Annotated in this window: 17 protein-coding genes (2 of these 17 running past the window's edge); 12 read left to right on the forward strand and 5 right to left on the reverse strand. The window is 74.3% G+C overall.

The features are described 5' to 3' along the window. Both ACTIF1_RS12645 and ACTIF1_RS12650 read left to right on the forward strand, forming a co-directional pair. Positions 1-482, forward strand: the end of a protein-coding gene (locus ACTIF1_RS12645; RefSeq protein ID WP_439596784.1) for a TonB-dependent receptor family protein. It extends 1,609 nt beyond the left edge of the window; the window shows 482 of its 2,091 coding nt (coding positions 1,610-2,091); its start codon lies off the left edge, out of view; its stop codon occupies positions 480-482. A gap of 56 nt (positions 483-538) precedes the next feature. Beyond that, on the forward strand, positions 539-1,342 hold the full coding sequence (locus ACTIF1_RS12650) for a shikimate dehydrogenase family protein (protein WP_439596785.1): 804 nt from the start codon (positions 539-541) through the stop codon (positions 1,340-1,342). On the opposite strand, the gene ACTIF1_RS12655 is transcribed toward ACTIF1_RS12650, so the two are convergent. Next, positions 1,331-1,801: a DoxX family protein gene (locus ACTIF1_RS12655; RefSeq protein WP_439596786.1), complete on the reverse strand. Its 471-nt coding sequence runs from the start codon at positions 1,799-1,801 to the stop codon at positions 1,331-1,333. The genes ACTIF1_RS12650 and ACTIF1_RS12655 overlap by 12 nt on opposite strands. A 153-nt stretch (positions 1,802-1,954) precedes the next feature. Between ACTIF1_RS12655 and ACTIF1_RS12660 the strand changes: the two genes are divergently transcribed. From ACTIF1_RS12660 to ACTIF1_RS12675, 4 genes are read left to right on the forward strand one after another with little or no spacing between them, the layout of a single operon-like run. Continuing rightward, positions 1,955-3,205, forward strand: coding sequence for a sarcosine oxidase subunit beta family protein (locus ACTIF1_RS12660; RefSeq protein WP_439596787.1), 1,251 nt, complete (start codon positions 1,955-1,957; stop codon positions 3,203-3,205). Then, the gene (locus ACTIF1_RS12665; protein WP_439596788.1) at positions 3,205-3,456 is read left to right on the forward strand and encodes a sarcosine oxidase subunit delta; all 252 of its coding nucleotides are present in this window, start codon (positions 3,205-3,207) and stop codon (positions 3,454-3,456) included. Before ACTIF1_RS12660 ends, ACTIF1_RS12665 begins: the two co-directional genes overlap by 1 nt. Next, entirely contained in the window at positions 3,453-6,350 is a 2,898-nt protein-coding gene (locus ACTIF1_RS12670; protein ID WP_439596789.1) for a sarcosine oxidase subunit alpha family protein, read from the forward strand. Before ACTIF1_RS12665 ends, ACTIF1_RS12670 begins: the two co-directional genes overlap by 4 nt. Then, positions 6,343-6,831 (forward strand): hypothetical protein, encoded by a 489-nt coding sequence (locus ACTIF1_RS12675; protein WP_439596790.1) that lies wholly within the window; start codon positions 6,343-6,345, stop codon positions 6,829-6,831. The genes ACTIF1_RS12670 and ACTIF1_RS12675 overlap by 8 nt, the downstream gene beginning before the upstream one ends. Here ACTIF1_RS12675 and fabD read toward each other — a convergent pair. Next, positions 6,788-7,657 (reverse strand): ACP S-malonyltransferase, encoded by an 870-nt coding sequence (fabD, locus tag ACTIF1_RS12680; protein WP_439596791.1) that lies wholly within the window; start codon positions 7,655-7,657, stop codon positions 6,788-6,790. The two genes, ACTIF1_RS12675 and fabD, sit on opposite strands and share 44 nt — an antisense overlap. Then, positions 7,654-8,628 (reverse strand): acyltransferase domain-containing protein, encoded by a 975-nt coding sequence (locus ACTIF1_RS12685; RefSeq protein WP_439596792.1) that lies wholly within the window; start codon positions 8,626-8,628, stop codon positions 7,654-7,656. Before ACTIF1_RS12685 ends, fabD begins: the two co-directional genes overlap by 4 nt. A 9-nt stretch (positions 8,629-8,637) precedes the next feature. Between ACTIF1_RS12685 and ACTIF1_RS12690 the strand changes: the two genes are divergently transcribed. After that, positions 8,638-9,309 (forward strand): 4'-phosphopantetheinyl transferase family protein, encoded by a 672-nt coding sequence (locus ACTIF1_RS12690; protein WP_439596793.1) that lies wholly within the window; start codon positions 8,638-8,640, stop codon positions 9,307-9,309. Between the two features lie 4 nt (positions 9,310-9,313). Here ACTIF1_RS12690 and ACTIF1_RS12695 read toward each other — a convergent pair whose 3' ends face one another. Next, entirely contained in the window at positions 9,314-12,391 is a 3,078-nt protein-coding gene (locus ACTIF1_RS12695; RefSeq protein ID WP_439596794.1) for an efflux RND transporter permease subunit, read from the reverse strand. Next, entirely contained in the window at positions 12,388-13,500 is a 1,113-nt protein-coding gene (locus ACTIF1_RS12700) for an efflux RND transporter periplasmic adaptor subunit (protein ID WP_439596795.1), read from the reverse strand. The genes ACTIF1_RS12695 and ACTIF1_RS12700 overlap by 4 nt, the downstream gene beginning before the upstream one ends. Positions 13,501-13,820: 320 nt before the next feature. Here ACTIF1_RS12700 and ACTIF1_RS12705 point away from each other — a divergent pair, with 320 nt between their 5' ends. The 5 genes in view from ACTIF1_RS12705 to ACTIF1_RS12725 are tightly spaced (each overlapping or abutting the next) and all read left to right on the forward strand, a layout consistent with a single transcriptional unit that may run on beyond the window. After that, complete coding sequence (locus ACTIF1_RS12705) at positions 13,821-24,923, forward strand: amino acid adenylation domain-containing protein (protein WP_439596796.1); 11,103 nt, start codon at positions 13,821-13,823, stop codon at positions 24,921-24,923. Beyond that, positions 24,920-33,652: an SDR family NAD(P)-dependent oxidoreductase gene (locus ACTIF1_RS12710; protein WP_439596797.1), complete on the forward strand. Its 8,733-nt coding sequence runs from the start codon at positions 24,920-24,922 to the stop codon at positions 33,650-33,652. The genes ACTIF1_RS12705 and ACTIF1_RS12710 overlap by 4 nt, the downstream gene beginning before the upstream one ends. After that, positions 33,649-47,283, forward strand: coding sequence for an SDR family NAD(P)-dependent oxidoreductase (locus tag ACTIF1_RS12715; RefSeq protein WP_439596798.1), 13,635 nt, complete (start codon positions 33,649-33,651; stop codon positions 47,281-47,283). Before ACTIF1_RS12710 ends, ACTIF1_RS12715 begins: the two co-directional genes overlap by 4 nt. Beyond that, entirely contained in the window at positions 47,280-50,942 is a 3,663-nt protein-coding gene (locus tag ACTIF1_RS12720) for a MupA/Atu3671 family FMN-dependent luciferase-like monooxygenase (RefSeq protein ID WP_439596799.1), read from the forward strand. Before ACTIF1_RS12715 ends, ACTIF1_RS12720 begins: the two co-directional genes overlap by 4 nt. Continuing rightward, positions 50,939-57,671: the 5' end (the start) of an SDR family NAD(P)-dependent oxidoreductase gene (locus ACTIF1_RS12725; RefSeq protein ID WP_439596800.1), read on the forward strand. 8,162 nt of this gene lie beyond the right edge of the window; only the first 6,733 of its 14,895 coding nucleotides appear in the window; the start codon lies at positions 50,939-50,941; the stop codon falls past the right edge of the window. Before ACTIF1_RS12720 ends, ACTIF1_RS12725 begins: the two co-directional genes overlap by 4 nt.

Raw genomic sequence — 57,671 nt, forward strand, 5'->3', positions numbered from 1 at the left:
TGGACCGTACGATCCATCAGGGCATCGAGGCAGGGCTGGACTGGACCGCGCGGCGCAATGCCCTGGCCACGGGGGACAGCGTGACGCTGCGCGCCGCCTATACCTTCAGCGACTTCCGCTTCGACGGCGACCGCACCTATGGCGACAACGAGCTGCCGGGCGCGCCGCGGCACCTGCTGCATGCGGAGGTCCGCTACGCGCATCCCGCCGGCGGCTGGATCGCGCCGAATGTCGATTGGGTGCCGAGCGGCTTCTACGCCGACAATGCCAATACCACCCGCACCGACAGCTACGCGCTGCTCGGCCTGCGGGCGGGCTGGGATTTCGGCAATGGCATCACCGCCTTCGTCGCCGGCCGCAACCTGACCGATGTGCGGTATATCTCCTCGGCCAGCGTGGCGACGAGTGCGACGGCGAATTCCGCGCTCTTCGAGCCGGGCTTCGGCCGCTCCCTCTATGGCGGGCTGCAACTGCGCTTCTGAGGCGCGATGGTCAGGCGCGGCGCGCTGTGGTGAGCTTCGGGCGGGGAGAAAAATCCATGCTCGAAGCGCTCAGCGGCGCCACGCGGCTTTTCGTCATCCTGGGCGACCCGATCGCCCAGGTGCAATCGCCCGGCAGCCTGACCCGCGCCTTCCTCGCGCGCGGGCGCAATGCGGTGCTGGTGCCGATGCAGGTGGCGGCGGCCGGGCTGGATGAGGTGATGCGCGGCCTGTCGCGCGTCGGCAACCTGGACGGCATCGTGGCAACGGTGCCTCACAAATTCGCGGCCTTCGCCCATTGCGCCACGACGACAGACCGCGCGGGCTTCCTGCGCTCGGTCAATGTGATGCGGCGCAATGCCGATGGCCGCTGGCATGGCGATATGACGGATGGCGCGGCCTTCATCGGCGGGTTGCGCCAGGCCGGCTTCGCGCCCGAAGGCCGGCGCGCGCTGCTGGTGGGCGCGGGTGGTGCCGGCACGGCCATGGCGCTGGCGCTGGTGGAGGCCGGGGTGGCGTCCTTGGCCATTCATGATGCCGATGCGGCGCGGCGTGACGGGCTGTTGGCGCGGCTGCAAGGGCGCGGCGCGGCGCTGGCGGCGGGCCACGACGATCCCGCGGGCCAGGACCTGGTCGCGAATGCCACGCCATCCGGCATGCGGCCCGGCGATGCGCTGCCGGTCCGGGTGGACCGCCTATCGGCCCAGACCTTCGTGGCCGATGTGGTGACCAGCCCGGAGGTGACGCCGCTGCTCGCCGCGGCGCGGGCGCTGGGCTGCCGCACCCAGACCGGCCTCGGCATGTATGCGGCGGGGCGGGAGATGATGGTGGACTTCCTGCTGGGTGCCTCCTCAGGCGCGTGAGCGGCGTGGCCAGGCGATGACCTCCGCCGCGCGCAGCGACCACCAGATGGCCAGGGGCTGCAGCGGCAGGCGCGCCCAGTAATACCAGCCGGCGGCGGGCAGCCCCTCCACCGCCAGACCCTGCAGCGCATTGCGGATATTGGCCGGGAAGACACAGACGAAATAGACCGCCAGCAGGATGCCGGCGGCCCGGCGCAGGCGCGGCACCAGCAGGCCGATGGCGCCGGCGACCTCGCAGAGGCCGGTGAGCATGATCACCGCCCCGGGCCAGGGGACCAGGCCCTCGATCATCGGCAGGTAGCGGCCGGGCATGGCAAGGTGGTCGATGCCGAAGAAGACCAGAGCAGCCGCCAGCCCCCAGCGCATCCGCGCCGGCCAGGTGCCGAGGCCGGGCGCGCCCAGACGGTCGGCGAGGGCGGCGGCGAGGGTGGCGAGGCCGAGAAGGGCGAAGAACAGCATCTCTGGGGGCGACCAATGTTGACAGCGGTCAGTTATGGCGAAGTGTGAAGCCTGTCAACATCAATCGCGGGCCATTATGAAGCTTGTCGTGCTGCGACCATTCCAAGTCGTCTGGAGGCAAATGCGGCAGCCTGGGCCTGTCATCCTGGCGCCATGCGCCACTCCGCCCTCGCACTGCTGCGCCACGCGTTGACCGGCAACCGGTCCTGGGCGCCGTCCTGGCGCGAACCGGCGCCGAAGCCGGCCTATGACACGCTGATCATCGGCGGCGGTGGGCACGGCCTGGCCACGGCGCACTACCTGGCGAAGGAACACGGCCTGACCGATGTGGCGGTGCTGGAGAAGGGCTACCTCGGCTCCGGCAATGTCGGCCGCAACACCACCATCATCCGCTCCAACTACCTGCTGCCGGGCAATACGCCCTTCTACGAGAAGTCGATGCAGCTGTGGGAAGGGCTGGAGCGGGACCTGAACTACAATGCCATGGTCAGCCAGCGCGGCGTGCTGAACCTGTGCCATTCCGACAGCCAGCGGGATGCCTATGCGCGCCGTGGCAATGCCATGCGCCTGGCCGGCGCGGATGCCGAACTGCTGGATGTGGCGCAGGTGCGTGCCATGGTGCCGGGGCTGAACCTGGACAGCCAGCGCTTCCCGGTGAAAGGCGGGCTGCTGCAGCGGCGCGGCGGCACGGCGCGGCACGATGCCGTGGCCTGGGGCTTTGCGCGCGCGGCGGACCAGCGCGGCGTGGACCTGCTGCAGAACACGGAGGTCACGGGCATCCGCATCGAAGCGGGCCGCGTGCGCGGCGTGGAGACGCCGCGCGGCTTCATCGGCGCGAAGCGGATCGGGCTGGCGGTGGCGGGCCATAGCTCGCGCCTGGCGGAAATGGCGGGGCTGCGCCTGCCGATCGAAAGCCATGTGCTGCAGGCCTTCGTCTCCGAGGCGGTGAAGCCGATGATCGACACCGTCGTCACCTATGGCGCCGGCCATCTCTATGTCAGCCAGTCCGACAAGGGCGGCCTGGTCTTCGGCGGCGATATCGACGGCTACAACTCCTACGCCCAGCGCGGCAACCTGCCCGTGGTCCACGACGTGATGGAATGCGCGGTGCAGCTTTTCCCGGCCATGTCGCGGCTGCGGTACCTGCGGCAATGGGGCGGCATCATGGACATGTCGATGGACGGATCGCCGATCATCGACCGCACGCCGGTGGAGGGCCTCTTCCTGAATTGCGGCTGGTGCTATGGCGGCTTCAAGGCGACGCCGGCCAGCGGCTGGTGCTTCGCGCATACCATCGCCACGGGCCAGCCGCATGCGCTGAACGCCGCCTTTCGGCTGTACCGCTTCGCGACGGGCCATGTGATCGACGAGAAGGGCGCCGGCGCCCAGGCGAACCTGCACTGATGCGCATTCCCTGCCCCTTCTGCGGCGAACGCGATGCCGCCGAGTTTGCGACCATGGGCAGCGCCCCGCCGCCGCGGCCTGCGGCGGATGCGCCGATGGCGGCGTGGCACGACTACCTGCATCTGCGCGAGAATCCCGCCGGGCTGCACGCGGAGCTCTGGCAGCACATCCATGGCTGCCGGCAATGGCTGCGGGTGATGCGCGATACCCGCACGCATGCGGTGGTCGGTGCCGAGGCCTGCCGCCGATGACGCGCATCGCCACCGGAGGGCTGATCGACCGCGCGCAGCCCCTGCGCTTCACCTTCGATGGCCACGCCTACCAGGGCCATGCGGGCGATACGCTGGCCTCCGCCCTGCTCGCCAATGGGGTGCGGCTGGTGGGGCGGTCCTTCAAGTATCACCGCCCGCGCGGCATCTGGGGCCTTGGCAGCGAGGAACCAAACGCGCTGGTGGAACTGCGCAGCGGCGGCCGGCAGGAGCCCAATACGCGCGCTACCACGGCCGAGCTGTTCGAAGGTCTTGCGGCACGCAGCCAGAACCGCTGGCCAAGCCTGCGCTTCGATGTGATGGCGGTGAACGGGCTGCTCGGCCCGCTGCTCTCCGCCGGTTTCTACTACAAGACCTTCATGTGGCCGTCCTCCTTCTGGGAGAAGGTCTATGAGCCGCTGATCCGCCGCGCCGCCGGCCTCGGCCGCGCCGCCACCGCGCCCGATCCCGACCGCTACGAAAGCATGCACGCGCATTGCGATGTGCTGGTAGTGGGCGCCGGCCCCACGGGCCTCGCCGCCGCGCTCGCCGCCGCGCGGACCGGCGCGCGCGTGATCCTGGCCGACGAGGATTTCGTGCTCGGCGGCAGGCTTTGGGCGGAGCGGCAGGAGATCGACGGCGCACCGGCCACGAACTGGGTGGCGCGGGTGGTGGCCGAACTGGCCGGGATGCCGGAGGTCACGCTGCTGCCGCGCACCACGGTCTTCGGCGCCTTCGACCAGGGCACCTATGGCGCCGTGCAGCGCGTGGCGGACCATCTGCCGGAACCGGTCGCGGACCAGCCGCGCCAGCGTGGCTGGACTATCGTCGCGAAGCGCGTGGTGCTGGCCGCCGGTGCGGTGGAACGGCCCATTGCCTTCCCCGGCAATGACCGCCCCGGCGTGATGTCGGCCGCCGCGGTGCGCGGCTATATCCGGCGCTATGCGGTGCTGCCCGGGCGCCGCGCTGTGGTCTTCACCGCCGGCGACGACGGCTGGCGCACCGCCACCGCATTGCGCGATGCGGGGGCCGAGGTGACGGTGGTGGATGCGCGCGCCGAGGCGCCCGCCATGCCCGGCCTGCGCCTGGTGGCGGGCGCGCGCTTGGTCGGCACGCGCGGCTTTCTGGGCCTGTCTTCTGTACAGTTGGACAGCGGCGAAACCATCGCGGCGGATCTGCTCGCCGTCGCCGGTGGCTGGAACCCCACGCTGCACCTTTCCGCCCACCAGGGCGGACGGCCGGTCTGGGACGAAGCGCGGGCCGCCTTCCTGCCCGGCACGCCGCCGCCGGGCATGGCGGTGGCCGGCGCCGCCGCGGGGCGCTTCACCCTGGCCGCCTGCCTCGCCGATGGCGCCGCCGCCGGCTTTCGGGCAGCACGCGATGCAGGGCATGACGGCCGGCCGCTGGACCTGCCGCGGGCGGAGGACGAGCCCGCCGGGCTGCGCGCGCTGTTCCACATCCCGGGTCGCAAGGCCTTCGTGGATTTCCAGCACGACGTCACCGCGGACGACATCGCGCTGGCCGCGCGCGAGGGCTTCCGCAGCGTCGAGCATGCGAAGCGCTACACCACCCTCGGCATGGCCACCGACCAGGGCCGCACCGCCAATGTCCTGGGCCTCGCCATCCTGGCGGAGGCCACCGGCCGGACCATCGCCGAGACCGGCACCACGATGTTCCGCCCGCCCTATACGCCCGTGACGATCGGCGCGCTGGCAGGCGCGCAGACGGGGCGCGATTTCCGCCCGGTGCGCCGCACGCCGCTGCACGCCTGGTCCGCCCGCCACGGCGCGAGCTTCGTCGATAGCGGCGCCTGGCAGCGCGCCGAATGGTATGCGCGGCCGGGCGAGACGGGCTGGCGCGACAGCGTGGACCGTGAGGTGCTGCAGGTGCGCAGCGCGGCCGGCTTCTGCGATGTCTCGACACTTGGAAAGATCGAGGTGGTGGGGCCGGACGCCGCGTCGCTGCTCGACTTCGTCTATGCCAATACCATGTCCACGCTGCAGCCCGGCCGCATCCGCTACGGCATCATGCTGCGCGAGGACGGATTTGTGCTGGATGACGGCACCTGCGCGCGGCTGGCGGAGGACCGCTTCTTCGTCACCACGACGACGGCGAATGCGGCGCGGGTGATGCAGCATCTGGACTATGCGCATCAGGTGCTGCGGCCGGAGCTGGAGGTGACCATCCTCTCCGTCACCGAAGCCTGGGCGCAGATCGCACTCGCCGGGCCGCGGGCGCGGGAGGTGCTGGCGCAGGTCACCTCGGCCGATGTCTGCAACACCGCGCTACCGCACATGGCGTGCAGGGAGGCAGATTTCCTGGGCGGGCTGCGCGGGCGGCTGTATCGCCTCTCCTTCTCCGGCGAGCTCGCCTATGAAATCGGCGTGCCGCCCGATGCGGCGGAGGCGCTGGCGGACCGGCTGCTGGCGGCCGGCGCCGTGCCCTATGGGACCGAGGCGCTGGGCGTGCTGCGCATCGAGAAGGGCCATCCCGGCGGCGGCGAGCTGAACGGGCAGACCACCGCGGGCGATCTCGGCCTGGGGCGCATGCTCTCGACGAAGAAGGATTTCATCGGCCGGGCGCTGGCGCAGCGGCCGGCGCTGGTAGACCCGGCGCGGCCGGTGCTGGTGGGGCTGCGCGGCGCAGGGCTGCGCACCGGCGCGCATCTGCTGGCGCCGGGCGCCACCGCGGTCACGGCCAATGACCTCGGCCATGTCACGGCCGCCTGCTGGTCGCCGAACCTGCGGCAGACCATCGGCCTGGCGCTGCTGGCGGAAGGGCGCGCGCGCATCGGCACGCGCATCCGCGTCTTCGATGCCCTGCGCGGCCATGACGGGGAGGCAGAGGTGGTGGCGCCCGTCTTCATCGACCCCGAAGGTGCGCGAAGCCGTGCTTGATCTGCAGGAATTCACGCATCCCGGCCTGACGGCGCTGCATGGCGCGCCCGACCCGCTGCCGGGCCTGCCGCAGTGTCCGGGCTGGACGACGGTGGCCGGCGCCATCGCGGTCTGGACGGCGCCTCGCAGCTGGCTGTGTTTCCATGCGCCGGGCCTGGTGCTGCCGGTGCCGCGCGCGCAATGCACGCCGATGGACGGTGCCCGCAGCCTTTTCGCACTCAGCGGCCCGCTGGCGCGGGAGGCGCTGGCCACCATCCTGCCGCTGGACCTGCATCCGCGCGCCTTCCCGCCGGGCGCCGCGGCGGCGACGCTGGGCGCGCATCTGCCGCTGCTGGTCTGGCGGGAGGCCGAGACCTTCCACCTCTCCTGCCAGCGCAGCTACGGCGACAGCCTGCGGGCGGCGCTGCTGGTGGCGGGGCGCGGACGCGGCCTGCGGGTCAGAGACGCCGTGCGATATTCGCCGGCACCGGCTGCCGGCTGATTTCCGCCACCAGCCGCGTCAGCACCTGGCCCGGGCCGATCTCCACGAATTCGGGTTCCGGCTCGTCCAGCAGATACTGCACCGTCTCCACCCAGCGCACCGGGCTGTCGATCTGCCGCGCCAGCAGATGCGCCACCTCGCCGTCCCGATAGGGCAGGGCGGTGGCATTGGCGATCACCGGCAGCATCAGCGGCTGGAAGGCGATGTCGGCCAGGAATTCGGCAAAATCCAGACGCACGGGCTGCATGTGGCGGGAATGGAAGGCCGTCGCGACATTGATCGGGAACCAGCGGCCGCCGGCGGCTTCCACCAAAGGCTGCGCCGCTTCCAGCGCCGTGACGGGACCCGACAGCACGGTCTGCGTCGGCGCATTGAGATTGGCGAAATCCAGTGCGGTCTGGCCGGCCAGCGCTGCCTCCAGCCGCGCCCGTTCCAAGCCCAGCACCGCGGCCATGCCGCCGCCGGTCATCGCGCCCATCAGCGCGCCACGCCGCTCCACCAGGCGCAGGCCGGTGGCGAAATCGAAGGCCTCCGCCGCAAACAGCGCGGCATATTCGCCGAGGCTGTGGCCGGCGACGAAATCCGGCGTGCGGCCACTGTCTTCGACCCGCGCCAGATGGCCCAGCGCCTCCACCACATAGAGCGCCGGCTGCGTCCATTCCGTGCGGCGCAGACGGCCCTCCGCATCCTCCAGGCAGAGCGCGGCGATGCTGGTGCCGAGGATCTCGTCCGCCTGCGCCACCAGATCGGGAAAGCGCGGGAAGAGGTCGCGCCCCATGCCGCGCTGCTGCGAGCCCTGTCCCGGGAAGATATGGATCAGCGTCATCCGAACCGCTCCTCGAGGATCTCCAGGCTGCGCAGGTCCTGGCCGAACTGGTTGATGGCGGGCAGCGCCAGGGCCTTGGGGCCCAGCACCTGGCGGGTGAAGGTGGCGAGCGTGCCGGTGGGCCCGGCTTCCACGAAGCGCAGCGGCGTGCCTTCCGCCACCAGCTTGCGCAGGGTCTCGGCGAAAAGGATCGGCCCGCGCGCGACCTGCCAGAGATGCGCGGGCGTCAATGCCGGCAGGGTTTCGGTCGTGGCGCAGGAGACCAGCCGAGTGCGCGGCGGCGCGAAGGCGCGGCGGGATGCGGCGGCCTGCAAGGCGGATTCGGCAGGCGCCAGGAGGGAGGAATGAAAGCCGTGCCGCACCGGCACCAGGGCCACGATCAGCCCTTCGGCCTCCAGCGCCATGCGCAGCGCCGGCAGGGCGGCGTGCGGCAGGGTCAGCACGCAGTGCCGGTCGGAGTTCTCCGCCGCCACCTCGGCGCCGGCCTCCCGCACGGCGGGCAGATTGACCACGCGCGCGGCGCCTTCCAGCACGGCCAGCATGGCGGCCGGCGGCAGCAGCGCCTCGATGATCCGCGCATTTTCGAGCAGCAGCGCGAAGGCGTCCTCCAGCGACAGCACGCCGGCAACTGTCGCGGCGATGGTCTCGCCCAGGCTGTAGCCCAGCAGCAGGTCCGGCTGGATCCCGCGCGCGAACAGCACCTGCGCCAGGGACCAGCCCACCGCCAGCAGCGCCGGCGCGCTTTCCATCTGGCGGTCGAAAGTCTCGCTCTCCGCCATCGGGCGGCCGTAGATGATCTCGGTGATGCTGCGGCCCTCGATGGGACCCGCGGCCTGGTCGCAGCGCAGCATCGCGGCGCGAAAGACCGGGTCCGCACCGAACAGCTCCCGCCCCATCTGGTAGTATTGCGCGCCCTGGCCCGCGAACATCATCACCGTGCGGCCATTGCCCGCGCCCATGCCTGCCGTCATCGTCCCGCCATGCCCGAGGTCCCTTCTTCCGCGCGCAATCTGGTGCGCCTGCGCTGGCTTCTGCCGGAGAGCGCCGATGCGCCGACCCTGGAAGCCTGGCAGGCCCGGCTGAGCGCGGCGGAACGCGCCACCGCCGCGCGTTTCCACTTCGACGCCGATCGCCGCGCCTATATCGCCGCCCATGCCCTGGCGCGCGAGATGCTGGCCGAGGCCGGTGGCCTGCCGGCGGAGGCCTGGACCTTCGACATCGGCAGGCACGGCAAGCCGGAAGTCGCGGCCGCGCACGGCCTGCCATGGCTGCGCTTCAACCTCTCCCACACCCGCAGCCTGGTAGCCTGCGCCGTCGCGGCCGTGGACGATCTCGGCCTGGATGTGGAGGATCTGGCACGGCGCGAAGCCGGTCCGGGCCTCGCGGAACGCTACTTCGCGCCGTCCGAGGCGGCGCTGCTGGCCGCCATGCCGCCGGAGGCGCGCCATGCCGGCTTCCTGCGCATCTGGACGCTGAAGGAGGCCTATGTGAAGGCGACGGGGGAGGGCATCGGCGCCGGCCTCGACAGTTTCGGCTTCACCCTGGATCCGCCGCGTCTGGCCTTCGCGCCGGGTGGCACGGCGGGCTGGCGTTTCCTGCAATGGCAGCCGACGCCGCGCCATCTCCTGGCGATGGCACTTCGCCGCCGCTGAGGGCTCAATCCGCCCCATGCGGCAGGCCCTGATCCAGCGGCGGCGAGACCAGTTCGGGCCGCACTTTTCGCGAAAGCATCAGGTAGCAGGCCGGCACCAGAACCAGGGAGACCAGCAGCCCCAGCGTCATGCCGCCGACCACCACGGCGCCGAGATCCTCGCGCGACCGTGCGCCGGGGCCCACCGTCAGCAGCAGCGGCACGGCGCCGAGGCTGGTGGCCACCGTCGTCATCAGGATCGGCCGCAGCCGCGTGGCGGCGGCTTCCACCACCGCCTCCTCCATGGCGCGGCCCTGGTCGCGCAGCTGATTGGCGAATTCGGTGATCAGGATGCCGTTCTTCGCCACCAACCCGATCAGCGTCACCAGCCCGATGAAGCTATAGGCGTTCAGCGTGCCGCCCACCGCCAGCAGCCCGAGCCCCGCCCCCACCATCGCCAGCGGCACGACCGAGAGCACGATGAAAGGGTCGCGAAAGCTTTCGAACTGCGCGGAAAGCACGAGATAGATGAAGACCAGCGCCAGCACGAAGACGATCAGCACCGCGGCATCCGCCTGTTTCAGCGCCCGCGTCGGCCCATCGAAATCCACCTGCGTGCCGGGCGGCAGCACCCGCGCCGCCTCCGCCTCCAACTCGGAAATCACCTGCCCCAGCGTCCAGCCCGGCGCGACGGAGGCGCTGATGCGGGCGGAGCGCAATTGCTGGAAGCGGGGCAGGGCGGAAGCGCCCACCGTCTCCCGCAGCGTCACGATCTGCGCCAGCGGTACCAGGTCGCCGGAGGCGGCGCGCAGGTAGATATTGGACAGGATGCTGGTGTCGCGGCGCTCGGCCTCATCCACCTGTACCATCACCTTGTATTGCTCGCCCCCGAAGCCGAGGAAGCCCACCTGCTGGCCGCCGAGGAAGACATTGATGGTCTGGCCGATGCGGTCGATCTCGATGCCCAGCACGGCGGCCATGGCGCGGTCCATCAGCACGTCGATGCGGCGCGTGTTCAGGTCGAGGTCCACGGCCGGCGCGGTGATGCCGGGATGCGCCCGGGCATAGGCGGCCAGCGGTTCCATCAGCCGCGCCAGATCCTCGTAGCTGCCGGTGGATTTTACCACCAGCTGCACCGGCGGCACGCTGCCACCGGCCAGCGGGTTCGGGTCCAGGATATTGAAGCGCGCGCCGGGAATATTGGTCAGCGCCGGCAGGATGCGGGCGCCGATCTCGGCGGCACTCGCCGTGCGATCCGCCCAGGGCCGCAGCATGAGGAAGGCGAGGCCCTCGTTCGGGGCCGTCAGCCCGTTCATGATCATGCTGCCGCGGCGTTCCGAAACATCCTCGAACACCGTCTGCACACGGGCCGCGATGGAGTCCATGTAGGTATTGGTGGAGTCCTGCGGCGCGGTGAATTTGACCATGAGGTAGCCGGCATCGTCGCCCGGCGCGAATTCCGCCGGCAGCCGGGACATCGCCATGATGCCGGCAATGAACAGCAGCAGGCCGGCCAGCGCGATCAGCCTGGGGTATCGCAGCATGCGCCGCAGCCCGCGCGCATAACCCGCCGAAAGCCGCGCAAAGGCCGCATCCAGCCGCAGCGCCAGCCCGCCCGGCCGCTTCGCCCGCAGCAGGCGCGAGCACATCATCGGCGACAGGGTGCGGGAGACGAAGCCGGAGAGCAGCACGCCGGCGGCCAGCGTGAAGGCGAATTCACGGAACAGGCTGCCCAGCAGCCCGGGGACGAGGCCCAGCGGCAGATAGACGGAGGCCAGCGTCAGCGTGGTGGCGACGATGGCGAAGCCGATCTCGCGGCTGCCGATGAAGGCCGCCGCCACCGGGTCCCGCCCCTCATCGATATGGCGCTGCACATTCTCCACATCGACGATGGCATCATCCACCACCAGCCCGATGGACAGCACCATGGCCAGCAGGGTGAAGGTATTGATGCTGTAGCCCGCCACATACATGAAGCCGAGCATGCCGATCAGCGACAGCGGGATGGTCACCAGCACGATGAGGGAGGAGCGGAAGGACCCCAGGAACAGCAGGATCACCAGCGTCACCAGCACCACCGCGACGAGGATGGTCTCCGCCACCTCCCCGACCGCGGCCTCGATGGTCTCGGAGGCGTCGAAGATGACGGAGACCTGCATCTCGCTCGGCACCAGGCCGCGCAGCATGGGCTGCAGCGCCCGCACGGCGCGCGCCACCTCCAGCGGATTGGCGCCCGATTGCGGCACGACGCCCACGGCGAGGCCGGCGCGGCCATCGATACGGATGGAATTCGCCTCGCTCTCCGGCCCCACCTCCACCCGCGCCACATCGCCCAGCAGCACCAGCGTCTCGTCGCCGATGCGGCGGACGACGATCTGGGTGAACTGCTCCGGCCGGATCAGCGCCGTATCCGCATAGACCAGCGCGCGCCGCCCATCGCGCTCCAGCGCGCCGGAGGGCACGGCCAGGTTCTGGGCCAGCACCGCCGCATTCACATCGGATGCGGTGACGCCATGCGCCGCCAGAAGATAGGCATCCAGCCAGATGCGCACGGCGTAGCGGCGTTCCCCCAGCACCTGCACGGCGGCGACGCCATCGACGGAAGCCAGCGCCGGCCGCACCACGCGGCCCACCAGCTCCGTGATCTCCATCGCATTGCGCTCGGGGTCGGTGAGCGAGAGGTAGATCACCGGCGTCGCATCCAGGCTGAGCTGCGCGACGGTGGGCGGCAGCGCCGCGCTGGGCAGCACGGCGCGCAGCGTGCCGACCTTGTCGCGCACCTGGGTCACGGCATCCAGCGGATTGGTGCCCACCTTGAAGCCGATCTGGATCTGGCTCAGCCCCTCGCTGCTGGTGGAGACGATGGTATCGATGCCGCCGATCGCCGCCACCGCCTGTTCGATGGGCGCGGTGATGGTGCGCTCGATCAGGTCTGGCGTGGCGCCAGCATAGACGGTGCTGATGGAGACATAGGGCAGGTCGAAGCGCGGCAATTCCCGGATGGAAAGGCGCGACAGGCCGAGCAGGCCGATCACCGCGATCATCAGGTTCACGACGATGGTGAAGACGGGCCGCCGGATGAAGAGGTCGGAGACCGAGGTCATCGCGCCGGCATCCCCAGCCGTGCCGGCACGGGCGGCGCCTGGCCGGCGATGGTCACGCGGCGGCCGTCATCCAGGTTGAACTGGCCTTCGGTCACCACGGTGTCGCCTTCGGCGATGCCGTCCAGCACCTGCACGCGGTCGCCCATCTGCAGGCCGATCCGCACCGCCACACGCTCCGCCCGCCCCTCCCTCACGCGGAAGACGGAGGCGCCGGTCAGCGTGTATTGCACCGCGCCGGGCGGCAGCAGCACGGCATCCGGCACCTGCTCGATCACCAGTCGCACGCGGCCGAAGACGCCGGAGGGCAGCACCAGGCCGGGATTCGGCACCTCGCCCCGCACATGCAGCGTGCGCTCGTCCAGGTCCGGCCGCGTGTCGATCAGCGTGGTGCGGCCGGTGAAGCGGCGGCCGGGCACGGCATCCACCTCCAGCCCGAAATCCTGGCCGATGCGCAGCACCGGCAGGAAGCGCTCGGGGATGCGGAATTCGATGCGCAGGCTGGTGCGATCCTCGAGCCAGAGCAGCGTCTTGCCGGCCGGCACATACTCCCCCACGCCGAACAGGCGCTGCCCGGCAAAGCCCGCGAAGGGCGCGCGCAGCGTCAGCTGGTCCAGCGTGGTGCGCCGCACGGCGAGGTCGGATTGCGCCTGCTGCAGCGCGGCGCGGTCGTCATCCATCTGCTGCCGGGACCGCACGCCGATCAGCGACTGACCACGTTCGAAGCGCAGCTGCGCCACCTGCAACTGGCCCTGGGCGGAGGCGAGCTGCGCTTCCGCGATGCGCGTGTCGAAGGTCACCAGCGGTGTGCCGGCGGCGACCGGCCCGCCCTCCGTGAAATGGGCGGAGAGCACGACGCCGCCGGTGAGCGAGGCGACCGGCACGCTCTGCACCGCACGCAGCGTGCCGATGGAGGTCAGCACGCGCTCCACCTCCCCGCGCCCGACCGTCAGGACCTGCACGGCGGCGGGTGGCTGTTCCCGCGGCGCGGCGGAAGGCGTCACCGAGGCGGCAGGGGTGGGTGTGCCTGGCCGCAACGCGACCATGGCACCGGCGCCCAGGGCGCAGCCCAGGGCCAGGCAGGCGGCCGCGAGGAGAGGACGTGACGCCATGCAGCCTTCCAGGCCCCGGCCGGAGGGCGGGAGCGTTTCCCCGCGCATCCTAGGCAGGGCGTTGCAATCTGTTCAAGCACCGCCAGCGGATCGTGTGCCGGGATGCGTGAGGCACGTCCACGGCGAGATATTAATGAAACACCGGTATGACTGGCGCGCGCCGCAGCGCTTCGCCATACTCCCCCGCGAGCGATTTTCATTCCGCACACGCGGAGGTTTAAGGGGGAGGGGCGCTTGCGCAAGGGGGCCGCCACCGCTGTCGCTGCCCCGTCGGCGCGGGCCTCTGGCGGCTGCGCGATGCCGCCCGGCAGCCTCCACCGATGATGGATGGTGCCCTCGCCGGGTCTGGGGCGATGGGCGCCGCCGCCGTCATCGGCCTGGCCTGCCGCCTGCCCGGCGCCGCCAGCTACGCGGCCTTCGCCGAGCTGCTGATGCAGGGGCGCTGCGCCATCACCGAAGTGCCGCCGGCGCGCTGGGACTGGCGCCGCCACCAGGGCGACCGCGGTGCCGATGGCGCCGGCACCCTGCCGCCGGGCACCACCGCCTGCCGCTGGGGCGGCTTCCTCGACCGGCCGGTGGAGGCCTTCGACCACACCTATTTCGGCCTCTCGCCGAAGGAGGCGCGGCTGATGGACCCGCAGCAGCGTCTGCTGCTGGAGGAGGTGGTGCATGCCCTGGCCGATGCGGGCCTGGCGCCGGAGGCGCTACGCGCGCCGGGGCATCGCACGGCGGTGCATGTCGGCTTCATGGCGCAGGACCATCTGCAGGCGCTGACCGCGCCCGAACTGCCGCCGGATGGCCAGGCGAGCCTCGGCGGCACCGCGGCGCTGCTGGCCAACCGCATCTCGCACCTCTTCGGCCTGGGCGGCGAAAGCGTGGCGGTGGACGCCGCCTGCGCCTCCGGCCTCGTCGCGCTGCACCAGGCGCGGCGGGCGCTGGCGGCGGGGGAATGCGACACCGCCATTGTCGCGGGTGTCAGCCTGCTGCTCTCGCCCTGGCGGCATATCGCCTTCTCCCAGGCCAGGATGCTGAGCGCGCGCGGCCGCTGCGCCACCTTCGATGCGGCGGCCGATGGCTATGTGCCGGGGGAGGGCGTGGTGGTGCTGGTGCTGCGCCGCCCGGCGGAGGCGCGGCGGGATGGGCTGCGGGTGCATGGCCTGGTGCTGGGCAGCGCCACCGGGCATGTCGGCGCCACGCGCACCGTCACCGCGCCCTCGCTCGCCGCGCAGCGCGATGTGATTGCCCGCGCCGCGCGCGCGGCCGGCATCGGGCTCGACAGCGTCACCTATGTCGAGGCGCATGGCACCGGCACGCCGCTCGGCGATCCCATCGAGATGGCGGCCCTGTCCCAGGCCTTTTCCGAATCCGGCGCGGCTGTGGGGTCCTGCCTGGTGGGCTCGGCCAAGACGAATGTCGGGCATCTGGAGCCGGTGGCGGGGCTGGTGGGCCTGGCCAAGCTGCTCGTCATGCTGCGCGCCCGGCGCATCGCGCCGACGCTGCATCTGCACGAGTCGAACCCACTCATCGATTTTGTCGACGGGCCTTTCCGGCCGGCGATGGTGGCGCAGGATTGGGCGCCCGCGGCGCCGGGCCTGCCGCTGCGCGCCGGCGTCAGCGCCTTCGGCTTCGGCGGCGCCCTGGCCCATGCGATCCTGGAGGAGGCGCCGGAGCCGCTGCCGGAGGCCGCACCGGCGGTGCCGGAGGAGGGCTGGCCGCTGCTCTTCTCGGCCCATGGCGTGGCCGCCTTCGCGGCGCTGTGGCAGGGCTGGCGCGACCATGCCGCGGGGCCGCTGCCGCCGCTCGCCGATCTCGCCCGCACCCTGGCCTGCGGCCGCCCCGCGCTGCGCTTCCGGGCGGCGGTGCTGGCGCGGGATGCGGCGGGGCTGCGCCAGGCGCTGGCGGCGGAACCGGCGCCCGTGCCGGCCGGCACGCCGCGCGTGGCGCTGCGCCTGGGGCCGGGTGCGGCGGCGCAGCACAGGCTGGCGCAGGAGGTCTTGCGCGCGCTGCGTCCCGGCTGGATCGAGGCGCCGTCCGCGCTGCTGCCGCTGGCGCGCAGCCTGGCCGCCCCGCTGGGCCTGCCGCTGCGCGACCTGGAGACCGGCCGGATGGAGGGCGCGCCGCGGCTGACCGCGGCCGCGCTCGGCCTGCTGCGGGATGCGCTGGTGGAGGCGGATGCCGCGGAGGCCACGCTTCTGCTGTCCCGCGCCGCGACCCTGGCGCGCGGCAATGCAACCTTCGCCGGCTATCTCGCGGATTGGCAGCGCGCGCTGCCGCCGGAACACGGCCCGCTGCTGGCCGCCGCGCCGCGCCGGCTGGCGCTGCTCGCCTGCGTCACGGCGCTGGCGCGGCTGCACGAGAAATGGCAGTTGCCGCCGCGCCACCAGGGGATCGGGGAGGCCTGGTTCGCCGCCGCCGCGCTGGTGTCGGAGGGCCATCTGACGGAGGCCGCGGCGGTGGCCTGGCTGGCCGGCGAAACGCCGCCCCTCGACATTCCCTGCCCTGACCTGCCGCTGCTGCGCCGGCTGGCGGTGGAAGGCGCGCCGGGCGATGCGGCGGACTTCACCCTGCTGATCGGGGGGGCGGCGGAGGCGCCGGAGGACCAGCTGCTGCCGCTGGATGAAGGCTCGCGCCACGCGGTGCTGGCGCGGCTCTGGGTGGCGGGCGCTTCGGTGGATTGGGACGGGCTGCCGGGCCGCATCGCCGATGCGCCGCTGCCCGCCTATCCCTTCGCGCCGCATCGCCACGCCCTGCCGATGCCGCCGCGGCCGGGGGCGGAGCCTGATCCGGAAGCGGCGCTGACGGCGCAGCATGTCATCGGCGGCGCGGCCTTGCTGCCAGCGGCGGCCATGCTGCTGCGGCTGGCGGGGCGGCCGGCGCCCTGGCGGCTGGATCAGGTCGAATTCCAGCGGCCGGTGCCCGCCGGGCGGGCCGATGAGTTGCGGCTGCAGGGTGCGGGCGAGCGCGCCTTGCGCCTGCCGGATGGTGCGGCCGTCGCCCTGGCCATCGCGGCCTCGGACCAGCCGCCCGCTGACGCAGGCTTGCCGGCCGAGGACGGCACGGCGCTGGCCGATCCCTATGGGCGGCTTGTGCAGCGCGGCCATGCCTATGGCCCGGGCCTGCAGGTGCTGGGCGCGGTGCAGGTGGGGCCGCAGGGCCTTCGCGCCCGTCTCGCCCCGGCGCCGCCGGTCGCGGTGCTGGACGGCGCCCTCCAGGCCTGCCTGCTGGCCGCCCTGCAGGCGGGGCTGGTGGAGGATGCCGGCCCGCCGCTGCTGCCGGCGGCCATCGCCTCCGCCTGGTTCGGCGGCGCGGCGGCGGTGGAGGCGCTGGTGCCGCGCGCCGGCCTGCAACCCCGGCCGCGCGGCTTTGCCGCCGATGTGGTGCTGCGCGATGCGGCCGGCGCGATCTGCGCGGTGCTGCACGGCGTGAGGTTCGCCAGCGCGGCGCCAGCCGAGGCGCTGCCGCTGCGCCTGCTCGCCTGGCAGGGCGCGCCGCTCGCCTCCGCGCTGCCGCAGGGCGCGCTGGTGCTGGGCGGTGGGGAGGCCGGCGCGAGACTGGCGGCGCTGCTGCCCGGCGCGCTGCGGCAGCAGGCGCGGCTGGCGGCGCTGCCGCCGGATGCGCAGGATGTCTTCGTGCTCTGGCCGCTGGAGGCGGCCTGGGACGCCGATGCGGCCGCCGGACTGCTGGCGCCGCTGCGCCGCCTGCTGGCGGAGGCCGTCTCGGCCGGGGTGCCGCGGCATATCCGGCTGGTGACGCAGGCGCGGCATGCGGTGCTGCCGGGCGATCGCGTGCAGGCGCCGCTCACCGCCATGGTCGCCGCGCTGGGCAAATGCGCGGCGCGGGAGGGGGGGCCTGCGCTGCGCGTCACCACCCTCGACCTGGCGGCGGCGCCCCAGGCGGCGGATTGGCTGGCTTTGGCGCGGGCCGAGGACAGCGTGCTGGAGGAGGTGGCGATCCGCCATGGCGGCGCCTTCGTGCCGCGCCTGCGGCCGGCCCCGCCCCTGGCCCCGGCGCTGGCTGCGCCAGGGGGCGTGCAGGTCATCGCGGGCGGCGCCGGCGGGCTCGGGCGGCTCGTGGCGCGGCGGCTGGCGCGGCCGGGCGGGCGCCTCGCGCTGCTCGGCCGCCGCGAAGCACCGCCGGGACTGGCGGCGCTGCTGGACGCCTTGCGCGCCGCCGGGGCCGAAGCCTGCTACCTGCCCGTGGATATCGCCGATGCGACGGCGCTGGATGCGGCGCTGGCCGGGCTGCGGGCGCGCTGGGGCCGCATCGCCCTGGTGGTGCAGGCGGCCATGGTGCTGGCCGACCAGCGGCTGGCCGCCATGCCGGAGGCCGATTTCGCCGCCGCCCTGGCGCCAAAGCTCGCTGGCACGCGGAACCTGCTGGCGGCGACGGAGCAGGAGGCCGCGCATGTGGTGCTCTTCGGCTCGGCGCTGGTGCTGCGCGGCAATGCGGGCCAGGCGAATTACCTCGCCGGCTGCGCGGCGCAGGATGGGCTTGCGGAAGCGGCGGGCGGGCGCGTGCAGGTGCTGGACTGGGGCCTCTGGGGCGATGCGGGGCGCGTCGCCGCCCGCGCCGCCGGCATCGCCGCCGCCACCGGGCTGCGCGCCATCGCGGCCGAGGCCGGGCTCGCCGCGCTGGAGGCGGCGATGGCACGGCCGGAGGCACGGCTGGTCGCTGCGCATTTCGACTCCGGCTGGGATGCGGCGCTGGCGGGGCCGCCGGACGGCTGGCCCGCGCTGGCCGGCGCGCTGCCCGCCGTTCCGCCCGGCGAGGCGGAGTTCTGGGCAGATCGGCACGCGGCCGCGCAGCTCGCCGCCGGGCTGGAGGCGGCGGGGCTGCTGCCGCGGGGGGAGGGCGCGGCCGATTGGCAGGCGCGGCTCGCCCTGCCGCTGCCACGCCTCGCCATCCCTGCCGCCGCCCTGCCGGGCCTGCTGCTGCGCCAGGGCGCGCTGCGGCAGGATGCGGCCGGGCGGCTCTGGCCGGCGCGGGTGGACCTGCCGCCGATGCCGGAGGCAGCGCGCGGCTGGGCGGAGGCCGCGGCCCCCTGCCTCGCCGCCTGGCCCGCGCTGCTGCGCGGCGCGGCGGAGGGAGCGGCGCTGCTGGTGCCGGAGGGCGACCCCGCCCGGCTGAACGCGCTGCGCCACGACCTGCCGGCCGATCGCGCCTGGCTGGCGGCGCTGGCCGGGCTGGTGGCGCAGGCGCGGCCGGTGCGGCTGCTGCATCTGGGCTGCGGCGACGGGCTGGTGACGCAGGCCCTGCTTCCCGCCCTGCCGCCAGGCGCGGCGCTGGTCGCGGTGGATCGCAGCGCCGCGGCGCGGGCCGCCTGCGCGGCAAGGCTCGCCGGCAGCGGCGTGCGGCTGCTGCCGGATGCCGCGGGCGAAGCGCCCTTCGACCTGGTGCTGAGCCTGTCCCCCACCCCGCCGGCCGAGGCGGCCTGCCTGATCGCGCCCGGCGGGCTGCTGCTGCTGGCGCTGCGCGGCCTGCGGGCGGACCGGGAGATCGCGACGCTCGGCCTGCATGAGGCGGCCTGGGCGCCGCCGCCGGAGGCCGCCGCCTGGCAGTCGGCACTGCTGGCCGCCGGCTTCGACCGCATCGCCCTGACCGAGACGCCGCAAGGGTTTTGGCTCATGGCGCGCCGCGGCGATGCGCCGCCGCAAACCCGGGAGGATCCAATGGCCGCCAGCCCCGACCTGCTGGCCACCGTGACGCAGGCCGTCGCGGCGGTGATCGAGGTGCCGGTGGCGGAGGTGGAGCCCGGCGCGCGCTTTCTCGAACTCGGGGTCGATTCCATCGTCGCGGCCTCGGTGGCCGACCGGCTGCGCCAGTCGCTCGGCCTGCGCCTGCCGGTGCATGCCTTCGGCGACCATCCGACGCCGCAGGCGCTGGCCGACTACATCACCCGTCTGACGCCCACCGCCGCACCCGCGGCCGTGCCGGCGCCGCAGGCGGAGGGCAAGCTGGCGCAGCTGATCGATGTGCTGGCGGAGGTGATCGGCGTGCCGGCGGCGGAGATCGCGCCCGAGGCGCCCTTCGCGGCGCTCGGCATTGATTCCGTGGTCGCGCTGCGGGTGGCGGAGCTTTGGGCGCCGCGCCTCGGCCGCCGGCTGCCGCTACATCTCTTCGGCGATTTTCCGACCCCCGCCGCGCTGGTGCGGAAGCTGTCCGAGGCACCGGCCGTGCAGCCCGCCCCGCCGGCACTGCCTGAGCCACTGCCGCGCCCCGCCTTGCCCTCGCACCAGGATGGCGGCGGCGAGGCCCTGGCCATCACCGGCCTCTCGGCGCGCTTTCCCGGCGCGGACAATCTCGCGGCGCTCTGGGACCTGCTGCAATCGGGCGGCTCCGCGCTGGGCGAGGTGCCGCCGGGCCGTTGGAGCGCGGCGGAGGTTCGCGCGCTGGCCCCCGGACTGGACCCCGCCCGGCTGGGCCGCGGCGGCTTCCTGGAGGGTGCGGAGGCCTTCGATGCGGGCTTCTTCGGCCTGTCGCCGCGCGAGGCCATGGCGATGGACCCGCAGCAGCGCCTTCTGTTGCAGGAAGCGCACAACGCGCTGGCTGAATCCGGGCTGCTGACCGCCCCGCCGGCACTGCGCCAGCGCGCCGGCGTCTGGGTGGGCGCCAGCCCGGGCGACTGGGCGCTGAAGCTGGCGCTCGCCGGCGAGGGGCCGGACCGCGTCTCCCTGGTCGGGCAGCTCGGCGGCAGCCTGGCCGCAAGGCTCGCGCATCACTTCGGGCTGCAAGGGCCGGCGGTGACGCTGGACGCGGCCTGCGCCTCCGCCGTTGCGGCGCTGGCTGCTGCCGGCGCGGCGCTGCGGGCGGGGCAGGTGGATGCGGCGGTGGTCGGCGCGGTGGCGGTGATGGCGACGCCGCAGATGCCGGCGCTGGCCGAGGCCGCCGGCCTGCTGTCTCCCACCGGCCGCTGCGCCGCCCTCTCGGCCGAGGCCGATGGCATGGTTCTGGGCGAGGGCGTGGGCGTGCTGGTGTTGCGGCGGCTGGAGGAGGCGCTGGCGGAAGGCGCTGCGATCCACGCCGTGCTGCGCGCCGCCCGCATGGGGCATGACGGCGGCGGCGGCCTCGGCATCGCCACGCCGAGCGCGGAGGGCCAGGCCAGGCTGGCGCGGAGCGTGCTGGCGGCGGCGCAGCTTCCGCCCGAGGGGATCGGCTGGTTGGAGGCGCATGGCGTCGGCACCGCGGCGGGCGACGCCACCGAAGTGACGGGCGCCGGCGCGGCCCTGGGCGGGCGGGCGGTGCCGCTGGGCTCCGCCAAGCCGGCGCTGGGGCATGGGCTGGCGGCGGCGGGGCTGGCCGGCCTCTGCAAGGTGGTCCTGCAACTGCGCCATGGCGTGCTGGCGCCCACCGCGGGCCTCGGCCCCCCGGCGCCGGAGCTGGCGGCGGCGGGCTTCGTGGCCGCCGGCAGCGCCGCGCCCTGGGAGGGGCCGCGGCGGGCACTGGTCAGCGTCTTCGCGCTGAACGGCGCCAATGGGATGCTGGTGCTGGAGGAAGCGCCGGCCCTGCCGGTGCAGCCGGTGGCGGCGGGGCCGCAGATGCTGGTGCTGACGGCGCAGACCGAGGCCGCCTTGCAGGCGCGCCTCGCGGCGCTGGGCGACTGGCTGCGGCGGCATCCCGAAACCCGCATGGCGGACCTGGCGCGCACGCTGGCGGAGGGGGCGGCGCCGCTGCCGTGGCGGGCCGCGCTGGTGGCGGAGGATGTGGCGCAGGCGCTGGCCCGCCTGCCCAGCGCGCCTCGCGGCCGGGTGCCGCGGCGGGAGGCCGCGCCGGCGGCGCTGCTGGCCCAGGCGGCCCAGGGCCTGCTGGCGGCCGCGCGGCCGGGCGAGGCGGCGCCGCTGCAGGCGGTGGCGGAGCTTTTCGTGGCCGGCGTGGCGGTGACCCCGCCCCGGGACCCGGCGGCGCGGCGCCTGACCCTGCTGCCCGGCTATCCTTTTGCGCGCGACAGCTACTGGCCGGGCGCGGCGGTGGCGCGACCCGTGCCGGAGTCCGCGCCCGACCCGCTGCGGGCGCTGCTCGGCGCCGTGCTGCGCCTGCCGCCCGAGCGCATCGCGGAGGAGGTCGCGCCGCTGGCGCTGGGGCTGGACAGCCTGCTGGCGCTGGACCTGCGGCAGCGCATCGCGGCGGAACTGGGCCGGGAGGTGCCGGTGCCGGCCCTGCTGGCGGCGCCGGACCTGGCGGCGCTGCGGGCGGTGGTGGCGGCGGCGCCCGCCCCGGCCGTGCCGGCCAGGATCGTGCCGGATGCGGCGGGGCGGCACGAAGCCTTCCCGCTGACCGACCTGCAGATGGCCTATCTGGCCGGGCGCGGTGCCGCCCTGCCGCTGGGCGGGCCCTGCCACGGCTACTGGGAATTTCTGGTGCAGGCGGAGCCGGCGGCGCTGGAGGCGGCATTGAACCGCGTGATCGCGGCGCATGACATGCTGCGCGCGGTGATCGACCCGGATGGCCGCCAGCGCGTGCTGCCGCAGGTGCCGCCCTGTCGCATCGCCGTGCAGGACTGGCGCGGCCTGCCGGATGCGGCGCAGCGGCTGGCCGCCCTGCAGGCCGATTTCGGCGCCATGCGCTTCGATCCGGCGCGCTGGCCGCTGTTCCGCGCCGAAATCACCCGCACGGCGGAAGGCATGCGGCTGCATCTGGCGGTGGATCTGCTGATCCTCGACCTGCCGAGCCTTCTTGCCTTCCTCGGCCAATGGGCGGCGCTGGTGCGCGATCCGGCCGCGCGGGTGGCGGCGCCGCCGATCGGCTTCCGGGACTGCGTGCTGGCGGCCGCGCCGGTGCCGGAAGCGGCGCGCGACTATTGGGCGGCGGAGGCGCCGCGCCTGCCGCCGGCCCCCGAACTGCCCGGCGCCAAGGCGCCGGAGCCCGGCGCCGTCTGGCCGGCGCGGCGGCTGCGCATGCGGCTGGCGCCCGCGGCCTGGGCGGCGCTGCGGGGCCATGCGGCGGCGGCCGGCGTCACCCCCGCCGCCGCGCTGCTCACGACCTTCGCGGAGGTATTGGCGCATTGGGCCGTCTCGCCGCGCTTCACGCTGAACCTGACGGTGATGGACCGCCGCGCGGCACATCCGGAGATCGGCGCGGTGCTGGGCTGCTTCACCTCCACCCTGCTGCTCGGCCTCGACCTCTCCGCGCCCATGGCATTTGGCGCGCGTGCCGTGGCGGTGCGGGACCGGCTCGGCCTGGCGATGGCGCATGCGGCGCCGGGCGGCGTGCGGGTGCTGCGGGAGCTGGCGCAGGCGCGCGGCGGGCGGCCGCTGATGCCGGTGGTCTTCACCTCCGGCCTCGGCCATGGCGCGGGGCTCGCGGCGCTGGGCCCGCTGGTCGGCGGGCTGACCCGCACGCCGCAGACCTGGCTGGACGCGCATGTGCATGAGGATGCGGAAGGCGGGCTGCTGGCCTGCTGGGATGCGATCGAGGCGCTGTTCCCCGACGGCCTGATCGCCGCGATGTTCGCCGAGTTTGCCGCGCTGCTCGAACGGCTGGCGACGCCGCAGGCCTGGGACGCGGATGCGCGCGGGGCCATCGCGGCGGCGGAGCGCGCGCGGCGGGAGGCGCGCAATGCCACTGCCGCGCCGGTGCCCGAGGGCCTGCTGCACGAGCCCTTCCTGCGCCAGGCGCTGGCGGCACCGGACCGGCTGGCGGTGCTGGCGCCCGATCGCAGCCTGACCCATGGCGTGCTGCTGGCGGAGGCGCTGGCCGTGGCCGCCGCCCTGCCGCAGGCGCTGCCGAACGAGTTGGTGGCCGTGGTTCTGCCGAAGGGCGCGGCGCAGATCGCGGCGGTGATCGGCGTGCTGCTGGCCGGCGGCGCCTATCTGCCGCTGGACCCGGCCCTGCCGCCGGCGCGGTTGCGCGCGCTGATCGCGCGCGGCGAATGCCGGGCGATCCTCACCGATGCGGCGACCGATGCGGCGCTGGCCGCGGCCTGGCCAGAGGATGTGGCGCGGGTCGCGCTGGATCGGTTGGCGCCGGCACCCTTGCCCGCCGCGCTGCCCGCGCCGCGCGCGGCGGCGACCGACCTCGCCTATGTCATCTTCACCTCCGGCTCCACCGGGGAGCCGAAGGGCGTGATGATCGACCATCGCGGCGCGCTGAACACCGTGGCGGATGTGAACGACCGCTTCGGCATCGGGCCCGCGGACCGCACGCTGGCGCTCTCCGCGCTGAATTTCGACCTGTCGGTCTGGGACATCTTCGGGGTGCTCGGCGCGGGGGGCGCGGTGGTGGTGCCGGCGGCGGCGTCGCTGGCGGATCCCGCGCATCTTGCGGGGCTGGTGGCGCGGCATGGCGTCACGGTCTGGAACTCCGTGCCGATGTTCCTGCAACTGCTGCTGGAGGGGGCGCCCGCCGCGCAGGACCTCGCCTCGCTGCGGCTGGTGATGCTGAGCGGGGACTGGATTCCGCTGGCGCTGCCGCCGCGCTTCGCCGCGTTGAACCCGCACGCGCGGATGATCAGCCTGGGTGGCGCGACCGAGGCCTCGATCTGGTCGATCCTGCACCCCATCGCGGCCCAGCCGGCGCCAGGCTGGCCCTCGGTGCCCTATGGGGCCGCGATGCGCAACCAGCGGATGATGGTGCTGGACGAGGCCATGGCCGAATGCGCGGACTTCGTGCCGGGGGAGATCCATATCGGCGGCATCGGCCTGGCGCAGGGCTATTGGCGCGATGCGGCGCGCAGCGCGGAGCGGTTCGTGACGCATCCCGTGACCGGAGAACGCCTTTACCGCACCGGCGACATGGGCCGCTGGCGCGAGGATGGGCTGATCGAATTCCTGGGGCGGCGCGACGGGCAGGTGAAGCTCGGCGGGCATCGCGTGGAACTGGGCGAGGTGGAGGCGGCGCTGGCCGCCCTGCCGGGCGTGGCGCAGGCCGTGGCGGTGGCGCCGGCGGATGCATCCGGGCGGCGGCGGCTGGTGGCTTTCTGCACCGGGACGGCGGAGGTCTCGGCGCTGCGCAGCGGCATCGCGCAGCGGCTGCCCGCCTATATGCTGCCGGCGGAAATCCGCCTGCTGCCGACGCTGCCGCGCAATGCGAATGACAAGGTCGATCGCCGCGCCCTGGAGGCGCTGTGTGGCGCGGAGACGCCGGCGGCCGTGCCGGCAGCAGCCGAAGCAACGCCCATCGCCCGGCTGCTCGGCATCTGGCGCCAGGTGCTGGCCAACCCCGCGCTGGCCGCTGAGGCGAATCTGTTTGAGGCGGGCGCCACCTCCTTCACCGCGGTGGAGGCGGCGGCGCGGATTTCGCGTGAGGTCGCGCCCTGCTCGGTGACCGATCTTTTCGAGTTTCCCTCCGTCACGGCCTTGGCCGCGCATCTATCAAGGCCGGCGCTGGACGCGCCTCTCGCGGGCGGCGTGTCGGCGGAATCGGATCCCGCGGCGCAGCGGGCGGCCCGCCGCCGCGCGGCGCGTGACATGGCGAGGGAGCCCGCATGAGCACGGACCACATCGCCATCATCGGCATGGCCGGCCGCTTCCCCGGCGCGCCCGATCTCGATGCCTTCTGGCGCAACCTGATGCAGGGGCGCGAATCCATCCGCCGCTTCACGCCCGCGGAACTGCGCGCGGCCGGCTTCGCGGAGGCCGCCATCGCGGATCCGCGGCTGGTGCCGGCTTTCGGCGCGCTGGCCGACGTGGATCGCTTCGATGCCGGCTTCTTCGGCTTCCCCGCCAGCCGCGCCGCGCTGCTGGATCCGCAGCAGCGGCTGCTGCTCGAATGCGCCTGGCATGCGTTGGAGGATGCGGGCTATGGCCCCGGCGCGCAGGATGCGGTGATCGGCACCTATCTCTCGATGACCGCCAGCACCTACGACACGGGCGCGGCGGCAGATCTGGGCGACGGCTTCTTCGCGCTGACCAGCCGCGACAAGGACTATGCCGCCACGCGCATCGCCTGGCGGCTGGACCTGACCGGGCCGGCGCTGATGGTGCAGACCGCCTGCTCCGGCTCCCTCGCCGCGGTGCATCTGGCGGCGGAGGCGCTGCTCTCCGGCCAATGCGACATGGCGATCGCGGGCGGCTGCTCGGTGACGCTGCCGCAGGGCGGCTATCGGCAGGCGGAGGGGCTGATGCTCTCCGCCACCGGCCAGCTGCGCGCCTTCGATGCGGCGGCGGATGGCGCGGTGCCGGGCAATGGCCTCGGCATCGTCGTGCTGAAGCCGCTGTCGCAGGCGATGGCCGATGGCGACCGCGTTCTGGCGGTGATCCGCGGCAGCGCGATGAACAATGACGGCGCGCGCAAGGCGGATTTCCTCGCGCCCTCCGTCACCGGCCAGCGCCGCGCGATCGCGGAGGCGCTGGCCATGGCGGACGTGCCGGCGGCGAGCCTCGGCATGGTGGAATGCCACGGCACCGGCACCGCGCTGGGCGACCCGGTGGAGTTGCGCGCGCTGGCGCAGGCCCATGGCCAGGCGGAGGGCGAGGCGCGCTGCCTGATCGGATCGGTGAAGGGCAATATCGGGCATCTCAACGCCGCGGGCGGCATCGCCGGGCTGATCAAGGCGGTGCTGGCGCTGCACCACGGCCAGGTGCCGCCGAGCTTGCATTTTCAACGCATCAATCCCGAGATCCCCTTGCAGCAAACGCCTTTCGCCGTGGCGGCGGAGGCGCGCGGCTGGCCCACGAAGCCGGGTCCGCGCCGGGCGGGCGTCAGCTCCTTCGGCTTTGGCGGCACCAATGTGCATGTGGTGCTGGAACAGGCGCCGGACCTGCCCGCGCGGCCGGAGCACGCGGGCCCGGTGGTGCTGGCGCTGAGTGCCAAGGACCCGAAGGCGCTGGATCGCGTGGCGCTGGCCCTGGCCGCGGCGCTGGAGGGCGAGGCGGCGCCGGCGCTGGCCGATGTGGCCTGGACCCTGGCCGCCGGCCGCCAGCATTTCGGCTGTCGTCGGGCCGTCTGCGTGCAGGATCGCGCCCAGGCCGTGGCGGCGCTACGCGGCGGGCTGCAGGCCCCCTTGCCGGAGGCGGCGGCCCGCTGGTGCGCGGGGGAAGCCGTGGCGCCGGCCGCGCTCTGCGGCCTGGCCAAAGGGCGCCGCGTGCCGCTGCCGGGCTATCCCTTCGCCGCGGAACGGCATTGGCACCGCGCGCCGCAGCCCGCGCCCGTCGTGGCGGCCGGCGGCTCGCTGCTGGAACGGCTGCGCCGTCTTTTCGCCGAAACGCTGCAGGAGCCGCCCGAGAAGCTGGACCCGGACGCCACCTGGGACCGTTTCGGCATCGATTCCCTGCTGGTCGGCACGCTGACGGCGGAGCTGAAGAAAACCTACCCGACGCTGCGCTCCACCGTGCTCTTCGAGCATGACACGCTGAACCGCCTAGCCGCGCATCTGGCCGATCTGGAGCCGGTGGTCGCGGCGCCCGCCATCGCCCCCCAGCGCGAACCCATCGCCGTGATCGGCCTGGCGGTGCGGCTGCCCGGCGCGCCGGATCTCGACGCCTTCTGGCAGCTGCTGCGCGAGGGCCGGTCCGGCATCACCCCCGTGCCGGCGGAGCGCTGGCAGGGGGCGGGCCATGGCGGCTTCATCGCGGATATCGAGGCCTTCGATCCGCTGCTGTTCGGCATCAGCCCGCGCGAGGCGCGGCTGATCGACCCGCAGGCGCGGCTGGCGCTGCAATCCGCCTGGCACGCCATCGAGGATGCCGGCTATAGCCGCGCCGGTCTGCGCGCCAGCGCGCAGGGGCGCGATGTCGGCGTCTTCATGGGCGTGATGAACATGCCCTGGCGGCTGCTCGGCCTGGCGGCGGCGGAGGCCGGGCATGTGGTGCAGGGCAACCACTGGTCCGTCGCCAACCGCATCTCGCACCACTTCGATTTCGGCGGGCCGAGCCTGGCCGTGGATACCGGCTGCTCCGCCAGCCTGACGGCGCTGCACCTGGCCTGCGAAAGCCTGCGCCGCGGCGAATGCGGCGTGGCGCTGGCGGGCGGGGTGAACCTCATCCTGCACCCCGTGCAGCAGGCGGAGCTGCGGCGCACCGGCGTGCTGGCGCAGGGCGCAGAATGCCACGTCTTCGGCGCCGCGGCGGATGGTTTCGTGCAGGGCGAGGGCGTGGGTGTCGCGGTGCTGAAGCCGCTGTCGCGCGCCCTGGCCGATGGCGATGCGATCCATGGCGTGATCCTGGGTTCCGCCGTCAATGCCGGCGGCCGCACCGCTGGCTATACGGTGCCCAGCCCGCGCGCCCAGGCCGCGGTGGTGCAGGCGGCGATCACGGCGGCGGGCGTGGCGGCGGACAGCCTCGGCTATGTCGAATGCCATGGCACGGCGACGGTGCTGGGGGATCCGGTGGAGATCGCAGGCCTCGGCGACGGCCTGCGCGCGGCGGGCCGCAGTGCCGAGGCCGGTGCGCTGCCGATCGGATCGGCCAAGGCGAATATCGGCCATCTGGAATCCGCCGCCGGCATCGCGGGCCTCGCAAAGCTGTTGCTGCAGCTTCGACATGCGGAGATTGCCCCGGCGATCCATGCGCAGCCGCCCAACCCGCGCATCGACTTCGGCCTCGGCCCCTTTGTGGTGCCGCGCGAGGTGCTGCCCTGGCCGGGGGCGACACGGCGGGGCGGCGTCAGCTCCTTCGGCGCGGGCGGCGCCAATGCGCATCTGGTGGCGGAATCCGCGCCGCCTCTCGCCCAGAGGGACATCGCGGAAACGCCGTGCCTGGTGAGGCTTTCGGCGCGCACGCCGGAAGCGCTGCGCGCCTATGCGGAAAGGCTGGCGGCGCACCTGGCCGAAAGCCGCGATGCGCTGGCGGATATTGCCTGGACGCTGGCGGAGCGGGAGGCACAGGAGCATGTGCTGACGCTTTGCGTGCCGGATGTGCCGGCGCTGTGCGCGGCGCTGCGGCGCTGGCTGGCGGATGGCACCCTGCCGCCGATGCAGGCGGTGTCGCCACCGGTCGCGGCGCGGCGCGTCCATCTGCCCGGAACCGTCTTCGCGCAGGAAAGGCTGTGGCTGCCGGAGCTGGCGCGCGAGGCGCCGCGCGGCCTGTTGGGCGCCGCGATCCCCTGCCTGGGCGCGGAGGCGCGCTGGCATGTGGCGCTGCCCGCCGCGCATCCGGTGCTGGTGCAGCATCGCGTGGGGGATCGCGCGCTGCTGCCGGGTGTCGCGGTGCTCGAACTGGTGCAGGCGGCGCTGGCCGCGCTGGGTCGTGCCACGCTGCCGTTGCAGTTGCGCGACCTCACCTGGCTGGCGCCGGGGGAAGCGCGCGAGGCGGGGCTGGCGGCGCAGCTGGTGCTGGCGCCGGGGGCGGCGGAGGCGCTGGATGTCCGGCTGGAGCAGGACGGGCGCGTACTGCTGCGCGGCCAGGTGGTGCCCTTCGCGGAGGTGCCGGATGCGCCGCTGGCGGATGCGGCCGCGTGCCATGAGACGCTGGACGGCGCCGCGGTCTATGCGCGGCTGGATGCGCTCGGCCTGAATTACGGCCCGGGATTCCGCGCCATCACGCGCCTGGCGATGGGGGAGGCCGAGGCGGTCTCCGAGCTCGCATGGCCGGAGGAGCCGGCGCTGGCCGCCTGCAGGCTGCATCCGGGACTGCTCGATGCCGTGCTGCAGACCGCGGCCATGCTGGTCTTCCGCCGCCCTGGTGCGGTGCGGCTGCTGCCGATGGCGGTGGAGTCCGTGCAGGTGCTCGGGCCGCTGCCGCGCCAGGGCCGCGTCGAGGCCCGGCTGCTGACGGCGCCCGACCGGCTGGAGGTGGCGGCCTTCGATGCGGTGCTGCGCGATGAGGCGGGCCGCGCGGTCGTCGCCTTCCGCGGCCTCGCCGGGCGCATCGACCGCGCCCTGGCGGAGCCGGCGCTGGGCGACTGGTTCCTGACGCCCGGCTGGGTCGCCGCGCCGGTGGCGCCGGCGCCGGCGCTGGCGCCGCCGCTCCGGCTTGCGGCGCCCGGCGCGGCGCTGGAGGAGGCGGAGGTGCTGCCGCCGGAGGACTGGGCGGCGCGCGTCGCGCAGGCGGCACCCGAGAACCTCGTGCTGGCCTGTGCCGAGGCCGAGGCGCTGCCGCTGGCCGTCTTCCGCACGCTGCGGGCGCTGCGCCAGGCGCGCGGCCCTGCGCCGACGCGGCTGCTGCTGCTGGCGCCGGAGCAGGCGGGCCGCGCCACGCCGGCCTGCGCGGCGGCCATGGCGCTGCTGCGCGTGGCGCATCGCGAATGGCCGGAATGGCGGCTCGCCTGGGCCTGGCTGGACGATTGGCGGCAGGCCGCGGCGGCGCTGGCGGAGCCGGGCGATGCCCTGGCGCGCGAGGTGGCCTGGCGCGGCGGCACGCGCTTCCTGCGCGCGCTGCATCCGCTGGCGGTGGCGCAGGCCGCGCCCGTCTGGCGGCAGGGCGGCCATGCGCTGATCCTCGGCGGGGCCGGCGGGATCGGGCTGGCGCTGGCCGAAAGGCTCGCGCAGCGCCAGGGCATGCGGCTGACGCTGATCGGGCGGCGCGCGGAGCCTGTGGCCGCGCTGGCGCCGCTGCGCGCGGCGGGGGCCGAAATCCTGTATCTGCAAGCGGATGCCACGGCGCCGGGCGACCTGGCGCGCGCCGTCGCCGCGGCGCGGGCGCGCTTCGGCCCCGTGCATGCCGCCATCCACTCCGCCATCCTGATGCAGGATGCGAGCCTGGAGCGGATGAGCGAGGCCAGTTTCGCGGCAGCGCTGGCCGTGAAGGCGGCCGGCACAAGGGCTCTGGCGGAGGCGGTGGCGACGGAGCCGCTGGATGTGCTGGCGCTGTTTTCCTCGGTCAATAGTTTCGCCGCCAATGCGGGCCAGGCGAATTACGTCGCCGGCTGCGCCTACAAGGATGCGCTGGGTCTGGAACTCGCGGCGCGCGGCCTGCCGGTACGGGTCGTGAACTGGGGTTTCTGGGGGGAGGTCGGTCGCGTCGCCGATGACGCGCACCGCGAAAGGCTGGCGCGGCGCGGCGTGCAGCCGATTGGCACGGCGGAGGGGCTGGCGGCGCTGGATGCCATCCTGGCGCTGCCGGATGCGCCGCAGGTGGCAGTGCTGAAGGGCGAGGCGAAGCTGCGGGCGGCGCTGGGCGTGGTGGAGGCCGCGCCGACGCTGGATGCCGCGATGCGAGCGCATGTGGCGGCGGAGGCGCCGGCCATGCAGGGCGCCTGGGACGAATACGCTGCGATCGAGGCCCTTTCCCGCCGCCGCCTGCTGGCCTGGTGGAAGGCTGCGGCGCTGCTGCTGCCGGGGGCGCGCGCGACGGAGGCGCAGCTGGCCGCGCAGCTCGGCGTGGTGCCGCGCCACGCAAGACTGTTCGCGGCGCTGCTGGAAATTCTGGAACGTGAAGGCGCGCTGCGGCGCGAGGGCGATGCACTGATCGGCCAGCCGCGCGAGCCCGGCGATCTGGCGACCGAGATCCGGAATTTCGTCGCGGCGCATCCGCCTTTCGCCGCGCATGCCGCACTGCTGGAGACCTGCCTCGGCGCGCTGACGCAGGTTCTGCGCGGGGAAAGGCTGGCGACCGAGGTGATGTTTCCCGGCAGCTCGCTGGATCTTGTGCAGGGCATCTATCGCGGCAATCGGCTGGGAGATTTCTGCAACCGGCTGGTGGCGGCAGCAGTGGCCGGGGCGGTGCGGAAGCCAGGACCTGTGCGCGTGCTGGAGGTGGGCGCCGGCACCGGCGGCACCAGCCGCAGCGTGCTCGCGCAGCTCGATGCGCGGGGCGATGTGGATTACGTCTATACCGACATCTCGCTCGCCTTCGCGCAATTCGGCCGCCGCGAATTCGGCGCGACCCGGCCCTGGCTCTCGGGACGCATGCTGGACGTGACGCGTGACCCGGCGACGCAGGGGCAGCAGGCCGAAAGCTGCGACGTGGTGCTGGGCGCCAATGTGGTGCATGCGACGCCGGATCTGGTGCGCTCGCTGTCCCACATCCGCTGGCTGCTGAAGCCGGGCGGCGTGCTGGTGCTGTATGAGATGACGGCGATCCACGACTTCGGCACGCTGACCTTCGGCCTGCTGGATGGCTGGTGGATGGCCGAGGATGCGCGGCTGCCGCATGCGCCGCTGCTGGATGTCGCGGGCTGGCGCGCGCGCCTCGCCGCGGCCGGCTTCGGCGAGGTCTCGGTGTTCAGCGAGCCGGGGCTGACGGCGGAATCGCAGTTCCGCCATGCGGTGATCGTCGCGCGCAACGTGGCGGCAGCCGTGCCCGCGGCGGCGCCGCGCGGCATGCGCGAAAGGCTGCGCCGGCGCGCGGAGCCGGAGGGCACGGCGCCCGCCGATCTCGTCGCGCTGATCCGCGCGACGGTGGCGGAGGTGCTGGAGATGCGGCTGGAGGACGTCCGGCCCGATCGCAGCTTTGCCGATTACGGCGCGGATTCCATCCTCGGTGTCGCCCTGGTGGCGGCGCTGGCCGAAAAGCTCGGCGTGGCGCTGAACCCGACCGTGCTGTTCAACCACGAGACGGTGGAGAAGCTGGCGCGGCATCTGGCGGCGCGGCACGGCGAAGCCTTGCGGTTGCCGCAGGCGGCGCCGCGCAGCGAAAGCACGGGACCGGCGCCCATCGCGGTCATCGGCTGGTCCGGCCGCTTTCCGGGTGCGGGCGATATCGAAACCCTTTGGCGGAACATGCGCGACGGCGTGGACAGCGTCGGGCCGGTGCCGGCCAGCCGCTGGAACCATGCGGCGCTGCGCGCCCCGCAGCCGCTCTGCCCCGATGGCGGGTTCCTCGAGGACATCGAATCCTTCGACCCGCTCTTCTTCGGCCTGTCCCCCGCCGAGGCCACGGCCATCGACCCGCAGCAGCGCCTGTTCCTGCAGGCCGCCTGGCATGCGCTGGAGGATGCGGGCCATGGCCCCGCATCACTCTCCGGCCGCACCTGCGGTGTCTTCGCCGGCACCGTGGCGGGCGATTACGAGGCGCGGCTGGCGCAGGCCGGGCGCGCGCCGGATGCGCGCAGCTTCACGGGCAATGCGGCCTCCATGCTCGCGGCGCGCATCGCCTATCGGCTCGATCTGCACGGGCCCTGCCTGTCGGTGGATACCGCCTGCTCCTCCTCCCTCGTCGCGCTGCACCTGGCGGCGGAGAGCCTGCGGCGCGGCGAATGCGACCTCGCCCTGGCCGGCGGCGTGGCGGTGATGACGACGCCGGAATTCTACCTGGCCGCCACCCAGGCCGGCATGCTCTCCCCCACCGGGCGCTGCCGCACGCTGGATGCGGCGGCGGATGGCTTCGTGCCGGCGGAGGCGGTGGCCTGCCTCGTGCTGAAGCGCCTGCCGGATGCGCTGCGCGATGGCGACGAGGTGCGCGGCGTGATTCTCGCCAGCGGCGTGAACCAGGATGGCGCCAGCAACGGCATCACCGCACCCAACGGCGCCGCGCAGGCGGCGCTGCTGCGGGAGGTCTGGAGCCGTGCCGGCATCGCGCCCGCCGATCTCGGCTATGTCGAGCTGCATGGCACCGGCACGCGGCTCGGCGACCCGGTGGAACTCGGCGCGCTGCACGAGGCTTTCGGGGATGTCGCGCCCGCGCGCTGCGCTGTGGGCTCGGCGAAGGCGAATCTGGGCCATACGCTGGCGGCCGCGGGCGTGGTCGGGCTGATCCGCGCGCTGCTGGTGCTGCGGCACGGCGTGGTGCCGCCTGCGGTCAACTTCGCGCAGGCCAATCCGCTGCTGCCGCTGGGCGCGGATTCGCCCTTTGTGGTGCCACGCGCCGCGCAGCCGCTGGGTGGGCGCCTGGCCGCCGTCTCCGCCTTCGGCTTCAGCGGCACCAATGCGCATGCCGTGCTGGCGCCGCCGCCGCCGCGCGCCGCACCGGACCGCGCGCCGCGTGCGGATCACCTCGCGGTGCTGTCTGCGGAAACGGCGGAGGCGCTGGTGCAGCGGCGGGTGGATCTCGCGGCCTGGATCGCCGAGCATCCCGAGGCGGAAATTGCCGATATCTGCGCGACCCTCGCCCTCGGCCGCACGCATCACCGTGCGCATCGCGCCGCCTATGTCGTGGCGGATACGGCGGCGCTGCGTGACGCGCTGGCCCGTGAAGAGAACCTGGCCACGACGCCGGAGGCGCGCGCCTATCTCGTGGGCGATGCGCCGGATTGGCTTGCGCTGCACCCGCCCGGCAGCTTCGCGCGCCTTGCCCTGCCGCCCTATCCCTTTGCGCGCCGGCGCTGCTGGCCCGATGACGCGCCCCAGAGCAGGCTGTTCGACTCCGTCATGGCGGATCTCGCGGCAGAGGGCGGTGCATGAGCCTGCCCGATCCCGCCCCGCTGCTCGATCGCTATGCCACGGCGCTGCTGCGCGCCATGGTGCTGCCCGTGCCCGCACCGCGCCATGCGCGCCTGGCCGCGGCGCTGCGGCGCCATGCGCGGGAGGAAGCCGGGCCGCCGCCGGCGGAACGCGCGGCGCTGTTGCAGGCGGCCCCGGGCCTCGCGCCGCACCTCGCGCTGCTCGAGGCCTGCGCCGCGGCGCTGCCGGATGTGCTGGCGGGCCGCGTGGCGGCGACGGATGTGCTGTTCCCGGGCGGCGCCACGCATCTGGTCGAGGGGCTGTACCGCCGGAATCCCTGGGCGGATCGCTTCAACACGGTGCTGGCCCGCGCCACGGCGCGCGCGGCGGCAGCTTCCAAGGGGTTGCGGGTGATGGAGGTGGGTGCCGGCACGGGTGGCGCCTCCGCCGCCGTGCTGGCGGCGCTGGATGGCATGCCGGGGCAGGTGGCGCGCTACCTCTATACCGATGTCTCGCCCGGCTTCCTGGTGCATGGCCGCGCAAACTTCGGCGCTGGCCGCCCCTGGCTGGATTTCGCACGATTCGACCTGGAGGCGGAGCCGGAGGCGCAGGGATTCGCGCCCGAGAGCTTCGACGTGCTGCTCGCCTCCAACGTCGTGCACGCCACGCGCTGCATCGCGGACAGCCTGGCGCGGCTGCGCCGGCTGCTGCGGCCGGGCGGGCTGCTGCTGCTGAACGAGCTGACCCAGGCCGGCGCCTTCGCCAGCATGACCTTCGGCCTGCTCGACGGCTGGTGGGTTTTCGGGGATGCCGAGGCGCGGCTGCCCGACGCGCCGCTGCTCTCCCTGCCGCAATGGCGCGCGGCGCTGGTCGAGGCGGGCTTTGGCGCCCCTGGCGCCGTGGGGCTTGGGGCGGATCCGCAAGACTCGTTTCAATGCGTGCTGGTGGCGGAGGCGGCGGGGCAGGCCGCGCCGCGGCGCCAGGCGGCGGTGTCGGCCGCGGACGATGTGGAGACACGACTCACCGCCCTGCTGGCCACGGCGCTGGGTCTCGCGCCGCAGGAAATCGCGCGCGACCGTCCCTTCGGCGAATACGGCGTCGATTCCATCGTCGCGCCACAGCTCGCCGCCGCGGCCAATGCGGCCTTCGGCTGCAGCCTCGCCCCCACCGATATCTTTGCCCATGCGACGCTGGCCGCGCTGGCGCGGCATGTCTCTGCCAGTACGCGCGTCGCGGCGCCCGTCACGACGCCGGCCGAGCCTGCCGCCCATCCGCGCGATATCGCCGTCATCGGCCTGTCCTGCCGCTTCCCCGGCGCGCCCGATGCGCACAGCTTCTGGGACCTGCTACGCGCGGGCCGTAGCGCCATCCGCCCGGTGCCGCCGGAGCGTTTCGCGCTCTCCGAAAAACTGCCCGCCGCCTGGGGCGGGTTTCTCGACGACCACGACGCCTTCGACCCCGAGCTCTTCAACATGACCTGGCGCGAGGCGGCGGCGATGAGCCCGCAGCAGCGCGTCTTCCTCGAAGCCGCCTGGCATGCGCTGGAGGATGCGGGCTATGGCGCCCGCGCGCTGGATGGCCTGTCCTGCGGCGTCTTCTGCGGCGTCGCGCATCGGGATCACGGCAGCACCGAAGGCGGGGAGAGCCTGCCGGCGCTCGGCAACTCGGTGGCGATCCTCAGCGCGCGAATCTCCTATCTGCTGAATCTGCGCGGGCCGTCGCTGCCGGTGGATACCGCCTGTTCCTCCTCGCTCGTCGCGATCCATCTCGCCTGCCAGAGCCTGCTGGCGAGCGATGCGGAGATGGCGCTGGCCGGCGGCGTCTCCGTGTTGCTGACGGATGACCGGCTGCATCTGTTCCTGCGCGATGCGGGCATGGCCTCCCCCACCGGCGCCTGCCGCGCCTTCGATGCCGGTGCCGATGGCTTCGTGCCCGGCGAGGGCGTGGGCGTGGTGGTGCTGAAGCCGCTGGCCAAGGCGCTGGCGGCGGGGGATCGGGTGCTGGGCGTGATCCGCGCCTCCGGCATCAACCAGGATGGCCGCACCAGCGGCATCACCGCCCCCTCCGGCCCGGCGCAGACGGCGCTGCAGCGCGCCGTCTGGGAACGCGCCGGCATTGCGCCCCAAAGCATCGGGCTGGTGGAAGCGCATGGCACCGGCACGCCGCTGGGCGATCCGATCGAATGGCGCGCCCTGGCCGAGGCCTTCGGGCCGGGCATGCCGGCGGGCGGCACGGCGATCGGCTCGGTGAAGACCAATATCGGCCATGCGCTGACGGCGGCCGGCGTCGCCGGTTTCATCAAGGCGCTGCTGGCGCTGCAGCACGAGACCATCCCGCCGAGCCTGCATTTTGCCGAGGCCAACCCGCAGCTGCCGCAGCCCTCGGCCTTCCGCGTGCCGGTGGCGGCGGAGCCCTGGCCGCGTGGGGCCGCAACACCGCGCCGCGCCACCGTCTCCTCCTTCGGCTTCAGCGGCACCAATGCGCATCTGGTGCTGGAGGAAGCGCCGCCGCGGCCCGAGAGCGCGCCGGTGGAGGGCGACTTCGCCTTCCTGCTCTCCGCCCGTAGCGCGGAGGCGCTGGCGGCGCGCATCGCCGATCTGCAGCTTTGGATCGCTGCCAACCCGCAGGCCGCGCCGCGCGACCTCGCCTTCACCCTGGCCGCCGGCCGCAGCCATTTTGCGCATCGGCTGGCCGTGGTGGCGCGGGACCTGGCCGGCCTCGGCGCGGCGCTTGCCACCGCCGTGCCGGTGGAGGCGGAGGGGTCCGCGGCGGCGGAGGCGGCGCTGGCGGCGCTGCCGGGCACCGCCTCGGCGCAGCAGGTGGCGGCAGTCTATCGGCAGGGCGCGGATGGCGACTGGGCGCGGCTGTTCCCGGGGCCGCTGCCCCGGCGCCTCGGCCTGCCGGGCTATCCCTTCGCGCGGCTGCGCTTCGATGCGCAGGGCCTGGTGCAGGCGCCGGTGCTGGTGAGCCTGGATCCGGCCGCCTGGCCCATGGCGGACCACCTGCTGCATGGCCGCCCGCTGCTGCCGGCGGCCGCCATCCTGGACCTGGCGCTGCGCGCGGCACCGGGCCAGGCGCTTGCCGATCTGCGCCTGGCCGCGCCCGCCTTCGCCGCGCCCGGTCAGGCGGCGCGGCTGGAGCGGCGCGGCGCGGGTTTGGCGCTGGTCGGGCCGGATGGCGTGCTGCATGCGGAGTTCCGCGCCCTGCCGGCGGCGCCGCTGCTGGCGGGCGAGACGCCGGCGCGGATCGCGGCGCGGCTCGGCCCTGTGCAGCCCGGCGCCGCGCTCTATGCGCGCTTCGCCGCCACGGGCTTCGCCTATGGCCCCGGACTGCGCGCCATCCAGCACTTGCAGGCCGGGCCGGAGGAGGTTCTGGCGCGGCTCGCGGTGCCGCAGGCCGCGCCGGCGGGTGACTGGCTTGCGCATCCCGCGCTGCTGGACGGCGCCATGCAGGCGGCGATCGGACTGGCCGGGGATGGCCCGCTGCCGGAGGGCGTGGTGCCCATGGGCCTGGCGCGGCTGACCCTGGCGCGGCGCCTGCCCGCCGACTGCTGGGCGCATATCCGCCGCCGCCCGGGCGTGGAGGGCGGGGTGCAGCGCCTGGATATCGCGCTGCTGGATACGGATGGCGCGGTGCTGGCGCGGCTGGAGGATCTGGCGCTGCGGGTGCACCAGGCGGCGCCGGCGGTGCATTTCGCGGTGCCGCGCGGCGCGGCGGCGGTGCCGGGGCCGCCGCGGCTGCCGGATCTCGTGCTCGGCGATGCCGCGCTGTGGCAGGCGCTGGGCGGCCGGCCGGTGCTGGCGACGCCGGAGGAGGTTTCGGCCCTGGGCTGGCCCGCGCTGCTGGCGCGGCTGCCGGCCTCGCCCGCGCGCATCTGGCACGCGGCATCGGGCGAGGCCGGCTTCCTCTCCCTCGCCGCGCTGACCCGCGCCCTGCTGGCGGCGCCCGGCGCGATGCCGCGAGAGGTGCTGCACATCCATGACGGCGCGCCGGAAGGCGCCATGGCGGAGGGCCTGGGCCGGGCCCTGGCGCAGGAGAGTGGCGCGCTGCGCCTCGGCAGCTTCGCCGCGCCCGCCGGGGCGGCGCCGGCCGCATGGGTGCCGCGCGCCCTGGCGCTGGGCGAGGTCACGCGCGGCTGGGATTTTGTGCCCGCCCCCGGCCGCACGCGGCTGCGGCGCGGCGGCGTCTATGTCCTGGCCGGCGGCGCGGGCGGCATCGGGCGGCTGCTGGCGCGGCACCTGGTGCAGGCCTGGCAGGCGAGGGTGATCGTGCTTGGCCGCTCCGCGCGGGATGCGGTGGCGGAGGGCGTGGAGCTGCACCTGCGGGCCGATCTGACCGATGCCGCCGCCGTGGCGGCGGCGCTGGATCGAGGGCGGGAAAAATTCGGGCCGATCCACGGCGTGGTGCAGGCGGCGGGGGTGCAGCGGGACGGGCTGTTCCGCAATCTGGCGGAGTCCGATCTGCGCGCCGTGCTGGCGCCGAAGCTGGCCGGCACGCGGGCGCTGGATGCGGCGACGCGGCAGGACCCGCTCGATTTCTTCGCGCTGTTTTCCTCCCTCGCCGGGTCCTTCGGCGCGCCGGGACAGGCGGCCTATGCGGCGGCGAATGCCTTTCTGGATGCCTTCGCGCAGCAGCGTCAGGGGCCGGGCGCCACGGTCTCCATCGGCTGGCCCTATTGGGCGGAAGGCGGCATGTCCGTGACGGCGGAGGAGGCGGCTCGCCGCGCCGCGGCCACCGGCATTGCGCCGCTGGAAACCGCGGCCGGTCTCGCGGCCTTCGAGGCTGCGCTGGGCTTCGATCATTCGCATGTCCTGGTGCTGCCAGGGGATCGCGCGGCCATTGCGCGCTTCCTGCAAGCGGCGCCGCCGGCCCCTGTCGCGCCCGCGCAGCCGGCCGATGCCACGCCCATGCTGGACCGCGTCACCGCCATCTTCGCCGAGGCCGCCGGCATGCCGCCCGATCGGCTCCGCCCGGATCGTGCCTTCGAGGACTACGGCATCGATTCCATCCTGGTCACCAAGCTGACGGCGAAGCTGGAGCAGGCACTGGGCACGCGGCTTCCCTCGACGCTCCTCTTTGATCACCGCACGCTGCGCAGCCTGGCCGCGGCGCTGTCGGCGCAGCCCGGCCTGCAGCCCGCACCGCAGCCGGTGCCGGTGGCGCGGCCGCAGGATATCGCCATCATCGGCATGGCCGGGCGTTTTCCGGACTCCGACACGCTCGACGAGTTCTGGCAGAATCTGCGCGCGGGGCGGGAGGTGATCCGCGAGATTCCCGGTGAGCGCTGGGACGCGGCGCGCAGCGGCGGCGCAACGCAGGGCGGCTTCCTGCGGCAGGTGGATCGCTTCGACCCGCTCTCCTTCGGCATCTCCCCCGCCGAGGCGGCGCGCATGGATCCGCAGGAGCGGCTGTTCCTGGAGATATGCTGGGAGGCGATGGAGGATGCGGGCCATACCCGCGCCAGCCTCGCCGGCGCCGCGCGCCAGGGCGGCGTCTTCGTCGGCGTGATGTATGGCGATTATGCGCTGCGCGTCGCGGACCAGCATGCGCAGGGCAATCCCGTCTCCGGTGCCGCGCCCTACTGGTCCATCGCCAATCGCGTTTCCTATGCGCTGGATCTGCGCGGCCCCTCGGTGGCGCTGGATACCGCCTGCTCCGCCTCCCTCACCGCCATCCACCTGGCCTGCCGGGCGCTGGTCGATGGCGAATGCGCGGTGGCCATCGCGGGCGGCGTGAACCTGGCGCTGCATCCGCTGAAATTCGTCGGCCTGCGCGCCGGTGGCTTTGCCGCCAGCGACGGCCGCTGCCGCAGTTTTGCGGAAGGCGGCGATGGCTATGTGCCGAGCGAGGGGGTGGGCGCCGTCGTCCTGAAGCCGCTGGCCCAGGCGCTGGCGGATGGCGATGTGGTGCATGCCGTGATCCGCGGCAGCGCCGTGGCGCATGGCGGTCGCACCAATGGCTTTACCGTGCCCAGCCCCGCGCGACAGGCCGAGGTGATTGCGGCCGCCATGGCGCGCGCGGGCGTGCAACCCGCCGAAATCTCCTTCGTCGAGGCGCATGGCACCGGCACGGCGCTGGGCGATCCGGTGGAGGTGGCGGGGCTCAGCGCCGCCTATGGCGAGGTGGTGCCCCGCGGTGGCATCGCGCTCGGCTCGATCAAGGCCACCATGGGGCATATGGAGGCGGCGGCGGGTGTTGCCGGCCTGCTGAAGCTGGTGCTGCAACTGCGGCACCGCTTCCTGCCGCCGATGCCGCGCTTCGAGGGGCCCAATCGCAAGATCGATTTCCCGGCGTCCCCCTTCCGGTTGCAGCATGCGGGCGAGCCCTGGGCGGGCGCGGCACCCTTGCGCGCGGGGCTGAGCGGCTTCGGTGCCGGCGGGTCCAATGCGCATCTGGTGCTGGAGGAGGCGCCGATCCGCGCCGCCTTGCCGATGCGCGAAGGCCCCGCGCTGCTGGTGCTCTCGGCCCGCACGCTGCCGCAGCTGCGCGCCACGGCGGCGCGGCTGGCTTCGGCGCTGCCGGGCTGCGGCCATGCCCTGGCCGATATCGCCGCGACGCTGCAATGGGGGCGGGAGACGCTGCCCCAGCGCCTCGCCTTCGTGGCGGAGGATCTCTCCGAAGCCGCCGCGCGGTTTTCAGAATTCGCCGAGGGCGATGCCAGCCGCGTGCTGCACGGCGTGGTGGCGGAGGATGCGCGGCCCATGCCGGTGCCGCCGGGCGCGGCGATGGAGGAACTGGCGCGCGGCTTCGTCGCGGGGGCGGACATCGCCTGGCCCGCGCCCCTCGCCCGCCGTGTCCCCCTGCCGCCGCGCGCCTTCCTCGGCACGCGGCATTGGATCGAGGAGGCCGGCGCCGCGCGCCTCTGGCGGCGGGAGGATGCGCTGGTGCGCGACCATGTCGTCGCCAGCCGCTTCCTGCTGCCCGGCGCCGCGCTGCTGCAGATGGCGCTGGAGGCGGCACCCAGAACCTCCGCGCTGGCTGATATCACCTGGCAACGCCGGGCGGAGGTGCCGGAGGCCGGGCTGGCCCTGCAACTGCGGCGGGAGGGTGACCGCTTCACCATCGCGGATGCGGCGGGCGTGCTGGCCAGCGGCCGCTTCGGCGGCGGCGGCGACCTTGCCATCCGCGGGCCGGATGGGCCGGCGCGCATGCTGGATGCCGCGCGCCTCACCGCGCGGCTGCGGGCGCTGGGGCTGGACTATGGGCCAAGCCTATCGTTGCTCGACTGGGTGGAGACGGACGGCACCGCCATCCGCGCCGCGATCCGTGCGCCCGAAAACCTGGCGGCGCTGGTGGATACCGCCTTCCAGGCACTGATCGCCCTGGCGCCGGAGGAGGCCGCCGCCGAGCTGCGGATCCCCTTCGCCCTGGCCGGGCTGTGGCGGCGCGGCGATGTGACCCAGGCGCGGCAGCTGGTCGGGCGGCGGCGCGGAGAGGTGGCGGCGGGCCACTTCGACCTGATGGCCTTGGATGAGGCCGGCCAGCCCCTGCTGTGGCTGGAGGGGTTGGCGACGCGCCCGCTGCCGGCGCCGGCCAGCCCCCGGCCGGTGCAGGCTTTCCGGCCCGTCTGGCGCGCCGTCGCGGAGCCCGCCGCGGGGGCCGTGCCGCTGCTGCTGGCGGGCGGCGGCGATGTGCCGGCCGCCCTCGCGCCTCTGCCGCGGCTCGGCGCGGAGGCGGTGCCGGAAGGCGCGCGGCTGGTCTGGCTGGCGCCCGAAACGGCCGAGGATCCGGCGGCGCCGGCGCTGGCGCTGCTCGCCGCCCTTCAGGCGCTGGACCGCGCCGGGCGGCTGCGCGCGCCGCTCGGCCTGACCGTGCTGGCCCTGGCGGATACGCCCACCGCCGCATCGCTGTTTGGCCTGGCGAAATGCGCGGCGCTGGAATGGCCGATGCTCTCCGTCGCGCTGCTGCGTGCCGATGCCGCGGCGCTTGCGGCGCCGGATGCGGTGGCACGGCTGGCGGCGGAGCCAGGCGGCAGCCCGGCGCGAGAGGTGGAATGGCAGGGCGCGGCGCGGCGCCAGCTGGTGCTGGAGGAAGCCCCGCTGGCGGAGGCGCCGCTGCCGCCGGGCGCGGTCTGGCTGGTGGTGGGCGGCACCGGCGGCATCGGCCGCGCCCTCGCCGAGCGGCTGGCGCAGCATCCGGAGGCCCGGATCGCCCTGGTGGGCCGCAGCGCGGCGGCCGAACCGCAGGGCGGGCAGATCCGCCACTTCGCCGCGGATGGGACGGATGCCACGGCCCTGCGCCGCGTGCTGGCCGAGGTGCGTGCCGCCTGGGGACGCCCGGTGGACTATGCCGTGCAGGCGGCGCTGGTGCTGCGCGACGGCGCGCTCGCGCGGATGACGGAGGCCGATTTCCGCGCCGCCTTCGCCCCCCGCGCCGCGGCGATGCTGGCGCTGGAAGCGGCCTTGGCGGAGGAGGCGGTGCCGCCGCGGGCGGTGATTCTCTTCTCCTCGGCCAATGCCCTGCCGGGCGCCGCCGGCCAGGCGAATTACGTCGCCGGCTCCAGCTTTGCCGCGGCCGTGCTGCGGCAGGGCCACCCGCCCTGGCGGCGGCTGGCGATCCATTGGGGCCTCTGGGGACAGGTGGGCGCGGTGGCGGATGCGGCGACGCAGGCGCGGCTGGCGCGGCTCGGCGTGCATCCGATCCTGCCCGAGGAAGGCTTTGCCCAGTTCGGCGCCATTCTCGCCGGCGATTCGGCGGCGGTGGTGACGGTGAAGGCGGAGCCGGCTGCACTGGCGCAGCTCGGCTTTGTGCCCGCCGAGGCGGAGGAAGCTGCGCAGCCTCTTGCACCCGCCATCGCCGCCTTCGCCGCGTTGGAGGGCTGGGGACGGCGCCGGTTGCGCGCGGTGCTGGACGGGATGGGGCTGCCGGGCGTGGCAACGCCGGCGGGCCTGGCGCGGCGCCTGCGGATCGCGCCGCGCCACGCCACCCTGTTCGGCGCGCTGCTGGACCTGCTGGCGCGGGACGGGCTGGCGCGCAACGCCGATGGGCTCTGGCGCTTCCCGCCGGCGCCGGAGGCCGGCGCACCGCCCGAGGGCCCGGGCCTCGCCGGGCCGCTGGCGCTGCTCGAGGCGGTGCTGGACCGCTACCCGGCGCTTCTGCGTGGCGAGGTGGATCCGGTGGAGGTGCTGTTTCCCGGCGCCGAGACCGCGCTGGTGGAAGGCGCCTATGCCGGCAATCCCGTGGCGGACCGGCTGAATACGCGGCTGGCCCAGGCCGTGGCGGCGGCACGGCCGCGGCGCGTGCTGGAGATCGGCGCCGGCAGCGGTGCCACCACCGCCGCGCTCTGGCCGCTGCTGCACGAGGCCGGCGCGGAGTACTGGTTCACCGACGTCTCCCGCCACTTCCTGACGCGGGCGGAGGCACGCTTCCCGGGCCTCCGCACCGCGCTCTACGACGCCGAGCGCAGCCCGGCTGAGAACGGCGTGCCGCAGGGCGCTTTTGATGCCGTGGTCGCCACCAATGTGCTGCACGCGACCCGGAACCTGGCTGCGACGCTCGCGCGCCTGGCACCGCTGCTGCGCCAGGGCGGGCTGCTGGCGGTGAATGAGGTGACCCGGCCGCAGGACTTCGCCACCATCGTATTCGGCCTGACCGAGGGCTGGTGGCGCGGCGCGGCGGAGCCCGGCCGGCTGCCCGGCACGCCGCTGGCCGATGCCGAGCGCTGGCAGGCGCTTTTTCGGGATGCCGGCCTTTCCGATGTCACGGCGGTGACGCCGGAGGAAGGCGGGCAATCGCTGATCCTGGGCCGTTTGGCACAGGTGGCGATCCCGGTCGCAGTTCCCACGCCCGTGGCGGCCGTGCCGCTGGCGGTGGAGGAGGTCGCGCCCCGGACCCTGCCACCGCGCCTCGTCGCGCTGCTGCGGGGCCATTTTGCCGAGGTGCTGAAGCTGCCGGCGACAGAGATGCGGCTGCACCAACCCTTCGATGGCTGGGGCCTCGACTCCCTGACGGCGCTGGAGATCCGCAACCGCATCGCCGCGGATTTTCCGGACGTGCCGGCGACGCTGCTGTTTGAGCAGAACACGCTGGCCCGCCTCGCGACGCATCTGCTGGAAGCGCATCCCGCCCCGGCCGCCGCTTTCCTGGACGAGGCGGCCGTCCTGCCCCTGCCGGCGCCCGCGCCGCGTGCCGAAAGCACAGGCGAGGCCATCGCCATCATCGGCTTCGCCGGCCGCTTCCCGGGCGGCGAAACTGCTGAAAAATTCTGGCAGCTGATCGAATCCGGTGGCAGCGCCATCGCACCTGTGCCGGCCAGCCGCTGGCCCGCCGAAGCCACGCCGCGCTGGGCCGGGCTGATCGAGGGCGTGGACCTCTTCGACCCGCTCTTCTTCGGCCTTTCGCCGCTGGAGGCGGAGGCGATGGATCCGCAGGAACGCCTGTTCCTGGAGACCGCCTGGGCCACGCTGGAAGCCGCGGGCACCACGCCGGCGCGGCTGGCGCGCCAGGCTGGCGGACAGGTGGGCGTCTTCGTCGGCGTGATGAACACCGGCTACCAGTGGCATGCGGCGGAGGCCTGGGCGGCGGGGCAGGGGCAGGCTGGCGCCTCCCACTTCTGGTCGATCGCCAATCGCGTCTCGCATCTGCTGGATCTCGGCGGGCCGTCGCTGGCGGTCGATACCGCCTGTTCCTCCTCCCTCACCGCCATCCACCTGGCCTGCGAGAGCCTCCGGCGCGGCGAATGCGGCGCGGCCCTTGCGGGGGGTGTGAACCTCATCCTGCATCCGCGCCAGATGGCCAATCTGGCCGCGGCGGGCATGCTGGCCTCGGGCGGCGCCTGCCGGGCCTTTGGGGCGGGCGCCGACGGCTTCGTGGATGGCGAGGGGGTGGGCGCGGTGCTGCTGAAGCCGCTGGCGGCGGCGCGGCGGGATGGCGACCGGATCGAGGGCGTGATCCTGGGCAGCGCCATCAATTCCGGCGGCCGCACCGCGGGCTTCACCGTGCCGAACCCGCAGGCCCAGGCCCGCGCCATCCGCGCCGCCCTGGCCCAGGCCGGGGTGCCGGCCGAGAGCATCAGCCTGGTGGAGGCGCATGGCACCGGCACGGCGCTCGGCGACCCGATCGAGGTGGCTGGACTTGTGGAAGGCTACGGGCGTGCCCCGCGCCAGGTCGCGCTGGGCGCATTGAAAACAAATATCGGCCATCTGGAATCCGCCGCCGGCATCGCGGGCCTGACAAAGCTGCTGCTGCAACTGCGTCATGGCCGCATCGCGCCGCATCCGCAGGCGGCCACGCCGAATCCGCTGATCGACTTTGCGGCGACTCCCTTCCGCCTGCCGGCTGCGGCGCAGGATTGGCCGCGCGTGCCGGGGGCGCCGCGCCGTGCCGGTCTCAGCTCCTTCGGCGCGGGCGGCGCCAATGCGCATCTGATCCTGGAGGAAGCGCCCATCCAGCCGCCGTTGCAGGCGGCGCCCCTGGCGGAGCTGGTGCCGCTCTCCGCCGTGGACGCGCCGGCCCTGCGCGCCCTGGCGCAGCGGCTGGGCGCGGCGCTGGAGGGTCCGCAGGACCTGGCGGCGGTGGCGCAGACGCTGCGGGTCGGCCGCGTGGCGCAGGCGGCGCGGGCGGTGCTGCTGGTGCGGGATCTGGACGGGCTGCGTGAGGGGCTGCGGGCGCTGTCGCGGGGCGAGGCGGCGCCCGGCCTGACGCTGGGCGGCGCGCCGAGCGGCACCGCGCGCCTGCTGGCGGAAACGGCGGAGGGCCAGGCGCTGCTGCGCGGCCTGTTGCGGGCGCGCGACCTGCCGGCCCTGGCGCGGCTGTGGTCGGAGGGCGCGGAGATCGACTGGCAGGGGCTGACGCCGGACCCGCCGCCCGCCCCGCTCGACCTGCCGGGCACCGCCTTCGCGCGGCAACGCCTCTGGCTGCCCCAGGGCTCGGCGGATCCTGCTGCGACGCCGCCAGCCGCGCCGGCCGCCGTCACCGGCCTGCATCTGCTGGCGCGGGGCTGGCAGGAGGTGAGGCTGCCGGAGGCCGGGCGCAGCGCCGGTCCGCTGCTGGTGCTGTCCGGCGATGCCGCCCTGGCCGGGGCGCTCGGCGCCGCCTGGCCGGGCCCCAGCCTGGTTGTGGAGACGGAGGAGGCGGCGCTGCGCCAGGTCGCGCGGCTCGACCCGCAGGGCCACCTGCCGCCGCTGGTGGTGGTGGATGCGCTGCCGGCGGAGGGGCTCCTGCCGCGCAGCCTGGCGCTGTTGCGCGCGGCGCAGCGTGGCGGCTTCGCGCATCGACTGCGCCTGCTGCGGCTGCATCGGCAGGAGGCACCGGCGCTGGAAGCCGCCTGCACGGCCCTGCTGCGCTCCGCCCTGCTCGAAGCGCCGGATGGCGCGGTGGCGAGCATCGCGGTGGAGGGTGAGGCGGATGCCGCGCGGCTCGGCGCCATCTGCCGCATCGAGGGCATGTCGGAAACGCCCTCGCCGGAAGTGCTCTGGCGCGGCGGGCGGCGCTTCCTGCCGGTGCTGGCGCCACGCCCGGCTGCGGTGGCGCCCCCGCCCTTCCAGCCTGGCGGCGCCTATCTGCTGGTCGGCGGGTTGGGCGAGGTCGGCCGCGCCCTGGCGGTCGAGGCGGCGCGGGCGGGCGCGCGCATCGGCCTGCTCGGCCGGCGGCCGGAGGCGGAGGTGGCGCCGCTGCTGGCGGCGCTGCGGGCGGAGGGTGTGGAGCTGGCCTATGCCGGCTGTGACCTGGCGGATGCGGCGGCGCTGGCGGCGGCGCTGGCCGACCTGCGCCTTCGGCTCGGCCATTTCCGCGGCGTGCTGCAACTGGCGCGGGCGGTGGAGGATGCGCCGCTGGCGGAGAAGGACGCCGCGGCGCTGGATCGCGTGCTGGCACCCAAGCTGGCGGGCACGCTGGCGCTGGATGCGGCGCTGGCGGAGGAGCCGCTGGACTGGTTCGTGCTCTGCGGTTCCCTGGCCGGCTGGTTCGGCCTGGCCGGCGGCGCGGACTACGCCGCGGCCTGCGCCTGGCAGGGCACCTTCGCGGAGGCACGCCAGGCGCAGGTGCTGCGCGGCGAAAGGCAGGGTCGCACGGTGGCGATCGCCTGGCCGCAATGGGCCTATGACCGCCACGCGACGCCGGCACGGCTGGCCGCCCTGGCGCGGCAGGGCATGGCGCCGCTGACCGCGGCTGAGGGCCTGCTGCTGATCGGCCGGGCGCTCGCGGCGGAGGGGCCGGCGCAGGTCGCGGCGGTGAAGGGGGAGGAAGCGGTGCTGGCGCAGCTCGTCACGGCCCATGGCGCCGCCGCGCAGGAAGCCGCATTGCCGCCGGGCGAGGCGATTGCGGCCGAACTCGCGGCGCTGAGCGATGCGGAGCTTTCGCGCTATCTCGAACATCTGCGCGGCGCCGTCCCGCTGCGGCCGGAGCCGGCGGTGGTGGTGCCCCTGCCGCTGCCTGCCGCCGCATCCGCGCCGCCCGCGGACGACACCGAAACCGCGCTGCGCGCCGTGCTTTCCGCCTATCTGAAGATCCCGGCGGAACGGCTGGGGGCGGAGGTGGCCTTCGCCGGCATCGGCCTCGATTCCATTCGCGCCCTGCAGGCGGCCGAGCGGCTCGGCCGGCGCTTCGGGCTGGCGCTGGACCCGACCGTGTTCTTCGAGCATCCGACGATCGGCGAACTCGCCCGCGCCCTATCCGCCCGGCTGCTGCCGGCCCGGCTGGAGGCGGGCGAATGAGCGCCGAGCGGCAGCGGCTGGAGGAGGCGGCGACGCGTCTCTGGCAGGCGCGCCAGGCGCCGGCGCTGCGGCCCGGCGCCTTCCGGGCGCGGGAGGCGGCGGTGGCGCGAAAGCGCGCGCCAGGGCAGCTCGATTTCACGCTGATGTTCTTCTCGGCCGAGGCCTCCGAGGCCCCACGGCCGGATCTCTATGCCACGCTGCTGGCCGCGGCGCGGCGTGCCGATGCATTGGGGTTTCCGGCGCTGTGGCTGCCGGAACGGCATTTCTCGCCCTTTGGCGGGCCCTATCCAGAACCTTCCGTGTTGGCGGCGGCGCTGGCCACGCAGACGCGGCGCATCCGGCTGCGCGCGGGCAGCGTGGTGCTGCCGCTGCACCACCCCGTCGCCGTCGCCGAACGCTGGGCGATGGTGGACAATCTTTCGAATGGTCGCGTCGATATCGCCTTCGGCAGCGGCTGGAACCCGCGCGACTTCGTGCTGGCGCCCGAGAATTTCGCGGAGCGCACGGCCCTGCTGCAACGGCGGGTGGAGGAGGTGCGCCGGCTGTGGCGCGGGGAGGCGGTGGAATTCGCCGGGCCCGAGGGCCAGCTGACAGCCGTGCGGCTGCTGCCGCGGCCGGTGCAGCCCGAATTGCCGGTATGGATCTCCTCCACCGGCAATCCCGAAAGTTTTGCGCGCGCGGGCGCCCTGGGTGCCAATCTGCTGACCATGCTGATCGGCACGGAGCTGGACGACCTGCCGCCCAAGATCGCGCGCTACCGCGCGGCGCGGGCGGCGGCGGGCCACGATGCCGGGCTGGTCACGCTGATGCTGCACACGCTGGTGCATGAGGATGGCGCGATGGTGCGGGAGGCGGCGCGCCTGCCCTTCCGCACCTACGTGCGCGGCGCGCTGGAAAGCCAGCGCATGGCGCATGCGGCGGGCCGGCTGCTGACGCCGGAACAGCGCGAGCAGATGACTGGCTTTGCCGCGGAACGCTACGCACGCGGCGCCGCGCTGTTCGGCACGCCGGAGGATTGCGCGCCGCTGCTGGCGCGCGTGCTGCGGGCGGGTGTGGATGAGGTGGCCTGCCTGGTGGATTTCGGCGTGCCCGAGAACCTGCTGCTGGAGGGGCTGCCGCATCTGGCACGCCTCGCCGCGCCGATGGGGGCGATGGGCGCGGCGGAGGCACCGGTGCGGGTCGCGCAGGATGCGCCGATCGCCATCATCGGCATGGCCTGCCGCTTCCCCGGCGCGCCCGATGTCGATGCCTATTGGTCCCGCATCGCCCAGGGCCGCAGCGCGCTGGCACCACCACCACCCGGCCGCGGCACGGCTTTGCCGCGCGGCGGCTTCCTCGATGACGTCGAGGGATTCGATGCCGCGCGCTTCGGCATTGCCCCGGCGGAGGCCGTGGCGATGGATCCGCATCAGCGCCTTCTGCTGGAATGCACGGATGCCGCGCTGCAGGATGCGGCGCTCGACGTCGCAAGGCTGCGCGGCAGCGACACGGGAATCTTTGCCGCCTTCTATTCCACCAGCTTTGCCGAACATGCGGCGGGGGAGGCGGATGGCGTGGCGATCACGGGCCGCGTGCCCTCGATGGCCGCGAACCGCATCTCCTACCTGTTCGACTGGTCGGGGCCGAGCGAGCGGGTGGATACCGCCTGCTCCTCCGGCCTCGTGGCCATCCACCGCGCCGCGGCGGCGCTGCGGGCGGGGGAGTGTGGCCTGGCGGTGGCGGCGGGGGTGAGCCTGCTGCTGTCCGATGCGGAATCGGCGGCGCTGGCGAAGCTCGGCATCCTCTCCCCCAGCGGCGCCTGCCGCGCCTTCGATGCGGCGGCGGAGGGGCAGGTGCGGGGCGAGGGCGTCGGCGCGCTGGTGCTGAAGCCCCTGGCCGATGCGCTGCGCGATGGCGATCCGGTGCAGGCGGTGCTGCGCGGCTCCGCCGTCAATCACGCGGGCGCGCGCAGCGGGTCGCTGACCCTGCCGGGCGTGCGGCGGCAGGCGGAGTGCATCGGCCAGGCGATCCGCGCCTCGGGTCTTTCCGCGGGCGATATCGCCTATGTCGAGGCGCATGGCGCCGGCACGCTGGCAGGCGACCTGGCGGAGGTGCGCGCGCTGGAACAGGCGATGGCCGGTCGCGCCGCGGGCAGCGTGGCGGTGGGCAGCACGAAGCCGCTGATCGGGTCGCTGGATGCGGCGGGCGGGATCGCGGCGGCGATCAAGGCGGCGCTGATGCTGCGCCACGGCACCATGCCGCCGCTGCCGCATGCGCCAAGCCCGCCCGAGACTTTCGATGGCGCCGCGAGCCCACTGCGCTTTGCCGATGCCGCCACGCCCTGGCCGGGTGGCGCGGTGCTGGTGCATGCCTATGGGCTGGGCGGCGTGAATGCGGACCTGGTGCTGGAGGCGGCGCCCGCGCCCCCGCCGCGTGCCGTGCCCTCCGCGCCCGTGACGCTGGAGGTCACGGCGCCGGATGCCGAGACGCTGCGCGCGCTGCTGGCGCGGCTGCAAGACTGGTGTGCCGGGACAACGGCAACCCTGCCCGATATCGCCGCCACCCTGGCTATCCGCCCGCGCGGCGCCTGGTGCTGGCGCAGCGCGCCGCTGGCCGATGTCGCGGCGCTGCGCGAGGCTTTGCAAAGGGCCAGGCCCGAATCGACACCCGCCGCTCCGCCACCTCCGCCGCCCGCCGAGGGACGCCGCGTGCCGATGCCCGCCACGCCGCCGCGTCGGGCGCATTTCCCGATCTTCACAAGGGCGCCCGAACAAGGCGCCGTCGCCACCTTCTACGATTTCGTCACGCGGGCGGAGGCGGTGGGCGATGACAACGTCTTCCTGACTCTCGCGCCATTCGAAAGAATCGTGCCGGGCTTCTCCTGGACGCGCTGCTTCCAGGACCCCGCGGCGAATCCGGAGCACTGGCGCCTGCTGCAACAGGCGCAGCGGGAGATGCGGGACGTGCTCTTCGCGCCCGTCGATTTCAGCCGCGTGCGGCAGGTGCTGGATTTCGGCTGCGGCCTGGCGACGGACCTGATGGCGCTGGCGGCCGCGCATCCGCATCTGCGGGCCGATGGCTGCACCATTTCCGCGGCCCAGGCCGCGGCGGGGCAGGCCCGCGTGGCGGCGCGGGGACTTTCAGGGCGCGTCGCCATCCATCACCGCGACAGCGCCGGCGATGGCTTTCCGGGCGGGCCCTACGAGCTGATCCTGGGCTTCGAGGTCGCGCATCACATCCGCGACAAGGATGCGCTGTTCCGCAATATCGCGGCGCATCTGGCGAAGCCGGATGGGCTGCTGCTGCTGGCGGATTGCGTCGCCAATACGGTCGCGCCCATCGACCTGCCGGAACTCGGCGCCTTCACCCCGGATCGCGAGAGCTATGCGGCGCTGCTGGCGCGGCATGGCCTGGCGATCCGAGACTGGATCGACGTCTCGACCGAGATCGCCAACTTCCTCGCCGATCCGGAACTGGAGACGATGCTGGGGCAGGAAGCGGTGGCGGCCCAAGGCACCGCGCGCGCCGCGTCCATGCCGCTGGCCGCCGCCGTGCAGCGATCCTGGGACGGCTTCGGCGCGGCATTGCGTGAGGGGCTGGTCTCCTACGTGCTGGTCACCGCCGCGCCGGACCCCGCCGCATCCGCCATGCAAAACCGTGCCGCCATGGAGGCTTCATGACCACGGCCTATGCCCGCCGCCTCGCGGCGCTGAAGCAGGCGACGCCCGAGCGCGGCGATGTCTTGGCGATGCTTCGCGACCTCTTGGCGCAAAGTCTCGGCGTGGCGCCGGAAGGCGTGGAGGCCACCCGGCCCTTCGCGGAGATGGGGCTCACCTCACTGCTCGCCGTGCGTTTCCTCGACCGCGTCAACCGTCATTTCGGGCTGCGGCTCGGGGTGGAGACGCTGTTTGCGCATGCCTCGCTCGCGGCGCTGGCGACGCAGATCCTGCCGCAGGCCGCCGTGGCGTCCGCCAAGGCCGAGGCCACGCGGCCCGCGGATATCGCCATCATCGGCATGTCCGGCCGCTTCCCCGGCGCGCCCGACATCGCCGCGCTGCGCGACCGGCTGGCGGCCGGCGCGCTGCTGGTCGGCGCCATGCCGGCGGATCGGCTGGCGCACTCCGTCGCGGCCCCGCCCGGCGCGCGTGCCGGCTTCCTCTCCGGCATCGACCGCTTCGATGCCGCCTTCTTCGGCATCTCGCCGCGGGAGGCCGCGGCGATGGACCCGCAGCAGCGCCTTTTCCTGGAGGAATGCTGGCTGGCGCTCGAGAATGCGGGCCTGCCGGCCGAAAGCCTGCGCGGCCGCCGCATCGGCGTCTTCGCCGGCGCGGCCAGCGCGGGGCATGAGGCGCTGGTGGCGGAGGAATCGAGCCACGGGCTGACCGGCAACCTGGTCTCGCTGCTCGCCGCGCGCATCGCCTATGCGCTGGATCTGCGCGGCCCGGCGCTGGTGGTGGATACCGCCTGCTCCGCCTCCCTCGTCGCAGTGCATCTCGCCTGCCAGGCGATCCGCAGTGGCGAGGTGGAGATGGCGCTGGCCGGTGGTGTTCGGCTGTTCCTGGATGACCGGTCCTTCGCCACCATGGGCCGCATCGGCATGCTCTCCGCCGCCGGCCGCTGCCGCAGTTTCGATGCGGCCGCGGACGGCATCGCGGTGGGAGAGGCGGCGGCGGCGGTGCTGCTGAAGCCGCTGGATCGCGCCCTGGCCGATGGCGACCGCATCGAGGCGGTGATCCGCGCCAGCGGCACCAACCAGGATGGCCGCAGCAATGGCATCACCGCGCCGAATGGCCGCGCCCAGGCGGAGCTGATCCGCGAGGTCTGGGACCGCGCCGGCATTGCGCCGGAGAGCATCGGGCTGGTGGAGGCGCATGGCACCGGCACGCCGCTCGGCGATCCCATCGAGGTCGCGGCCCTCGCCGAGGTCCTGGGCGCACGGGAAACGCCGGCCTGGCTGGGCTCCATCAAGTCGAATATCGGGCATACCTCGGAAGCGGCGGGCGTCGCGGGCCTCATCAAGGCGGTGCTCTGCCTGCGCGATGGCGTGGTGCTGCCGAGCATCGGCTACGACACGCCCAATCCGCGCGCCGGCTTCGGCACGGCACTGCGCGTGGCGGCGGAAGCCGTGCCCTGGACGGAGCCGCTGCGACGCGCGGCGGTCAGCGCCTTCGGCCTATCGGGAACCAATGCGCATGTCGTGCTGGAATCCCCGCCGGCCGAGGCGCCGCGCGGGGTGGCGGAGGGGCCCTGGCTGGTCGCGCTCTCCGCCGCCACGGCGGAGGGTCTGCCACGCATCGCCGCGCGGCTCGCCGCCTGGCTGCAACGCCAGGCTGCCCCGCGGCTGGAGGATGTCTGTCGCACGCTGATCGACGGCCGCAGCGCCATGGCCTTCCGGCATGGCTTCGTGGCCGAGGATCTGCCGGGAATTCTCGCGGCGCTGGATGCGGTCGCGGCGGCCGATGCGGTGCGGGTGCCGCGCGATGCGGCGGTGGCGCCGGCGCAGGGGCCGCTCGCGGCGCAGCTCGCGCAATGGCGCGCGGGGGCCAGTCTGGATGGCGCCGCGCTGTATCCGACCGGGCGCCGCAGCATCGCGCTGCCCGGCTATCCTTTCGTGCCGGAGGTGCATTGGGCCGCCGCGCCGCAGGGCCTGCCGCTGCGCCTCGCTCGGGAAGATCCGCTGGTGCGCGACCATCTGCTGGGCGGCGCGGCTGTTCTGCATGCCGGGCTGTTCCTCGAATTCGCGCGGCAGGAGGCGGCGCGTCTTGGTGCCTTCCGGGGCGCGTTGCACGACATCGCCTGGCTGCGGCCGGCGACCGTGCCGGAAGGCGGCGTACTGGCGCTGCAACTGACCGTCGAGGACGGCGTCTGCACCCTCTCCGCCGAGGGGGAGGCACGGCCCTTCGCGCGCGCAGGGCTGGGCGCCGCTGCCGCGGCGCCGGCGTCGGTCGATCTCGCGGCGCTGCGCGCGGCCGCCACGCGGCGCATCGCGCGCAGCGAATTGCCGGGTGGTGGCGCGGTGCAGCTCGGGGACAGCTATCCCGGATTCGAGACCCTGTGGCTGCTGCCGGATGGCGCGCTCGGCCGCCTGCCCGCGCCGCCCGATCGCTGCGGCCTGCCGCCGCGCCTGTCCGACGCGGCGATCCAGGTGGCCGTCGCGGCGCTGGCCGCGCGCGATGGTGCCTCGTCGCTGCGCTATCCGGCCAGGCTGGCGGCGCTCGAGCTGTACGGCGCCGCGCCGGTCGGCGAGGCCTGGATCCTGGCGCGACCCTGCGGCGCGGATCGCACCGACGTGCTGGTTCTGGATGCCGAGGGCGCGGTTCGCCAGCGCTGGTCCGGGCTGGAATTGCGCGAGGCGGCGGCCGCCGCGCCCAAGCTTGCGCCGCGCAGCATGGTGCCGGAATGGGTGGCGGAGACCACGCTGGCGGCGGAGCCCGCCTGGCCCGACCTGGTGCTGGGCGCGGCGCCCGGCCTGCCCCTGGCCGCGCCCTGCCTTGCGCTGGAGGATGCCGCGGGGCTGGAGGCGGCGATCGCCGCGCGCGATCCGCGCCGTACGCCCATCATCTGGCTGCTGGACACCCACCCCGCTGCGGCGCCGCAGGCCGCCTTCGCGCTGCATCGCCTGGTGCGGCTGCTGGTGCGCGCCGGTCTGGAAGGCGAAGCGGTGCAGCTGCGCATCGTCACCGGCCAGGTGCACCGCGTGACGCCGCAGGATGGCGCGCGCAACCCGATGGCGGCGGTGACGGAGGGGCTGGCCAAGGCCATCGGCGTGGAGTTTCCCGCCTGGCGCGTGGTGATCTGCGATCTCGATCCCGCGGCGCCGATCGATTGGACGCGCATCGCCAGCGAGCCGGGCGACGCGCATGGCGAAAGCATCGTGTTGCGCGGCGCGGCGCGCTTCCGCCGCGTGCTGCGCCCCGCCACCCCGCCGCAGGGCGGCGCGCTGCGGCGGGGCGGCCGCTACCTCGTGGTTGGCGGCATGGGCCGCGTCGGCCGCGTGATCTGCCGCATGCTTTTCCGCGATTTCGCAGCGGAGCTCGTCCTGGTCGGCCGCAGCCCGCTGGATGCGGAACGCCAGGGCTTCCTGGCGGAGCTGGGGGCGGGGGCGCGCTATATCGCGGCGGATATCGCCGCGCCCGGCGCGCTCGATGGGATCGGCCCGCTGGATGGCGTGGTGCAGGCGGTGGTCGATCCGATCTTCGGCCGCTGCGACCGGATGACCGAGGCGGAATTCCGGGCCGCGCTGCATCCGAAAGTCACGGGGCTGGTGAGGCTCGCGGATTGGATCGCGGCACGGCCGGAGCGGCCGCGGCTGATCGTCTTCTCCTCCATCGGCGCCTTCGCCGGCTTCCCCGGCACCGCCGGCCAGTCGGCCTATTGCGCCGCCTGCTGCTTCGAGGCGGGCTATGCGCTGCATCTGCGCGAGGCGCGGGATATCGAGGCCAGCGTCGTGCATTGGGGCCTGTGGCAGCACGCCGATCTGAACCCGGCGATGGTGACGCGCCTGGCCGCGCAGGGTGTGGCCGTGCAGGACGCGGCCGCGAGCGCACAGGCGCTGGACGGGCTGCTGGCCGCGCCGCAATCCATCCACGCGGCGCTGTCCGATGCGGTCTGGGCGGCGATGGGCGGGCCGGATGCGACGGCGCCCGCGGACCTGGCCGAGGCGGCGCGCGCGGTGGCGGTGCCGGCGGCGGCCGATCCTGATCTGCATGCGGCGATGGATGCGCATGCGCGTGCGCTGCTGGCCGAGACGCTGGCTGCCGCCGGCCTGCTGCCGGCGGCCCGCGAGCAGCGGCCGCGCTGGCCGGTCGCGCCGGCGCAGGCGCGGCTGGCGGCGGCGCTGGTCGAGATGCTGGCACGCCACGGCGTGCTGCGGGTGGAAGGCGAGACCCTGCAGGGCCTCACCGCGCCGCCGCCCGAGGCCGCAGGCGCGCGGGAGGCCGCGCTGCTGGCGCGCGACGCCTCGCCCGGCATGCAGGCGGCCCTGAATCTGCTGCGGCGCTGCGTCGCGGCGGTGCCCGAAATCCTGGCCGGCCGGCTTGCGGCGACGGAGGTGCTGTTTCCGGGCGGCAGCACCGATCTCGTCGCGCCGCTCTATGACGGGCAGCCGGCGCTGGTCGCCTGCAATGCGATGATGGCCGCCGCCGCCGTCGCCATGGCGCGCGCCCAGGCCGCGCCGCTGCGCGTGGTGGAGGTGGGCGCGGGCACGGGCGCGACCACCGCGCCGGTGCTGGCCGCACTCGCCGATGCGGGCCTCGGCTGCGAATACCAGGTGACGGATCTCTCGCCAGCGCTGCTGCGCGGCGCCCGGGCGCGTATCGGGGAGGCGCCCGGGCGGCATTACGCGCCGCTCGATATCTCCCGCCCGCCCGCCGCGCAGGGGTTTGCGGAGGGGGCGGCGGATCTGGTGCTGGCCTCCGACGTGCTGCATGCGACGCCGGATGTGGCGCAGGCGCTGCGGCATGTGGCCGCGCTGCTGCGGCCGGGCGGCGTGCTGCTGCTGAACGAGACCACGAGGGCGGAGGATGTGGCGACGCTGACCTTCGGCCTGCTGGAGGGCTGGTGGCTGGCGCGGGACGCCGAGCGCCGCCTGCCGCATGCGCCGCTGCTCTCCATCCCCGGCTGGGCCAAGGCCCTGCGCGAGACAGGCTTTGGCGCGGTGGAGGCGGTGCCCGCGCCGGGCTTTTGTGAAGCGGACGCGCCGCATGGCGTGCTGCTCGCGCGTCGCGGTCCGCGTGTGGAAACGGCAGCGCCGGTGCGCGCGCCATCCCGCGTCCCGGCGCGCGCTCTTCCGCCGCAGGGGCTCCAGGCTCTGCTGGCGGACTGCGTCGGCGCGGCGCTGGAGCTGCCGGCGGCGCGCATCGAGCCGGATGCGCCCTTCGGCGAGATCGGCGTCGATTCCATCGTCGCGCCGCAGATCGCGGAGGCGGTGAACGAACGCCTCGGCATCGCGCTGCGCTCGACGGACCTCTACAATTTCGGCTCGCTGGAGGCGCTGGCGCGGCACATCGAGGCGCGCTTTCCGGAGGTGGCGGGCCGCCTCGCCGCACCTGCGCCCGTCGCGGCGGCGCCCGTCATGCCAGGCCGCGATGCCATCGCCATCATCGGCATCTCGGGCCGCTTCCCCGGCGCGCCGGACCTCGACGCCTTCTGGGACATGCTCTGCGCCGGCCGCCATGCGGTGCGGGAGGTGGATCGCTTCGACCTGAGCGCGATCCGCGACCGCAGCACGGCGCGCTGGGCCGCGCTGCTGGAAAATCACGACCAGTTCGACCCGCTCTTCTTCGGCATCTCACCGGCCGAGGCCGAGGCGATGGAGCCGCAGCAGCGGCTGCTGCTGGAGGAGGGCTGGCGCGCGCTGGAGGATGCGGGCCTGCCGCCGGAACGCCTTTCCGGCCGCAGCTGCGGCGTCTTCGTCGGTGTCTCCGCCAGCAACTACGTGGCCGGGCCGGCACCGGCGGCCCTGCAGACGCTGGGCGGGTCCGTCGCCATTCTCTCGGCGCGGCTCTCCTATCTGCTGGACCTGCAGGGGCCGTGCTTTCCGGTGGATACCGGCTGCTCCTCTTCCCTCGTCGCGCTGCATCTGGCGGCCGAGAGCCTGCGGCGCGGGGAGAGCGAGGTGGCGCTGGCCGCGGGCGTGTCCTGCAACATCATTTCGCCGCATCTCTTCCTGTATCTGTCGGATGCCGGCATGGCCTCCCCCACCGGCCGCTGCCACAGCTTCGATGATTCGGCGGATGGCTTCGTGCCGGGGGAGGGTGTGGGCTGCCTGGTGCTGAAGCGACTGGCCGACGCGCAGCGCGATGGGGACCGCATCCATGCCGTGCTTAGGGGCAGCGGCACCAACCAGGATGGCCGCACCAGCGGACTGACGGCGCCCAGCGCTACCTCGCAGACCGCGCTCGAATTGCAGGTCTATCGCCAGGCCGGCATTGACCCGGCGACGATCGGCATGGTCGAGGCGCATGGCACCGGCACCAAGCTGGGCGACCCGATCGAGGTCGCCGCGCTGACCGACGCCTTTGCCCGCTTCACGGAGGAGCGGCAGTTTTGCGCGCTGGGTTCGGTGAAGACCAATATCGGGCATTGCATGGCGGCCGCCGGCATGGCGGGGGTGGCCAAGGCGGTGCTGGCGCTGCGCCATCGCGCGATCCCGCCCAGCCTCAATTTCGACCGACCCAACCGGCATATCGATTTCGCGACGACGCCCTTCTTCGTGAATACGGCGCTGCGCGACTGGGATGCGCCGGCAGCGGGCGTGCCGCGTCGCGCCGCCATCTCCTCCTTCGGCTTCAGCGGCAGCAATGCGCATGTGGTGATCGAGGAGGCGCCGGAGGCCTTGGCGCCAACGCCGGCCGCGCCGGGTGGGCGGGTGGTGCCGGTCTCCGCGCGCAGCGCCGCGGCGCTGGAGC

The sequence above is a fragment of the Falsiroseomonas sp. genome (assembly GCF_051860665.1).
GTDB lineage: Bacteria > Pseudomonadota > Alphaproteobacteria > Acetobacterales > Acetobacteraceae > Falsiroseomonas.

Excerpts from the sequence above, each read along its gene's own strand:
- ACTIF1_RS12695 (WP_439596794.1), bottom strand. The coding sequence starts at position 12,391 with ATGACCTCGGTCTCCGACCTCTTCATCCGGCGGCCCGTCTTCACCATC.
- ACTIF1_RS12690 (WP_439596793.1), top strand. The coding sequence starts at position 8,638 with ATGCCCGAGGTCCCTTCTTCCGCGCGCAATCTGGTGCGCCTGCGCTGG.
- ACTIF1_RS12650 (WP_439596785.1), top strand. The coding sequence starts at position 539 with ATGCTCGAAGCGCTCAGCGGCGCCACGCGGCTTTTCGTCATCCTGGGC.
- ACTIF1_RS12665 (WP_439596788.1), top strand. The coding sequence starts at position 3,205 with ATGCGCATTCCCTGCCCCTTCTGCGGCGAACGCGATGCCGCCGAGTTT.
- ACTIF1_RS12685 (WP_439596792.1), bottom strand. The coding sequence starts at position 8,628 with ATGACGGCAGGCATGGGCGCGGGCAATGGCCGCACGGTGATGATGTTC.
- ACTIF1_RS12705 (WP_439596796.1), top strand. The coding sequence starts at position 13,821 with ATGATGGATGGTGCCCTCGCCGGGTCTGGGGCGATGGGCGCCGCCGCC.
- ACTIF1_RS12670 (WP_439596789.1), top strand. The coding sequence starts at position 3,453 with ATGACGCGCATCGCCACCGGAGGGCTGATCGACCGCGCGCAGCCCCTG.
- ACTIF1_RS12720 (WP_439596799.1), top strand. The coding sequence starts at position 47,280 with ATGAGCGCCGAGCGGCAGCGGCTGGAGGAGGCGGCGACGCGTCTCTGG.
- ACTIF1_RS12660 (WP_439596787.1), top strand. The coding sequence starts at position 1,955 with ATGCGCCACTCCGCCCTCGCACTGCTGCGCCACGCGTTGACCGGCAAC.
- ACTIF1_RS12700 (WP_439596795.1), bottom strand. The coding sequence starts at position 13,500 with ATGGCGTCACGTCCTCTCCTCGCGGCCGCCTGCCTGGCCCTGGGCTGC.
- fabD (WP_439596791.1), bottom strand. The coding sequence starts at position 7,657 with ATGACGCTGATCCATATCTTCCCGGGACAGGGCTCGCAGCAGCGCGGC.
- ACTIF1_RS12715 (WP_439596798.1), top strand. The coding sequence starts at position 33,649 with ATGAGCCTGCCCGATCCCGCCCCGCTGCTCGATCGCTATGCCACGGCG.
- ACTIF1_RS12710 (WP_439596797.1), top strand. The coding sequence starts at position 24,920 with ATGAGCACGGACCACATCGCCATCATCGGCATGGCCGGCCGCTTCCCC.
- ACTIF1_RS12655 (WP_439596786.1), bottom strand. The coding sequence starts at position 1,801 with ATGCTGTTCTTCGCCCTTCTCGGCCTCGCCACCCTCGCCGCCGCCCTC.